Here is a 55,232-nt window from a genome sequence, read left to right as displayed (position 1 = left end):
AACGGTACGCTCGGCGATGACGCCGAAAGTGAAGATCTGCAACGAGAACCACACGGTCAACGAGGTGATGGAGATCATGACCAAAGGCCGTTTCCGCCATCTGCCGGTGGAAAAGGATGGGCTGCTCGACGGGATCGTGTCGATCGGCGACGTGGTCAAGCGCCGCATCGAGGATGTCGAGCGCGAGGCCGACGAAATCAGGGCCTATATCGCAACGGCCTGACCTGACGAAGAAACCGCCGTCCGAATACCGGCCGGCGGCGTTCATTCTATCGGTTGCCGAGCGGCCGAAAGGGGCTGAAAAGGCCAGCCCACTGCTCTGCGCTGCTTTGGGCGCTTGTCTCGCGAAGCGGTTTGCACTAGCGAAGACCGATACCCAAATTCGCGAAAATCGCAGTTTTCGCGAGCCAAAAGCGCAGGCCACCATGACCCTTATCGATACCCGCACGCCCGATGCCAAACGTTTTATTCCCGGCGCTACCGGCGATTGGGAGATCATCATCGGCCTCGAGGTCCATGCGCAGGTAACCTCGGAAGCAAAGCTGTTTTCCGGGGCGTCGACGACTTTCGGCGCGGCGCCCAACGCCAATGTCAGCCTGGTCGACGCGGCCATGCCCGGCATGCTGCCGGTCATCAATGAGGAATGCGTTAAGCAGGCGATCCGCACCGGCCTCGGATTGAAGGCGCAGATCAACCACAAGTCGGTTTTCGACCGGAAAAACTATTTCTATCCCGACCTGCCGCAGGGCTACCAGATATCGCAGTTCAAGCAGCCGATCGTTGGCGAAGGCACGATCGTCATTTCGGTCGGTCCCGACCGGCAGGGCGAGTTCGAGGATATCGAGATCGGCATCGAGCGCCTGCACCTGGAGCAGGACGCCGGCAAGTCGATGCACGATCAGCATCCCACCATGTCCTATGTCGATCTCAACCGCTCCGGCGTGGCGCTGATGGAGATTGTCTCCAAGCCCGACATGCGCTCCGCCGACGAGGCCAAGGCGTATGTCACCAAGCTGCGCACCATCGTGCGCTATCTCGGCACTTGCGACGGCAACATGGACGAAGGTTCGATGCGCGCCGACGTCAACGTCTCCGTTCGCAAGCCCGGCGGCGAATTCGGTACGCGCTGTGAGATCAAGAACGTCAACTCGATCCGCTTCATCGGCCAGGCCATCGAGTTCGAGGCGCGCCGCCAGATCGCCATCCTCGAGGATGGCGGCAAGATCGACCAGGAAACCAGGCTGTTCGACGCCGTCAAAGGCGAGACGCGCTCGATGCGCAGCAAGGAAGAGGCGCATGACTACCGCTACTTCCCCGATCCCGACCTTTTGCCGCTGGAGTTCGACCAGGCCTATGTCGACGCGCTGGCCAAGGAGTTGCCGGAACTGCCCGACGACAAGAAGGCGCGCCTGATCTCCTCACTTGGCCTGTCGACATACGACGCCTCGATCCTGGTGTCGGAAAAGCCGATCGCCGACTATTTCGAGCAGGTGGCCTCGGGCCGCGACGGCAAGCTTGCCGCCAACTGGGTCATCAATGACCTGCTCGGCCAGCTTAACAAGGCCGGCAAGGGCATTGAAAATGCTCCTGTAACACCGGAGCAGCTCGGTGCCGTGATCGACCTGATCAAGGAAGGCACCATCTCCGGCAAGATCGCCAAGGATCTGTTCGAGATCGTCTGGAACGAGGGCGGCGATCCGCGCCAGTTGGTCGAAAGCCGCGGCATGAAGCAGGTCACCGACACCGGCGCCATCGAGAAAGCGGTCGACGAGGTGATCGCCGCCAACCCCGACAAGGTCGAGCAGGCTCGCGCCAAGCCGACCATGGCCGGCTGGTTCGTCGGCCAGGTGATGAAAGCCACCGGCGGCAAGGCCAACCCGCAGGCGGTCAACGATCTGGTCAAGGCCAAGCTCGGTATCGAATAGAACAATGTTCGTCCGCACCGCCAGCGAACGTGACCTTGCCGCTGTCCGCGCGCTGCTGGTCGAAACCTGGCACGCAACCTACGACGCGATCTATGGCGCCCAGCGGGTGATCGAAATTACCGACGACTGGCATTCGATCGCCTCGCTCAAGGCGCGGCTGACAAGGCCGAACTCGGAATTCCTGGTCGCCGATGACGGCAAGCGTATCGGCGGCATGGCTTTTGCCGCCGCAACGACGGATGCGAAGATCGTGCTGCTGAACCAGCTCTATGTACTGCCGGCCTGCCAGCGGCAAGGCATCGGCCAGGCCTTGCTGGACGAGGTCGAAGCCAGCTTTCCCGAGACGAACAGGTTGCGCGTCGAGGTGGAAGAGGCCAACGTGCCGGCCATCGCCTTCTACCGTTCGAAGGGATTTTTGCCGGTCGGCAGCACCGCCGATTGCGGCGGCGGTTCGGGGTTGCCGGCGCTGATCTTCGAGAAACCGCTGGGATAGGCGCCCGACGAAACGCTCAGTGCTGTCCTTTCAGCACGACCAGATAGCCGCGTTCCACCGGCTGCCGGAAGGCGATCTGTTCGGATGTGCCCGGATCTTTCGATTGCTTTTCGATGACGTAGCCGCCGGGGTGAGACTTGAGCCATTCCTCAGGCTTGTCGGCGTTCTCGAATGGCTTCTCTATTCGCCCAAGGAAACCGACCTCGCCCTGATAGTCGTAAGCGACGGCCCAGTCGGCGTCCTTTCGTTCGTCGATGAAGCTCGCCAGCTGCGTGAGATCGTAGCGTTTGAACACGGTCGCCGAGGCGGCGGCGTGGCCGATGGCGAAAAGGGCAAGCATGACAAAGGCCGTCGCCCTCAGCCTGGCGACTGAAATCTCGGCCATGAAATAGCCCAGCAGAATGGTCGCGAACGGTAGTGCCGGCACGACATAGTGCGGCTGCTTGCCGGATATGGCGCTGAAGACCAGCAGCACCGCAATGAACGAGAACGACAGCAGGCGCAGGGCACGCAGATCCGGGGATTTGGTGTCGATCAGGCTGCGTATCCGGGCAACCGGCCTCAGCCGCCACACCGGGGGGATAAAGGCCCAGGGCACGAACATGAGCGGCAACAGCATCAGGTAAAAGTAAAACGGCCGGCCATGCGAATTGTGCAGGCTTCCGGTAACCCGACCTGCCGACTGGTTCCAGACGAGATCGTAGACGAAACTGCCCTTGGTCAGGATGGTCGCGGGCGCCAGCCATATAGCGACCGGGGCAAGGGCGGCGAGAATTGCCAGGCCGGCTCCGGCAAAGAACTGCAAAGGGGCAAGGCCGGCTCGCCGGTCACGCCAGAGGGGATAGAGCAGGACGGGCGCGCCGATGTGAATGAGCACGACCGGGCCTTTGGCCAGCACGCCGAGCCCGATGAAGAGACCCGCCAGCACCGCCTGCCAGCGGTTGCCGGTCCTGGCGAAGCCCAGCAACGACAGCAGTGCGGCGACCACACAGGCCGTCAAAAGCATGTCGAACAGGATCAGGGTCGAATAGATGACAAAGACGGTGCTTCCGGCCACCAGCCAGGGGATGCGGCTGGCGATGTCCTGGCGCTCGGGAAACAGGGTTTTGGCCAGAAGCGTCGTCAGCCAGATGACCAGCGACGAGGCGGCGAAGATGACGAGCATCGCCGCCGCGCGGCTCACACCGAAGATGTTCCAAGAGAGATCGATGAGCCAGAACAACAGCGGCGGCTTCTGCAGATAGGGCGCAAAGTTCATCGTCGGTACGAAGACATGTCCACCGAGATACATCTCCCAGGCGACACTGAGATAGCGCGTCTCATCGACCGGCAGTAGCGGACGGAAAGCGAGCGCGATGCAAAGCAGGGCCAGCAGGAAGAGGTAAGGCAGCAGCCGTTCAATTCGTGTCGGTATCAAGTTCGGGGACCGCCCAGGAAATGGTTTCCACGTCCGGTCGTGCACGATGCACCGTCTCCGGACCGGAGCAGAACCGCACCATGATTTTGGCCGAATTGCAACGATGCCGGCTTGGTATTGTGGATTACGCCTGCGTACCGGCAAATAGTTGAAAAATTTGACGATTGGCTCCGAGTATGGCTTCAGGCCGAGCGCAGCGGCGGCGTCAATTCGCGCATCAGGAGTTCCAGCTCTCGCTGGTCGCCGGTGGCGGTCTTGTCGAAGATGGTTGCCAGCTGTGATTTGACGGTGCCGTCCGAGACGCCGCTGGCAGCCGCGATTTCACGCCGTGTCAGCCCGGCGGCGACATGGCCGGCGACACGCTTTTCCGCTGCGGTCAGTCCGAACAGCGCAGCGATCGCTTCCAGCGCCGGCACTGATGCGGCGCCGGCGGCGGCAATGAAAATGGCCGCGGCGGCGCGCGGCGATATGCGGGCCGAAATGTCGCGTCGCGCCAGAGGCATGACATGCGCCACCGCCGGAGACATGGCCTTCACCAGCGGAATGTTGATGCCGGACGGTCCGAGCGCGAATTCGTCGCGCGTGCCGAGCTGGACGGCGCGACCGATGGCGGTGTTGGCGTTGGCATAAGCGAAGGACAGCTGGCCGCGCACCGAGGACACTGAGGCGGTTTCGGTGAGTAGGGCTTCGGCTGCCGGATTGGCGAAAATGATCTGCATATCGTCGGCGACGATCAGCACTGGATGGTCGAGGCTCTCAAGGATCGAGCGAAAGATGTCGGCCTTGCGCCGCTCGGCCTCGAACAGGTCGCCGATGGTCACCGCACGCCGGACATGGGGGGCGAGCCTGGACATCAGGTCGATATCCCTGGCTGAAATCTGGGGCCTGTCCTTGTCGGTAACCACCATCAGCGTGCCGGTGCGCGCCGGCTGCTTCATCAGCGCCACCCAGAAGAAATCGTCGAGACGGTTGGGTTCCACCCACTCGCGCACGATGCGGCTTTCGAGCCAGTTCTGGCGGGCGTCAGGGCCTTGCAGGGCGTAGACGCTGTCGACGGTCAACGGTATGTCGACTTCCATCTTCGGCACCGCCTTGAAAAATGGCACCTCGCAGGCGTAATCGCGCTGCAGCGGTTCAAGCAGGACCGGATCGCCGCAGGAAGTCGAGAACCGGGCCGAGTTGCTCGCCGTATCGACGACCGCCAGCATGGCAAGCCGGCCGAACGCCAATTTGCAGATTGATTCAAGCGTCGATGGCCAACGGCCGACATCGACAATCGAATCATAGATCGCTTCGACGATCTGCGGCAGGGCGCGACCGAATATGTTGGCCTGGATAGACACGTAGAGCCTCGTAAGTATTGCAGCGTAGTGGCAGGTCACACACTGTCTCCGCCTGGGGTCGCACACAACATAGCCGGGCTGGTTACGTCTGTGAAACGTCTCACAGCGGCGTTCGGTGTATTGTGAGCGCTTACGGGCTGGCCAGAACATGCCTGATGAGCCGTTGTCTAAGAGCGCTCGGGCCGGTCTGCGATACAAATCAAAGTGAATGGAATTGGAATTTTTCAGGGAATAAATGAGGAAACTTCCACATTGTCGATCAACCTGGTTCTGCCAAGCCACGCCGCGGCAAGCAGGCGGCCATCGCCGTCACGCCGCCACGAGGTGAGCGTCAGGCTCTCGCGCGCGGCGACATAGTCGACGCTGTCGAAGCCTGCCTCGAGAAGCGCGGCAGTGGCTTTACCGGTCACGCCGTTTTCATAGGCACCGGCCGCGAGCGCTGCCGCCGTCTGGCGCAAGATGACATTGAGCTGTCGCGCGACGTCGAGTTCGGCGGCGTCGAGATAGGCGTTGCGCGACGACATTGCCAGGCCATGCGCATCGCGCACGGTTGGCGCGCCGACGATGTCCACCGGCAAGTCGAGATCGCGGCAGAGCTTTCGGACGACGCAAAGCTGCTGGTAGTCCTTCTCTCCGAAGACGGCGTAGTCGGGCAGGGCTTGCAGAAAGAGCTTGGCCACGACCGTGGCGACGCCCTCGAAGAAGGTCGGCCTGAAATCCGATTCCAGGCCAGAAGACGGGCCGCCGACCGAAATCTTCGTTGCAAAGCCTGCCGGATACATTTCGGAAACCGTAGGCGTGAAGGCAAGCTGTGCGCCGGCCTCGGTCAGCCGGTCGAGATCGCGGGCCAGCTGCCGCGGATACTTGTCGAGATCTTCAGTGGGGGCGAACTGGGCCGGGTTGACGAAGATCGAGACGACGCAGCGATCGGCGGTTGCGAGCGCGGCCCTGACCAGCGAGATATGGCCGTCATGCAAAGCGCCCATGGTCGGCACCATGGCGACGCTCAGGCCTTCGCGCCGCCATTCGCGGATCTGCGCGCGAAGGCCGGGCACGGTGTCGACGACGAGCGGCTGGCTGATGGGGGGCCGGTTCATGCCTTGTCCTTGTCGCTCGCGGCTGAAAAGACGTGGCCCGGCCCGGGGAAGGTGCGGCTGCGCACCTCCGCTGCGTAGCGCGCCGCGGCATCGGCGACCGCGCTGCGCAAATCGGCGTATTCCTTGACGAATTTCGGCACCCGGTCGACCGTCAGGCCGACCATGTCGTCGATGACCAGGATCTGGCCGTCGCAATCGCGGCTGGCGCCGATGCCAATGGTGGGAATGGCAATGCGCCGGGTGAGGTCGGTGGCAACGGTCTCGACCGTGCCCTCGATGACCAGCGAAAACGTGCCGGCTTTCTCGACCGCGTCGGCGTCGCGCATGAGCGCGGCCACATTCTCCGGCGTGCGGCCCTTGATCTTGTAGCCACCGTCCTTTTCCACCGATTGCGGCTGCAAGCCGATATGGCCCATCACTGGAATGCCGGCCGCGACGATTGCCGCGATCTGGAGGGCGACTTCGACGCCGCCTTCCAGCTTCACCGCCTGGCAGCCGGTTTCCTCAGAGATGCGGCGCGCCGAGGCAAGGGCTTGCGCGGCCGAAGTCTCGTAGCTGCCGGCCGGCATATCGACCACCACGCAGGCCTTTGATGAACCGCGCATCACGGCCTGGCCATGGGCGATCATCATCTCCAGCGAGGCGCCGAGCGTGGTCTTGTGGCCATGCAGCACCATGGCAACGCTGTCGCCGACCAGGAGAAGGTCGACATGATCGTCGAGCAGGCGGGCGACGGGATAGGTGTAAGCGGTAAGGCATACGATCGGCACGCCGCCCTTGCGGGCGCGTATTGTCTCCGCACTGATCCTGGCGACAGCTAAGGCCATTCCTCACCTCCCGCAGCCGGCGTTGACTACAGCGCCGCGCGTCCCGTGGACGCGCAAAGGACGCTGTAGCACTTGGGTTTGCGCATGATCCTTTCCGAAAATCGATTTCGATTTTCGGGGTCATGCGGCAGCGCCGGGCGATGAGAGCTTTAGGAAGACGCAGCCGGCTTGGCAAGCGTCGGTTCGCAGGTGCGAAATGGATCGGCCAATGACCGAGCGTTTCGGCATGCCGTCAGTGCCGCAGGCGCCGCAAAACCCTTGCCTTCGCCAAGGCCTGACGCCATAAGCAGGGACAGCCACCGCCGCGCGCCCGCGAGGATCTGAATGAAAACTTTCCTTCTGCAGTTTTTCACCTGGTGGAACCGCCAGACGCTGGGAACCCGTTTTCACACCTGGCGCCACGGCAACAAGGTCGGCCAGGATGGGGCCGGCAACGTCTACTACGAAGGCGGCGTTGATTCGGAAGGCCGCACCCGCCGCTGGGTCATCTACGCCAATTATTCGGAGGCGTCGGCGATCCCCCCGGGCTGGCACGGCTGGATGCATCACCGCGTCGATGTGGCGCCGCCAAGCGACGACTATCGGCCGCGCGAATGGGAAAAGGCGCATGAGCCGAACCTCACGGGAACACCGGCGGCTTATCGCCCAAAGGGTTCCGTGCTCACCAATCAGCACCGTCCGCAGGTGACGGGCGACTACGATGCGTGGACGCCTGGTTCTTGACCGCCGGCCGGTCCTTTGTCGCCACAATTGGCGTTTAGCTGCTTGCTGATATGACAACGGCGAATAGCCTTGGGCGTGACAGAATCACCCGGGCCCAAACCACCGGTATCTCCGCATGAACATTTTCAGCCTGACATCGATGGCCGGACTGGCGGCAATTGGCGCTATCGCCATGTTCCCGACAGCGTTTGCCGCGGCGCAGGCGCCTGCGGCAGCACCCGCAATCTCCGATCGCATCACCAATCCGGTCGCCGAATTTGCCGGCATCGACAAGATCACCGGCCGTATCATCACCTTCGATGTCTACATCGACGAAACCGTGCAGTTCGGCGCTTTGCAGGTGACGCCGCGCATCTGCTATTCGCGGCCGGAGAATGAAGAGCCGAAGACCGATTCCTTCGTCGAAGTCGACGAGATCACGCTCGACCGCAAGATCCGCCGCATCTTCACCGGCTGGATGTTCGCCGAGAGCCCCGGCCTAAACGCCGTCGAGCACGCCGTCTATGACGTCTGGCTAAAGGGCTGCAAGCAGAAGTCGGATGTGCCGCCGCCCGACGCGGCCAGTGCCGAGACGCCCAAGGTCGACACGTCCAAGCCAAAGCCCGCCGCTGCTCCGGCCGCCGAACAGCCAGACCCCACGGAACCTGACGCGACCAACACCAACTGATCCTCCGGAACCGTGGTGGCAACTATGCGTTGGGCCATGGACGATGACGCATTTATGCGCTTGGAGGATATTCTGATGTCGGACAGCAAACGGATCACGGCCAGCAAAGACGACCTGCTCGAACTCGAAAAGGGGTTCTGGACGGGCGACGAAGCTTACTACGCCGCCAATGTCGACACAGAATGCCTGGTGGCATTTCCTGAGATGGCACAGGCAATGGACAATGCCGATCTGGCCAAGACAGCGACCAAGCCCAACCGCTGGCGCGACCTTCAGATCGACCTCAAGGGTATCATCGAGCCCGGCAGCGACATTATCATGCTGACCTATGAGGCTCATGCGACACGGGAAAACGGCGAGCCCTACGCGGCGCTGGTCAGCACTGGCTATGTCCACCGTGTCAACGGCTGGAAGATGATGTTCCATTCGCAGACGCCGATGGAAACCGCGAAGGGCTGACCCCTTTCACCGGTCGAGCCGGCTCGGCCGCTCGGTCTCCGATCAGGGATAAAAAACGGCTTCGCCCTTCAGCGCGTCGGCCAACATCTTCTCGTATTTGACGCGCGGCACGTCGACCGCGCCGAAGCGTTTGAGATGCTCAGTGGTGAATTGCGTGTCGAGCAGGGCAAAGCCGCGCGCCTTCAGCCGCTCGACCAGATGATACAGGCAGGTCTTGGACGCGTCGGTTTCCCGGGCGAACATGCTTTCGCCGAAGAACACGCGACCGAGCGAGACGCCATAGAGGCCGCCGACCAGCCGTTCCTCGCGCCATGCCTCGACCGAATGGCAGTGCCCCAGACGGTGCAGTTCGATATAGGCTTCGCGGATCGGCGCGTTGATCCAGGTCGAGCGGCGCTCCTCGCGCTTTTCGGCGCAGCCGTCGATCGTCGCCTCGAAATCGAAATCGAAGCGGATGTCGAACGGGTGCTTGCGGATCGTCTTCCGCAAGCTCTTCGGCGTGTGGAAGCCATCGAGCGGTATGATGCCGCGCGTCTCCGGCCGCACCCAGAACACTTCCGGGTCGGAAGCGCTCTCGGCCATCGGGAAGACGCCCGAGGCATAGGCCTTGAGCAACAGGTCGGTCGGAATGCGATAGCCGGGAGCGTAAGGACGGGTCATCGCGGCATCATAGCGGCAAGTCGGGCGCTATTCCTCTTTGGCCAGATACTTTTCCAGCCAGTGGATGTCGTAGTCGCCATTGGCGATATCGGCATTGCCGACCAGGTCGCGAAACAGCGGCAGCGTCGTCTTGATGCCATCGACGACGAACTCGTCGAGCGCCCGGCGCAGCCGCATCATGCATTCGACGCGGTTGCGGCCGTGCACGATCAGCTTGCCGATCAGGCTGTCATAATAGGGTGGGATCTTGTAGCCGGAATAGACACCGGAATCGACGCGGATGCCCAGACCGCCAGGCGTGTGGAAATGCGTAATCGTGCCGGGCGAAGGCGTGAAGGTGCGCGGGTCCTCGGCATTGATGCGGCATTCTATGGCGTGGCCGTTGAACTTGATGTCCTCCTGGCGCACCGAAAGCCCGCCGCCGGAGGCAACGCGGATCTGTTCATGGACGAGATCGATGCCGGTGATCGCCTCCGTCACCGGATGCTCGACCTGCAGCCGCGTGTTCATCTCGATGAAGTAGAACTCGCCATTCTCGTACAGGAATTCGATGGTGCCTGCGCCGGAGTAGCCGAGGTCGGCGATGGCCTTGGCACAGATATTGCCGATGCGGGCGCGCTCCTCGGCGTTGAGGGCCGGCGAGGGCGCCTCTTCCCAGACTTTCTGGTGGCGGCGTTGCAGCGAACAGTCGCGCTCGCCGAAATGCACGCCGCGGCCGGCGCCGTCGCCGAATACCTGCACCTCGATGTGGCGCGGCTTTTCCAAGTATTTCTCGATGTAGACGGCATCGTCGCCGAAGGCGGCTCCCGCTTCCGTGCTCGCTGTCTGCAAGGCGATCTCGAGGTCAGCCTCGGTAAGGGCGACCTTCATACCGCGCCCGCCACCGCCTGCCGATGCCTTGATGATCACGGGATAGCCGATCTCGGCGGCAATGCGCCTGGCTTCCTTTTGATCGGTGACGGCGCCGTCGGAGCCCGGCACAACCGGAATGCCGAGCCGCTTTGCGGTGCGCTTGGCCTCGATCTTGTCGCCCATGATGCGGATGTGGTCGCCCGACGGGCCGATGAAGGTGATGTTGTGGGCGGCGAGAATGTCGGCGAACTTGGCGTTTTCCGACAGGAAGCCATAGCCCGGATGCACGGCATCGGCGCCTGTGATCTCGCAGGCTGCGACGATCTGGTGGATGTTGAGATAGCTGTCGCGCGACGGCGGCGGACCGATGCACACGCTTTCGTCGGCGAGCCTGACATGCATGGCGTCAGCGTCGGCGGTCGAATGCACGACCACGGTCTGGATGCCGAGTTCCTTGCAGGCGCGCAGCACCCGAAGCGCGATTTCGCCGCGGTTGGCGATGAGGATCTTCTGGAACATCCGGCCCGCTCTACTCGATCACGACGAGCGGCATGCCGTACTCGACCGGCTGGCCGTCCTCGAACAGGATCGCCGTCACCGTGCCGGCGCGCGGCGAAGGGATCTGGTTCATCGTCTTCATCGCTTCGATGATCAGCAGCGTCTGGCCTTCCTTGACCTTCTGGCCGACTTCGATGAAGGCCTTGGCGTCGGGCGAGGGCGCGAGATAGGCGGTGCCGACCATCGGCGAGGGGACCGCGTTCTTGGACGGGTCGGCCACTGCTGGTGCGGTAGCCGCGCCCGCCGCGGGCTGCTGCGCTGCCGGAGCATAACCGGCCTGCGGTGCGGCGATGGCGTGGACGGCCGGCGCCTGGCGCGATACGCGCACCTTCAGGTCGCCGAGCTCGACTTCGATCTCGGTGAGATTGGTGTCGTTCAGTATGCCCGCCAGATCGCGGATCAGTTGCTGGTCAACACCGGTCTTCTTTATCGACATTTTCGAGCCTTCTGTTTGTGGGCCGGTCATAGGCGTGCCGCCAGCCCCTGCAGCGCCAGCGAGTAGCCAAGCGGCCCGAACCCGCAGATCATGCCGACAGCGACCGGCGCGACCATGGAGATGTGGCGGAATGGTTCCCGCGCGTGGATGTTGGAGAGGTGAACTTCGGCGACGGGCAGCGGCGCGACAGCGCGGATGGCGTCGTGAATGGCAATCGAGGTGTGGCTGTAGGCACCCGGATTGATGACGATGCCGGCTGCCTTGTCGCCGGCTTCCTGGATCCAGTCGACGAGGTCGCCCTCATGGTTCGACTGGCGAAAATCAATCTCGAGGCCAAGCGCGGCGCCCGCCTGCTTGCAGTCGTCGGCGATCGCGGCAAGCGTCTTGCCGCCATAGATGCCCGGCTCGCGCTTGCCGAGCGCGTTCAGGTTGGGGCCGTTCAGGACGAAAATCGTTTTCAAAAATGCCGACCTTTTCCGACGCCGGCCTCAAGCCGGCGCGCAGGGCCTTCTATAATGGGCATAGCCGCCCGCGGAAAGAGCACAAGTGCGATCTTTCACTGTCCACAACAGGCGGAAATGTGCCCGTGAGAAATAGGCTCGCGTGCAAGATCAGAGTGCGGCTTTCGCCGCCTCGATCTTTTCAGCCAGCACTTCCTGGCCGAGCGCGCCGAACACCACTTCATTGCCGACGACATAGGACGGCGTTCCGGTGATGGCCAGCTTGTTGGCGAGGTCGAAGGTCTTGGAGAAGGCCTCGGTGATGGTCGGGTCCTTCATCTTCTCGCGCAATTTCGCCTCATCGGCGCCTAGCGACAGCGCAACCTTGATGGCCGCCGCCTCGGTGGCGCGGCCCTGGCCGCCGAGCAGGGCGTTGTGGAACTCGCCGTATTTCTCCGGATGCATCAGGTGGAAAGCCATCGAGACGACGCTGGCCTTTTGCGAATCCGGCCCGAGGATCGGGAATTCCTTGAGCACGAAGCGCAGCTCCGGATCGGCCTTTGTCAGAGCCTGCATGTCGTCGATGGCGCGTTTGCAGAAGCCGCAATTGTAGTCGTAGAATTCGACGATGGTGACCTTGCCCTTCGGATTGCCGACGACGCCGTCGAAGGTCGAGTTGAAAATCTCGGACTTGGCCTTCTCGATGACGCCGAGGCTGGCTATGCGCTGCTCTTCCTTCTGCTTGGCCTCGAGCGCCTCCTGCACTTCGAGCAGCACTTCGGGGTTCTTCAGGAGATAGTCGCGGATAATGCCCTCGACCTCAGTGCGATCGATCTTGGTGTCGGCAGAGGCGGTCTGCACGGTCTGCGCCGTGCCGGCCTTGGCCACCTGCGGACTGCCGGCAACGAACCCGAAAGCGAGCATGGCAAGAACAGCCGCCACTCCCGTCGTGCCGAGCAATATTGCCTTGTTCATCGTCTCATCCTCTTTACCGGTTCCGGTCTATCCTAGTCGCCGCGGGCGACCGGAAGGTTCATTTCTTGAGTTTGCCTGAAGGGTTGTAGTTTATGATGTCCTGCGCCCGAATCCAGCCGGGTTCGCCACGCTTCAAGTCCTTTTGCGCGCGCATGGCGAAAATTTTCGCATTCGTGTAATCGCCGGAATAGAAATGGCCCTCGGCGGTGGCGAGTTCCGCCGCCGGAATGTTGCCAAGCTCGCCATAGGCCTGGGCGAGATAGCGGTATCCGACCGTGTTTTCCTTGTCGCGCCCGAGGCCGTTGTTGATCTGCACCACCGCCTTCTTCAGCGAATCGGGCGTGCCGATGGCCATCAGCGCCTGGCCGAGAGAAACGGGCAACAGGCCCGACCTCACCGGATCGAGGCTGACCGCCTTGGCATAGGCGTCCGCGGCGTCCTTGGGCTTGTTGGCCTTCATCAGTATGTCGCCGCGCATTTCCTGGAAGTAGGGGTTCTTCGGCTGTTCCTTGATCAGTGCATTGGCCTTGGTCAGCGCCGCACCCAGATTGCCGTAGAGATAGGCCATCTGCGCTTCGCCATAGCGCGAGGCGAGGCTGCCCGGGGCCTTGCGGATCAGCCGCGTGGCCGCGGCCTGGCCGCCCATATAGGCGGCGATCTTGATGCGCATCATGTCGTGCCGCTGCTGCAGTGCCGGCGGATCGACCTTGTCGACGTTAGGGCTCTGCTTGACCAGCACTTCGAGATTGGCGATGCGCTCCTGCGGCATCGGGTGGCTGATGCGGTAGGGATCGACCTGCGTGCCGGAAAGCGACAGCGCGCTCTGGAAGCGCGCGAAGGTCTTCAGCATGCCCATGCCGGACTGGCCGGTGGCATTGAGATAGGTGATGGCAGAGCGGTCGGCGGTCGACTCTTCGGTGCGCTGGTAGGCAAGAATGCTGCGCTGCGCCATCTCGCCGCCGCCCGCGGCGACACCCATGCCGGCGCCGGCAAGGCCGCGGCTGTTGGTGGTGGCGCCGGCAACGATGGCGCCGGCGCCAAGCAGCGTGGCGATGATGGCCATGGTCTTGGCGCGCTCGAGCTGGTCGCGCAATTTCTGCTGATGGCCGCCTGCGATGTGGCCGGCCTCATGGGCGATGACGCCGATGATCTCGTTGGGCGTTTCGGCCTGCATCAGCGCGCCGGTGTTGATGAACAGCCGGCGCCCGGTAACGAAGGCGTTGAAGCTCTGATCGTTGACCAGAACGATATCGACACCGTCATTGGCAAGACCGGCCGCCTTGAAGATCGGCCGCGCATAGTCGCGCACCAGCGCCTCGATCTCGGCATCGCGCACAACCGGCACCGCCTGGGCGAAGGCCGTCACCGAGCCGGTGACAGCGACGGCGGCGGCAAGCAAAAGCGTCGCGAAGCCGCGCGCTGTCTTCCCCATGGAAGATTTGGACATTGTCGATTTGGGTCGGCTCAGCATGAGGTCCACTGGTAAACGAGCGGGCGAACGATGAAAAGTCACGGCACCGAAACTAGGCGAACTTGTGATCCTCACATCAATCGGGCATTTGTGCGGCGCTGCCGCCGGTTGATGGCTTTGAGCGGCGGGCCGGACGGAAAGATTGAGGTCAAATGGTAGTTTCGCTGTCGCGCCGCGGTGAAGTCGAGCCGTTTCACGCCATGGACATTCTGGCCGAAGCCAACCGGCTGAAGGCGACGGGCGTGCCTGTCGTCTCCATGGCCGTCGGCCAGCCATCCGATCCGGCGCCCGTGGGCGTGAGGGAAGCAGCCGCAAATGCGCTGAGGATCGGACGCATCGGCTATACCGACACGCTCGGTCTGGCGGATCTGCGTAAGGCGATCGCGACGCATTGTGGCGACCATTACGGGATCGATGTCGCGCCGAACCGGATCGCCGTGACCACGGGATCGTCGGCCGCCTTCAATCTGGCATTCCTGGCGATGTTCGATCCCGGCGACCGCGTCGCCATCGCAGCACCCGGCTATCCGGCCTACCGCAACATCATGGCCGCGCTCGGTATCCAGATCGTCGAGATCGAGCTCGGCAGCGACGCCTATCTTCATGCCGAACATTTGAAATCGACGCACCGGGAAAAACCGCTGAAGGGCGTGTTGTTCGCCAGCCCGGCCAATCCGACAGGTGCGGTCATTCCCGTCGACGAGTTGTCGGCACTGGTGAGGACAGCCGAAGAACTCGGCATCGCGGTGATATCGGACGAAATTTATCACCGGCTGGCCTATGCCGCGCCCGACACCACGGCGCTGGCCCATGGCTCAGGCGTGACGGTGATCAATTCCTTCTCGAAATATTATTGCATGACCGGATGGCGCATCGGCTGGATGGTGCTGCCGGAAGCTCTGGTGAGGCCGATCGAGCGCATCGCCCAGAGCCTCTACATCTCGCCGCCGGAACTGTCGCAGATCGCGGCGATCGAAGCCTTCAAGGCGACGCAAGAGCTGGAAGCGGTAAAGGCGCGCTATGCCTGGAACCGCGAGCTGTTGATGCGGCGCCTGCCGGAACTCGGATTTCCCTTGGCGGCGCCGATGGACGGCGCCTTCTACGCTTTCTGCGATGTCACCCGGCATACCAATGACAGCATGGCCTTTGCGCGCAAAATGCTGGCCGAAGCGCATGTGGCGGCGACGCCCGGTCGCGATTTCGATCCGCTGGCAGGACACCGCACGATGCGCTTTTCCTATGCCGGCAGCCATGACGACATGGTCGAGGCGATGGCGCGCATCGAGCGCTGGCTGAAATAGCGGGGACGAGCATGCCGGATCTTGAACAAGCGCTGGCCGACGTCGCCGCCGAGATGGCCGAGCGCTCCGATCGCGGCGAGGTCGCCACCTACATTCCGCAGCTCGGCAAGGTCGATCCGAACAAATTCGGCATTGCCGCCGTGACCAATGACGGCCGCGTGCTGGTCGCCGGCGACGCCGACCAGGCGTTTTCGATCCAGTCCATCTCCAAGGTGTTTACGCTTACGTTGGCGCTCGGCAATGTCGGCGACGCGCTGTGGCAGCGTGTCGGACGCGAGCCGTCGGGCAATCCGTTCAACTCGATCGTGCAACTCGAGCATGAGAACGGCATTCCGCGCAATCCGTTCATCAATGCCGGCGCCATCGTCGTGTCCGACATACTGCTTGCCGGCCACCAGCCGCGCGAGGCGATCGGCGAAATCCTGCGCTTCATCCAGTTCCTTGCCGATGACGAAACCATCATCATCGACCGCGAGGTCGCGGCTTCCGAACGCGCCACCGGCTATCGCAACTTCGCGCTTGCCAACTACATGAAATCCTTCGGCAATCTCAACCATGCACCGGAGCTGGCGCTGGGCGTGTACTTCCACCATTGCGCCATCGCCATGAGCTGCCGGCAATTGGCGCTGGCCGGCCGCTTCCTCGCCAATGGCGGCAGAAACCCGGCAACCGGGCACTCCGTGGTGTCTGCCGAGCGGGCGCGGCGCATCGGCGCCATGATGCTGACCTGCGGCCACTATGACGGTTCCGGCGATTTCGCCTTCCGTGTCGGCATTCCCGGCAAAAGCGGCGTCGGCGGTGGCATATTGGGGATCGTGCCGGGTGTTGCTTCGCTCGCCGTATGGTCGCCGGGCTTGAACGCCAACGGCAATTCCAAGCTGGGGTCGATCGCCTTGGAAAAACTGGCCAGGATGATGAACTGGTCGATTTTCGCCCCCTGACGCCTTCCGTCATTCGTGCATGCAAAAATCCCGCGCCGTGGTTTGAACGGCGCGGGATTTTTGTCAGGAACCTATCTTAATCGGCTGAATAGCTTAGAAAAAGCCCTTCCGCTGCCACCAGCCGGCGCGCTTCGGCTTTTCCTCGGCCTTTGCCTCGTCGGCAACGCTGGAGGAAACCACCGGCACCGCGGAGGTATCCGCGGCCACGGCTTTGCGCCGTGACGGGCGAGCCTTGGCGGGCTCGTCGTCGGTCGTTTCCGTGGCGGCATCGGCCGCAGCGGGGGCGGCTGCTTCGACGGCAGCTTCCGGTGCAGCCTCGGCCGCCGTCTCATCGGCGACTTCCACCACAGCCTTCTTTGCCCTTGAAGCGCGCTTCTTCTTCGGCTTTTCGGCTGGAGCGTCGTCGTTCGCCGCGGCGGGAGCCGCTGCTTCTTCAACCGCTACGGCTGCTACGGGCTCGCTTGCGGCCGTTCCGACTTCAGCGGCCTCGGCCACCGAGGCGGTTTCGCCGGCTTCGGTCTCCGTGCCGTCTTCGCGACGATTGCGCTTGCCGCCGCGCTTGCCGCGACGGCGCTTCTTGCCCTGGGCGTCATCTGATGCTTCCACCATTTCGACGGCGCCAACCTGGGCTTCGTCTTGCTGTGTTGCATCGTCATCGCCTGGTTCAGCGGCAAAGTCGTCGCTTGCCGCCGAAACCGAAGCACCTTCGGCGCCATGCTCGCGATCGCCATGTTCGCGTTCGCGATCCTTGCCGCCGCGCCGCCTGCGGCGCTTGCGACGCTTGCGATCGCGGCCTTCGCCGTCCTCAGCCGATCTCGGCTGCTGCTGCTGCGACTGCGGCTGCGCCTGACGCGGCTGCTCTGCCTGTACCACAACCTCGTCGTCTTCCTCCTCGATGACGATCTCGTCCTCGGGCTCTTCCGGCTCGACATAGGCCGGGAAGGTTCGCGCTTCGACAAAGCCTTCCGGCTTTTCGGCAATGGCGCCGCGGAAGATCGCGTAGTGCTGCACACCGACCGTATCATCGGCCTCGACGGTGATGGTCAGGCCAAAGCGGCTTTCGAGTTCCACCAGCGTGCCGCGCTTGTGGTTGAGCACATAGAGAGCGGTCGCCGCCGGGGTCCGCACCGTGATGTGGCTGCGCGAATCCTTGAGCAGGAATTCCTCGATCGCCCGCACCACCATCAGCGCCACCGACGAATCGGAGCGCACATGGCCGGTGCCGCCGCAATGCGGGCAGGGCTTCATGGTCGATTCCAGCACGCTGGCGCGGATGCGCTGGCGAGACATCTCCATCAGGCCGAAATGCGAGATGCGGCCGACCTGGATGCGGGCTCGGTCGTTCTTGAGGTGATCCTTCAGCCGCTTCTCGACGGAGCGGTTGTTGCGGTTCTCCTCCATGTCGATGAAGTCGATGACGATCAGGCCGGCGAGATCGCGCAGCCTCAATTGCCTGGCGACTTCTTCCGCCGCTTCAAGGTTGGTGTGGAGAGCGGTGTCCTCGATCGAGTGCTCCTTGGTGGAGCGGCCCGAATTGACGTCGATGGCGACCAGCGCCTCGGTCTGGTTGATGATGATGTAGCCGCCGCTCTTCAGCGTCACCTGCGGCTGCAGCATGCGGTCGAGCTGCGCCTCGATGCCGTTGCGCACGAAGATCGGCGTCGTGTCGCGGAACGGCTGAACCACCTTGGCGTGGCTCGGCATCAGCATGCGCATGAAATCCTTGGCCTCGCGATAGCCTTCCTCGCCGGAGACAAGAATCTCGTCGATATCCTTGTTGTAGAGGTCGCGCACCGAGCGCTTGATCAGGCTGCCTTCCTCATAGACGAGGGCAGGGGCGGTGGATTGCAGCGTCAGGTTGCGGACGTTTTCCCAAAGCCGCATCAGATATTCGTAGTCGCGCTTGATTTCCGCCTTGGTGCGGCTTTCGCCGGCGGTGCGCAGGATGACGCCCATGCCCTGCGGCACTTCGAGATCGGCAACGACCTCCTTGAGGCGCTTGCGGTCGACCGCACTGGTGATCTTGCGCGAAATGCCGCCGCCGCGTGCGGTGTTGGGCATCAGCACGGAATAGCGGCCGGCAAGCGACAGATAGGTGGTGAGTGCAGCGCCCTTGTTGCCGCGCTCTTCCTTGACCACCTGCACCAGCAGAATCTGCCGGCGCTTGATGACTTCCTGAATCTTGTACTGGCGGCGCACCGGCTTGCGGCGGCTGCGCACCTCTTCCAGCGCATCCTCGGCGCCTACGGATTCGATCTCGTGGTCGTCCGGATGCGAGGACTGCACCTCTTCCAGCATGCCGCGGTCATTGTCCCCGGAGGTGGCTTCGCCGCTTGCCTCGCTGGACGACCTTTCGTCACCCGGCTCCGCCGCAGGGACAGCTTCGGAGATCACATCCGCTTCGACGCTTGCCGCAATCGATGTCGGGCCGCCTTCCGACGGTTCGCTCCCGGATGTCTCGGCGTCGGAAGCTTCGCTGTCGCCATGCCCGGCATGATCGTCATGCCCGGCGGTATCGGCCGCGGCATGCTCGGAAGCAGGCTCTTCGGAGACGGCATCGCTGCCGGCATCGCCATGTTCGCCGTTCTCATCATCGGCGCCGGCGTCGCGCTTGTGTTCGCCGCGCTCACGACCCTTGCCGCCGCGCCGGCGGCCGCGCCGGCCGCGATCGCGGCTCTGGCGGTCGTCGCCGTCATTGTCCTCGTTCTCCTCGTCCTCGGCTTCCTGCGCTTCAGCGCGCAGCAAAGCCTGACGATCGGCGACCGGGATCTGGTAATAGTCGGGGTGAATTTCACTGAAGGCGAGGAAACCGTGACGGTTGCCGCCATATTCGACAAAGGCTGCCTGAAGGGAAGGTTCGACGCGCGTTACGCGGGCGAGATAGATGTTTCCTTTGAGCTGCTTCTTGTCCTGGGATTCAAAGTCGAATTCTTCAATACGGTTACCGCGGATAACGACAACGCGTGTTTCCTCCGGGTGGGAGGCGTCTATCAGCATTTTGTTGGGCATTATTTCGTTTCCTCCCGGCAGCCGTCAGCCGCAGCTTGCGAGGCAAAGCCCGCTGCTGCGTGTCTGGGATGTGGGTGCCGGATGTCTGAATGTCCGCCGGACGCCGCTTGAGCGCCATGGCGGTGCCGCCCGCAGCCACAATGGCGCGGTTTGATGCGGACCTTTCCATGATTGCGCTTGAAGCCATCGTCACCAGCAGAACCTTTTGAACCAAAGCCCGGACGAACCGGACCAGCTTGTTTGCTCATACAGAGCCGGCACGGGAACAAACCCGGCCGTTTTCCTCACGCAGGCGATTCCCCCGCCACGGGCGCACACCTGCGAAATTCGTCGCGATCACCTAAGCCTTTTCGCTGGAGCGAAAGGAGCCGCCTTTCATCTGACCTGTAGCAGGAAGCTGCGGGAGAAGCGGTTCCAGGATTGCAGTGATCCACCATCGCTTTTATGATTTGACGGGGTGGAAGGCAACCCCGATTTCGGATGCCGGCAAAAAGCAGTGCCGTAACGGAAGCACAGGCCTTAATCCTCAATGAAAAGGCTTGGTTAACCTTCTCTGGATACCAATCGTTAATCGAGTCTGCGGCCTGACCGGCATTTCGACCAACCACGCGGGCGCAAGGCGCCAAACCGGGAGCGACTGCAAAGAAATGGGACTGGCGGGCACCACAGACAAGGGCCATGGCCGTGCAGGCCGTTTCCTGCGCGCTGCCGGTGTGCTGTTGCTGCTGGCGCTTTGCCTTGCTTTTGCGCCGGTTTCACGCGCCGCCGATGCGCCACTCGGCGCCACCGCCTACAAGATGGCCGGCGACGCAACCAAGATGCGCATCGTCATCGATTTCGACCGCGAGCCCGACATCAAATGGTTCCTGCTGCGCGGCCCCAACCGGCTGGTCGTGGACCTGCCGCGCACCCGATTCGCCATTGGCGCGAAGGACGCCAAGGCCCGCGGCCTGGTCAAAGCGGTGCGTTATGGCGATCAGGGCGAGGGATCGCGGCTGATCCTGACCGGCAAGGGGCCGTTCTCGGTCGACAAGCTCGAGGTGCTCAAGAACGAGGACGGCGCAGGCTATCGCATCGCCATCGACGTGTCGGCAGCCTCCGACCGCGAGTTCGACGAAGCCCTTGCCAACCAGGCGCTGACCACCGGCTCGACCGTCTCCACCGACAAGGGCTCCAGGGTCGGCACAGGGCCGATCTCCAATCCCGGGCATCGCTTCACCATCGTCATCGATCCCGGCCATGGCGGCATCGACGGTGGCGCCGAAGGCCTCAACGGCACCATCGAGAAGAACGTGACGCTGGCCTTCGCCACCGAACTGCGCGACAAGCTCGCCGCCGTCGGCAACTACGACGTGTTCATGACGCGCGATTCCGACGAGTTCCTGCGGCTCGATGACCGCGTGCGCATCGCCCGTCAGCACGAGGCCGACCTTTTGATCTCGATCCATGCCGACACGATCAGCGTCAAGGGTATCAGAGGCGCCACCGTCTATACCGTCTCCGACAAGGCGTCCGATCCGCAAGCGCAGGCGCTTGCCGACCGTGAAAACCTCTCCGACCAGTTCGCCGGCATGGTGATCAAGGACGACAACAAGGAAGTCACCGACATACTGATCGACCTGATCCGCCGCGAGACGCATAATTTCTCGATGAGCTTTGCCCACACTCTGGTCGGCCAGTTGTCCACCAGCGTCGGCCTGATCAACAATCCGCAGCGTTCGGCCGGTTTCAAAGTGCTGAAAGCGCCCGATGTGCCGTCGGTGCTGGTGGAACTCGGCTATCTCTCCAACGCCAAGGATGAAGCGCAACTGCTCGACGCCGACTGGCGCGGCAAGGCGGCGGAGAGCATCACCAACGCCGTCGCCCTGTTTGCCTCCGCCAAGATGGGAACGGGAACCGGAGGCTGAGATGGTCGCCGCCGCCCACGACCGGAGGCAGCGTTGCACGACGACAACACCAGGCGCTTTTATTTCAGGTGGGGGATGCCTAAACCGGGCACTGCCGTATTTTGCCCACATGGTGGCGACATGGGTTTTCCATCACGGATCGGGACAGTTGCGAAGGCTTGCGCGAAAGGCGGCTTCGTCTAGGAAATTCCCGGACCTCGGACTGGAGCGGGCATGATTCGTCTTATCGGCTATTTCTTTGGTATCGGCACGACGCTGGCGCTTATCGTCGCCGCGGGCGTGGCGATATACATCAGCCATCTATCGAAAGACCTGCCCGACTACGAGGTTCTGGCCAAGTACGAGCCGCCAGTGACGACCCGCATCCATGCTTCCGACGGCTCGCTGATGGCCGAATATGCGCGCGAACGGCGGCTCTATCTACCGATCCAGGCGGTTCCGGACCGGGTCAAGGCGGCGTTCCTGTCGGCCGAGGACAAGAATTTCTACAACCATCCCGGCATCGACATCACCGGGCTTGGCCGCGCCATCTACGTCAACCTGCAGAATCTGGGTTCGGGCAGGCGCCAGGTCGGCGCCTCGACCATCACCCAGCAGGTGGCGAAGAACTTCCTCTTGTCCTCGGACCAGACCTACGAGCGCAAGATCAAGGAGATGATCCTGGCCTTCCGCATCGAGCAGGCTTATTCGAAGGACCGCATCCTTGAGCTCTATCTCAACGAAATCTTCTTCGGTTTCGGCGCCTATGGCGTTGCGGGCGCGGCACTGACCTATTTCGACAAGTCGGTCAACGAACTCACCGTCGCGGAAGCCGCTTATCTGGCGTCGCTGCCGAAGGGGCCCAACAACTACCATCCCTTCAAGCATGCCGACCGCGCCATCGAGCGCCGCAACTGGGTCATCGACCAGATGGTCGAGAACGGCTACGTGACGCGCGAGGAAGGCGACAAGGCCAAGGCCGAGCCGCTTGGCGTGACGCCGCGCCGCAATGGCTCCTATCTGTTTGCGGGTGAATATTTCACCGAGGAAGTGCGCCGCCAGATCATCTCGCGCTATGGCGAGAACGCGCTCTATGAGGGCGGCCTTTCGGTGCGCACGACGCTCGATCCGAAGATCCAGCTCATCGCCCGCAAGTCGATGCAGAACGGCTTGCTCAAATACGACACGCTGCGCGGCTATCGCGGACCGGTGACGCATATCGATGCTTCCGGCGACTGGGGCGTGGCGCTGGGCAACGTCAAGGGGCTGGAAGACGTGCCGGAATGGTCGCTTGCCGTCGTGCTCGACAGCTCGGCGACCGGCCTTTCCATCGGCCTGCAGCCGACGCGGCAGATATCAGGCGACATCGTCAAGGAACGCGTCGAAGGCGCCGTCAGCAAGGAAGACATGAGCTTTGCCATGCGCCATGTGGTCGATGGCAAGACGGTCAAGGCCAAGTCTCCGGCCGATGTACTGCAGCCCGGTGACGTCATCTTCGTGCAGAAGAACGAAGGGTCGGAAGGCGCCTACACGTTGCGCCAGGTGCCGGAAGTGGAGGGCGGCCTGATCGCCATGGATCCACATACCGGCCGCGTGCTGGCCATGGTCGGCGGCTTCTCCTATGCGCAGTCGGAGTTCAACCGCGCCACGCAGGCGATGCGCCAGCCGGGATCGTCCTTCAAGCCGATCGTCTATTCGGCCGCGCTCGACAATGGCTATACGCCGGCCTCGGTGATCATGGACGGACCGATCACCATCCAGAGCGGCACCACGACCTGGACGCCGAAGAACTATGACGGCACGGTGGCCGGTCCCGCGACCTTGCGTTCCGGCATCGAAAAGTCGCGGAATTTGATGACGGTGCGGCTCGCCAACGACATGGGCATGAAGCTGGTGGTGGAATATGCCGAGAGGTTCGGCGTCTACGACCATCTGGCGCCGTATCTGCCGATGGCGCTGGGTTCCGGCGAGACGACGGTGATGCGCATGGTGTCGGCCTATTCGATCATGGCCAATGGCGGCAAGTCGATCAAACCCTCGCTCATCGACCGCATCCAGGACCGCTACGGCAAGACCGTGTTCAAGCAGGACGAGCGCGGCTGCGAAGGTTGCAATGCGCCCGAATGGAACAACCAGCCCGAACCGGAACTGGTCGACAATTCCGAGCAGGTGCTCGATCCGATGACCGCCTACCAGATCACCTCGATGATGGAAGGCGTCGTCCAGCGCGGCACCGGCGCCACCATCGCCGAGCTTGGCCGCCACATCGCCGGCAAGACCGGAACGACCAATGACGAGAAAGACGCCTGGTTCATCGGCTATACGCCGAACCTCGTCGTCGGCCTCTACATGGGTTACGACACGCCACGCGGTCTCGGCCATGGCGCCACCGGCGGTGGTCTGGCGGCGCCTATCTTCAAGGACTTCATGCGCGTTGCGCTGGACGGCACGCCCAATGTCGACTTCAAGGTGCCGGAAGGCATGAACCTGGTCGCGATCAACCGCAAGACCGGCATGCGTGCCGCGTCGGGCGATCCCGGCACCATCATCGAAGCCTTCAAGCCCGGCACCGGCCCAGCCGACAGCTATTGGGTGATCGGCATGGGCGCCGACGGGTCCAACGGCGCCGGCGGACCGCTATCGCCGCAGGCTACGGAAGCCATCCAGGCACCCGGCGGCGGACTCTACTGACGACCTGATTTTTTACGTCGAGTGGGCTGGCTTGTTGAGCCGGCCCATTTCGCTTTACAGGCAGCAATGCCGTGCCTATGTATCGCGCCGACCCAAGCGCCACTTCAAAAACAGGACAGAACAACCAGCCATGCGCGCGGAAACGCAGAATATTGTCGACGAGATCAGGCAGGCGATCACCCTGCTGAGGAGGCATCTTTGACTGGGATCAGGCTATAAAGCGGCTTGAATACCTGAACGTGCGCGCCGAGGATTCCAGCCTCTGGAATGATCCGCTGGAAGCGCAAAAGCTGATGCGCGAGCGCCAGGGCCTCGAAGACGGGATCGCCGGCGTCAAAAGCCTGACTCAGGCGCTGGAAGACAATATCGGCCTGATCGAACTGGGTGAGGAAGAGGGCGACCAGAGCGTGATCGCCGAGGCGGAAGCAGCCCTCCGCTCGATGCAGGGCGAGGCCAAGGCCCGCCAGGTCGAGACGCTGCTGTCGGGCGAGGCCGACGCCAACGACACCTATCTCGAAGTCCATGCCGGCGCCGGCGGCACCGAGAGCCAGGACTGGGCCTCGATGCTTCTGCGCATGTACACGCGCTGGGCCGAGCGTCGCCGTTTCAAGGTCGAAGTGCTGGAAGTCCATGACGGCGAAGAGGCCGGCATCAAGTCCGCCACGCTCCTGATCAAGGGCCACAATGCCTATGGCTGGCTGAAGACCGAGTCGGGCGTTCATCGCCTGGTCCGCATTTCACCCTATGACAGCAATGCGCGCCGCCACACGTCCTTCTCCAGCGTCTGGGTCTACCCGGTCGTCGATGACAGGATCGAGATCGACGTCTCGGAATCCGATGTACGCATCGACACCTACCGCTCATCCGGTTCGGGCGGCCAGCACGTCAACACCACGGACTCGGCGGTTCGCATCACCCATATCGCCACCGGCATCGCGGTTGCCTGCCAGGCCGAACGCTCGCAGCACAAGAACAAGGCGAAGGCCTGGGAAATGCTGCGCTCGCGCCTTTACGAGGAAGAGCTGAAGAAGCGCGAAGCGGTGGCCAATGCCACAGAAGCGTCGAAGAGCGACATCGGCTGGGGTCACCAGATTCGTTCCTATGTGCTGCAGCCCTACCAGTTGGTGAAGGACCTGCGCACCGGCGTCGAGAGCACCAGCCCGTCGAGCGTGCTCGACGGCGACCTCGACGACTTCATGGAAGCCTCGTTGTCGCAGCGCATCGAGGGCGGTGCCGGTGAAGCCGTGGCCGACCTCGACTAGGATATGTTCATATTCAGCTGAGGCCGGCCTGCGAATGGATGATACCTGCGCTTCCGCCACTTTCTTGAATAAGAACATCCCTTGGCGGGGGAGCGAAGGAGGAACCATGACTCGCAGGCTCACCGGCAAATGCTTTTGCGGCACGGTTCAGTATGAAGTGGCGGACGAGTTCGTCTATGCCGCGATCTGCCATTGTTCGAACTGCCGGCGCACCACAGGTTCCGCCTTCAAGCCCTTCGCCGGCATCGAGCGCGAGAAACTTGCCCTTGCCGAAGGGCATCACGGGCTCATCCATTTCGGCGATGACAGCGGCCACGATGCGCATTGCAGCCGCTGCGGCTCGTTGCTGTATTCGCTGGTCCGCGACGGCGCCTATGTCCATGTCGCCATGGGCACGCTGGTCGACGATCCGACGATCCGGCCGACCGCGCACATCTTCGTCGGCTCCAAAGCGCCATGGTTCACCATCGCCGACGACTTGCCGCAATATGAAGGGCATGTGGTCGCCGGTCCAGGCGAAGTATAGGCTGGAACCACATTCGGCCAATCCCGTTGTTTCGATGCCCGTCTGCCGGGAGTTGAGCCTGGCCTTGGATCTCGTCAGCGGTTGCAGATAGCGGCGTAGATGTGGCGGCCTCGCGCAGCAACTTCTTGCGCCAGCCTAGGAATCAGCCCAGCATCCGAGGGCTGGAAGAGAAAAAGCATTTATGGCCGGACGCGGCATATCTGCGACCTGACGATCCGGCCACTGGGAAGACACGTTCCGGGAACGGGCAAGCGAAACGCTTGATGCTCGTTTGAAAGGAACGCTTCCATGTCTGCTGCCACTCTCCGATCGGCCAGAGCCGTTCAACCGGCTGGCCGACTCCTATTTTCCTTGTTCGTGACCCCGATCTTTGCAATCGCGATGCTTGCTGCGGTGCTGACCGCACCCGCCTTCGCCCATGACGCCAAGCCTACGGCGGCGAAGCCGCAAGGCTGGAGTTATCCCTTCGCCTGCTGCGCAAACTACGACTGCCGTACCACCCATACCGGCGAGGTGCTGGAAAAGCCGGAGGGCTATGTCATCGCCGGAACGGGGGAGGTCGTGCCGATGAGCGACAAGCGGGTCAAGGACTCACCCGACGGCGATTTCCACTGGTGCGCGCACCAGGCCGGCCTCGACGCAGGCAAGACGATCTGCCTGTTCGTGCCACCGCGTTCCTACTGAGTTCTGTTGGCAGTTCTCATCGGAAGGCCGGCCTTGGTGCTGAAGGCGCTTGCGTCAGACGGAAGCAGCGAGTGCTGAGGCGAAGTCGCGATACGGCCGCAGTGGGCGACCCAGAAGTGCCGTCAGGCGCTCGACGTCGCCGGTCTCGGGCAGCATCCCGTCGGTAAAGAAACGCTCGCCCATCAGGCGCATGTCGTAGGCCATCCAGGCGGGCAGGAACTGCTTGAGATTTTGCTCAAAACCCTCCGTATTGTCGCCGCTGTAGCTGATCGGGCGGGCGAGTACGTCTGACCAGATTGCGGCAATGTCCGTCCCGGTCAGTGTCTGCGGACCGACGAGGTTGATCCTCTCGAACGCAAGCGGCTCCTTGGACCGTTCGCGACGCAGCAGCTCAAGAGCGGCGATCTCGGCGATATCGCGGGCATCGATCATGGCGAGACCCTTGGGGCCGATCGGCATTGGGTAGGTGCCGTAGCCGGTGATGACGTCTTCGACCGTCAGATCGTTCTGGATGAAGTAGGCCGGGCGCAAGATCGTAGCTTTGAAGTCCATCTGTTCGATCATTCGCTCCACGCCGAACTTGCCCGCGAAATGCGGCACGTTCACATAGACGTCAGCGTGGATCACCGAGAGATAGACGATCCGCTCGATGCCGGCCGATCGGGCGACATTCAAGGCGATCAAAGCCTGGGTGAATTCGTCCGGCACCACGGCGTTCAAGAGGAACAGCGTGGAAACGCCAGACATGGCTTTGCGCAGCGAATCGACATCGAGAAAGTCGCCTTGCACGACGGATACGCCTGCCGGAAAACTGGTTTTCGACGGATCGCGCACGAGAGCACGCACATCGGCGCCGCGCTTGGCGAGCTGTTCGACGACTTGGCGGCCGATATTGCCGGTGGCGCCGGTAACGAGAATGGTCATGGAATTTCTCCTGTTGGGTTGCTTGACAGCCCCAATATGTGTGGCTCACAAAGAGCCCAGTAGACGGCAATTTTAGACACGTCGTCTCACTGGTGGGACAGTCATGGATCTTTTAGCCCTTGCCGATTTTAACCTCGTGGCTCGCCATGGCGGCTTCGGCAAAGCGGCAAGGTCCACCGGCCGGCCCAAGGCAACATTGTCCCGGCGCGTTGGCGAATTGGAAAGCAGTCTCGATCTGCGTCTGTTCGAACGGGGTGCGCGTAACCTGAAGCTGACCGAAGAAGGACGGGCGCTCTTCGAGCGGACGGGGGCGTTGCTTGCCGAGCTGGACGAGACGGCATCGGCGATTGCCTCGGGCGGCCAGAGACCCAAGGGCAGATTGCGGATCAGCGCGCCTTTGCATTTTTCGCAGACTGCAATGGGGAGGATCGCCGCGGGATTTGCCCTGAGGTATCCTGAGGTGAGGCTTGAAGTGACCACCGAAGACCGGCATGTCGACATGATCGAGGAAGGCTACGATCTGGTAATCCGGGTCAATCCGGATCCCGATGAAAGCCTGGTCGGACGGGCGTTTCTCCGCGACCGCCTGGTCGTTGTGGCGAGCCCGGACCTTCCTCGCCCGACCGGTGGGCTCGCCGCTCCTGGCGTTGCGCGCGGGACAGGCGAGCGGCAAACATGGCAGGTGAAGACACCAGGTGGCCGGGCAACACTTAGAATCGAGCCGGTCCTCGCCTTGTCGACGCTGATCATGGTCCGCGATGCGGTGCGAGCCGGCGTCGGCGCAGGACGGCTTCCCATTTCGTTGGTGGCCCACGACCTGGCTGACGGCACACTGGTGAATTGGGGGGATATTGACGGCCCCGAAATTTCTCTATGGACGCTCTACCCGTCGCGGCGGCTGCTCAGCGCGCGCGTGTCGGCGTTCCTGGATTTTCTGAAACAGGCTTTCCCAAACGGGACGCCGGACGAACTGGCCGCCTATATCGGCAGGTGACGACGATTGGGACGTGACGACGGGTCTGCTTCGGCCAGAGCGCCGCTCGGCTCGATCGATCGGAGCCTGCTGACAGACAGTTGTCAGGAGCCTTCCTTTATGGTGCCTTGCCGCATGGGTGGCGGCAACGGAGAGGAAAGCTTTTCATGACCATCAAGGCCAGCTGTCATTGCAAGGCGACGACGTTCGAGGTTTCGCAGGCGCCCGAGACGGTAACACAATGCACCTGCTCGTTCTGCTCCAAGCGCGGTTCGCTGTGGGCTTACTACGTTCCGTCGCAATTCAAGCTCACCAGCTCGCCGGAAAACGTTTCCTTCTATCAATGGGGATCGAAGACCGTCAAACACGGGTTTTGCGCCATTTGCGGCTGCGGCACCTTCACCGAAACGCCGGACTGGTCAACCGGCAAACCGGACTTCGACAATCCCAAGATATCAGTCAATTCGCGGCTGTTCGACGATTTCGACCTCGATAAGGTCGAGGTGGTCGTCATTGACGGCAAGAACCTCTGGTAGGCCAGCACCAGCCACCGAAGCGGAAGAGTGGCGCGAGCGGGGAAAAGCCGCTTTCGCCGCTCGGTTTTTCGCCGCATTTCATGTTACAAGACCGGAGAAGGGCTTATATGCGCGAGCCGCAAAGGCCGCGCTTTGGAGAGGGACGATTCTATGAAAAAGACTGTGCTCGTCGCCGTTGCGACGGCTGTGCTGGTGAGTGCCTGCACCACGACCGATCCGTACACCGGCGAGCAGAAGGTTTCGAACACCGCAGCCGGCGCCGGCCTTGGTGCCCTGGCGGGCGCGGGCCTCGGCCTGCTTGCCGGCGGCAATGACCGCCGCAACGCGCTGATCGGCGCCGGTATCGGCGCGCTGGCCGGCGGCGCCATCGGCGCGACCATGGACCAGAACGAGGCTGAACTGCGCCGCCAGCTCGAAGGCACCGGCGTCAGCGTCACCCGCACCGGCGACCAGATCATCCTCAACATGCCGTCCGACATTACTTTCAACGTCGACCAGGATGCGGTGAAGCCTGGCTTCTACCAGGTGCTGAACTCGGTTGCGCTGGTGCTGAAGAAGTTCAAGCAGACCACGGTCGACGTGTTCGGCCACACCGATTCGACCGGTGGCGACGAACACAATTTCGATCTGTCGCAGCGCCGCGCATTGGCGGTCGCCAACTATCTCTCAGGGCAAGGTGTCGATTCGCGCCGCTTCGCCGTCACCGGTTTCGGCAAGACCCGTCCGATCGCGTCCAATGGAACGACGGCCGGCCGTGCGCAGAACCGGCGCGTCGAGATCCAGCTTTCGCCGCTGACCTGATCAGGTCGGCATCGAATGCGAAGGCGGCCCCGCAAGGGGCCGCTTTCTTTTTGGGCTCCTGTGGTCCGCCAAAAGGTCTAACGCATTAGAGATTTCTAATAATTCCTTTCCGGAGGCCTTGGAAGAGATTAGCATTGGTGCGGTTCCAGAGGGGATGGGGCGATACAAACGGCCGCGCAGTCACTTAGTCGGCCCCGGTCCTGCACGGCCAGATAAGGAAATCTGGGAGGAATGCATGACAAGAACAGCTCGTCTTGGGCGTTGCGGCGTCCTCATTTTGACAGGTCTGGCCTCAGCTTGGTGCGCAGCCGCCACGGCTCGAGCCGAGGACGCCAACAAAGCCGACATCGAAGCTTTGAAGAAATCGCTCGCCAAATATGAGGACTACACGGTCGCCGTCCGCGACCTTTATCTGTCGACTGTCGGGTGCGTCTATTACAGCGGGGACAGGATCGAGGGCGCAATGGACTATCCGAAGGGCGCTATGGGCATCCATTTCGTCAACGTCCCGAGTGTCGGTCAGAAACTCGATCCGATGCGCCCCAATGTGCTGATCTACGAGCCGACCAAGAAAGGCTTGAAATTGGTTGGCGTGGAATGGCTGATGCCCCTGACGCCAGACACCAAGGAACCTCCAAAACTATTTGGCCAGACCTTCATGGGACCGATGGAAGGGCACTATCCGCTCATTCCGAGGGAGTTCGTCCACTACGACCTTCATGCCTGGCTGTTCAGAGACAATCCGAACGGCATGTTCAGTCCGACCAACCCGAACGTGAAATGCAGCAAGGCAGAGTTTCCGATGCTGGAAAAACCGACCAAGATGATGCCCGGCCCGATGTGACGGACGGCCAGGATAGGAGCTTGCCAAGAGTGCAAGCCGGCCGGCTGCATTTAAGAGCGCTCGGGATCAGGCTCGGACGACGATCGGCATGAGGGCTGGCCCGCATGAAGGCTGCCCGCATGAAGACAGGTATCTGGTCGCGGAAGCCGACAATGGCGCTGCGAGCCGTCAGTCGAAGGTAAAGCGGCCCGCAAGGGCCGTTTTTGTTTGGCATGTCGGCCCCTGTAATCAAGGCCTACGAGGTCGGCTGATCGACAATTGCCGCAACGATACGGCGCACGATCGGCAAGACCAGCAGCAGACTTGGAAAGCCCATTAGCCATGATGCTCCCCATGCATACGGCCAGGTCGCCACGAAACCGGTTGTCCAGCCCGCATTGATCAGCGTCGCTACCGCGGAAACAATGCACGACATCAGGATGGAAAGAACGAATGGCATCACCAGCGCATTGTAAGAGGCCGGTAGCTTTCTCGATTTCAAAACCTTGTGGGATGACGGTCGCATCACCTATCTCCTTCTCGAAAAGTGAAAGTATGCGCGGCTGAGCGCAGTCAGGCGGCCTGCGCCATTTGCTGGGCCAGGTTCCGAATAAAGCCGCGCAACGAACGCGGTTCGCGGCCCAGGGCGGCGCGCAATGTCAGACTGTTTCCGCCAAGGCCATAGTGGGCATAGTGGGCGTATATTTTAGCCAGCACCTGCATTTGGCGGTCATTGTAGGGAAGTCGTGCCTCGGCCGCCCACTCGCCAAATGTCGGCTCACCAGAAGAGATGGGTCTGCCAAGTTCCTCACTCATCATCGCAACGATGTCTTCCCGGCTGTGCATACCGTCAGCGCACAGATCGAGGGTCGCGTAGGACAATCGCGCTTCGGTTAGGGCGATCGCCGCCACCTCAGCGACATCGCGGTAGTCGACGCGGGCCAGCTTCGCCGTCTTTGGAAACGGTTCCGAGAAAACACCATGTTCAACGACGGACGGCCAGGCCGCTGCGAGGTTCTGCATGAAATTGGCAGGGTGCAGAATCGTATATTCCATCGTCGTCGAGTAGAGAGCAGCCTCGACAGGCACCTTGCTGGCATGGTTCTTCAGTCGCGTATTGGTAGGTTGGATCACCGACGAGAAGACGAACTTTCGAACTCCTGCTCGCGTGGCGGCCTCAACCATGGCAACGCCCATGGCTGCTTCATCGGGAGCAAAAGCCGGCCCAATGTGAAAGACGCCGTCGACGCCCTCGACCGCCCTTTCGAGGCTCTGACGATTTCGCAAATCTCCTGTCGCGACCTCGGATGCCCCCAGCTTCCGGGCCTTTTCGGCATTCGCAGGGTCGCGAACGAGCGCTCGAACATTGGCATTGCGGCGGACAAGTTCAGGCACGACAAGTCCCGCAACTCGGCCTGTGGCACCAACAACCAGAACAGTTGGATTGGCTACTTGCATGACGATTCCCTTCCATCAAGCCTGTCCTCGCGGGACAACTTGCAGAGAGGTACGACGTCGCACTTGCCGTTACAATTACCCGTTTTTGCGATATATTATGTCGAAGATCGGGAGAATACATGAGCCGGATGGACGATTTCGAGGCTTTCATCGCGATCGTCGAGCATGGAAGTCTGACGACTGCCGCACATCGGCTGAACCGCTCGCTGCAGTCGGTCAGCCGGTCCCTGGCGGCACTGGAGCAATCAGTCGGCGTCGAGTTGATCCACAGGACAACGCGTCGCTCGACACCGAGTGAAGTCGGAGCAGCCTTTTTCAACCGGATCAAACCCGCTGTCGACGAAATAAACGACGCAAGACTTCAGGCGATCAATCGACGATCTGAGCCGGCAGGCGTCCTGCGCATCGGGGCGCCGGTTCTGTTTGGCCCAAACGTCCTGATGCCTGTCATCGCGGAATACATGCGGACATATCCCCGGGTCGAGGTCGATCTTCAACTTTCCGATGGATTTGCCGATCTTGGCGCCGAAGGTCTCGACCTGGCAATACGCATCGGCGATTTGCCGGATTCCAACTTGAAAGCCAAACGCCTGGGGGCGTTGCGGCGCGTTGTGTTCGGCGCGCCTTCCTATTTCGCGCGGTGCGGCCGGCCGGCCCATCCCTTCCAGCTGAGTGAGCACAGTTGCATCATCAGAACAGCTAACGAGCGTCCAGGTGAATGGACGTTTCAGATCGACGGGAAACCCCGGACCGTGAAGGTCGCAGGCGCTTTTCGCTCCAATCTGATGACCTCGGTCTATTCCGCCGCAATCCACGGACTGGGTTTGGGCTTCTCGCCTCTGTGGCAGATAAGACATTTGGTCGACGACGGTCTCGTCGAACTGGTTTTGACGGAATTCGAGCCGGCACCGGTGCCGATCCATGCCTTGTGGCAGGAAGGCCGGTCATCTTCGGCCAAGGTTCGGGCATTTCTGGATTTATTGGCATCCCGCCTGGAACTGAAAAGCCTGTAGCATCGACGGGCTCGTTAAGCCCTCCAGGCCGGAAGCGATCGGGTAGATCGAGCCTGTCTTGCGAACCGCGCATGGCGCCGACTGATCCTGGAGCGGGCTCCAGATCTCACATCCCCGTCGCGTCCAGGCAAGCCGCGCGTCCTCGGGACGCCGCGGCTCATGGGATCAGACCTTGGCGACGATCTTCATGAAGGCCGGCATGTCGTCGCCGAAGCCGACGGTGCCGTCATTGTCTTCACCGCGGTTGTTGCCGCGGGCAGGGCGGCTGTTGCTGGCGCGCTGCGGCCTTGTGTCGCCGCGTTCCGGGGCGCGGTTCTCGTTGTTGCGATCGGAGACCTTGCGGTCGCTGTTTTCGGAGCGAATCGCTTCCTTGCGCTGATGCCGTTCGCCGATGTCGGCGACCGCGGCCTCGGCTACCACCGGCTGTTCCTCGCGCGCGGCATCTGCCGCCGGCGCGTCGTCGCTGCGCTTGGCATGGCGTTCGCGCGGCTTGCGCTCGCCACCGTCCTTGCGATCATGGGGCTTGCGGTCCTCGTCCTTGCGGCCGGCGCGGCGCGGAGCGCCACGGCCACGGCGGGGCGCTTCGTCCTCGCCGCCTTCGCTGGCGACCACGGTCGACAGGTCGCCGTCATGCCACTCGATCTTGTTGCCGATCAGCCGCTCGATGGCGTCGATGTATTTGGTGTCGGACTTGGTGGCGATGGTGAAGGATTTGCCCGAGCGTCCGGCGCGGCCGGTGCGGCCGATGCGGTGGACATAGTCTTCGGCGTGGATCGGCACGTCGTAGTTGAAGACGTGGCTGACGTCGGGAATGTCGAGGCCGCGCGCGGCGACGTCGGACGCCACGAGATAGCGCAATTTGCCATCGCGGAAATTGGCCAGCATCTGCATGCGGGCGCGCTGGTCCATGTCGCCATGCAGGGCGCCGGCGTCGAAATCATACTTCAGCAGCGAGCGGAACAGCTCCGCGACCTCGACCTTGCGGTTGCAGAAAATGATAGCGTTCTTCAGCTCGGCGTCTTCGGCCTTTATCAGATTGCGTAGCGTCTCGCGCTTGTCCCACGGCTTGGAGCCGGACTTGACCAGGCGCTGGATGATGTTGGTGGCAGCGGATGCCGCCTTGGACACCTCGACGCGCACCGGCGCATGCAGGAATTTCTCGGTGAGCTTGGTGATCTCCGGCGGCATGGTCGCTGAGAAGAACAGCGTCTGCCTGGTGAACGGGATCATCTCGCAGATGCGCTCGATGTCGGGGATGAAGCCCATGTCCAGCATGCGGTCGGCCTCGTCGATGACGAGGATCTCGACGCCGTTGAGCAACAGCTTGCCGCGCTCGCGGTGATCGAGCAGACGGCCGGGTGTGGCGATCAGCACGTCGGCGCCGCGCTCGAGCTTCTTGTCCTGCTCGTCGAAAGAGACGCCGCCGATCAGCAGCGCGATGTTGAGCTTGTGGTTCTTGCCGTATCTGATGAAATTCTCTTCGACCTGCGCGGCGAGCTCGCGCGTCGGCTCGAGGATCAGCGTGCGCGGCATGCGTGCACGGGCCCGGCCTTTTTCGAGGCGGGTCAGCATCGGCAGCACGAAGGAGGCCGTCTTGCCGGTGCCGGTCTGTGCTATGCCCAGAATATCCTTGCCGAGCAAGGCATGCGGGATGGCGCCAGCCTGGATCGGCGTCGGCACGGTGTAGCCGGCATCGGTGACTGCGGAAAGGACCTTCGGCGACAGGCCGAGGTCTGAAAAGGTCAACGCTTCTGGAGCGGTCGTGGCGTCTGAGGACAAGAGTTGCTGTCTTTGGCTGGTTCGGGGAAGCGCAACGGCATCCGTCGCGGCAAGCACAGCGTGCCTGCAAGATTGGTATTGCGATTAGGCGCAAGCCCGCGATTTGTCAACAGAAACGGGCGGGATTGGCACGATTGTGAAAACGTAAGCTTAATCGCGATGCTTAATTAGGTAGTCACTCTTTGCGCCGGCTCAATAGCGAAACTGCTCGGCGAGAATGCGTTCGTTCCACGAATGGTTGGGATCAAACAGCAGCGTCGCCGTCGCAGTCGGCGATTCCCGGACCGTCACGGAAGCCACCGCCTTGACCTCGGTATGGTCGGCGGCGGTGTTCACTGGGCGCTTTTCCGACTCCAGAATATCGAAGCGTACGGTCGCCTTGTTGGACAACAGGGCACCCCGCCAACGGCGTGGCCGGAACGGGCTGACCGGGGTCAGCGCCAGCAGCGGCGCATCCAGCGGCAGGATCGGACCGTGCGCCGACAGATTGTAGGCGGTCGAGCCGGCCGGCGTCGCGATCATCACGCCGTCGCAGTTCAGTTCCTCGATTCGTACCTGCTCATCGACGGTGATGCGGATCTTTGCCGTCTGGTAGGACTGACGCCACAGCGCCACCTCGTTGATGGCGAGTGCCGAAACCGTCTCGCCCTCATGCGTCAACGCCAGCATCTCCAGCGGGCGGATCGTTTCGGCGACCGCGGCCGCGATGCGCTCGGTGAGGCCGCCTACGCGGTACTCGTTCATCAGGAAGCCGATGGTGCCACGGTTCATGCCGTAGACCTTCTTTCCCGTGCTCATCGTGTCGCGCAAGGTCTGCAGCAGGAAGCCGTCGCCACCCAGCGCCACCACCACCTGGGCGTCGTCGAAGGATGCCTGGCCATAGCGGGCCGACAGGCTCTCCATCGCCGCCTTGGCATCGGCAGTGTCGGAGGAGACGAAGGCGAGATTGGCTTTGCTCATGACATTCCGATGGCGGTCGGCCGATGGCGGTCGGCGGCGGTTGCGTGGGGTAGCATGGGCAAGCGCATCTGCAAAGGGAGGCATCGTCCGGCGCAGTTGCGGCCGCGGCGAAACGGAATCGGCGGCTCGCGCTTCATGTCGCCGGAACGGCGAATGTGATGGTTAAGTGCGAGCTTAAGCACTCGTAAAGCCTGATCGATCATGTTAGCCGACAGAGGATGGGTGGCTGGGGGGCTAGCCAGTCGAGACCTGTCTATTGCCGGTGACACGCCTGATTATCGTCTTCCTTGTGATGGGAAGTTTCGCCCTTCTCTTTGCGGAGCTTGTGCGGCAGTCCGAAGACATGAGCTCCAGGCCGATGGCCTCACGCTGCGGCGGCGCCGGCGTGCCATGCCCGCAAAACGCATTGTAGGCGAAGCCAATCCGCCAACGACGATCCGTCGCCTACTGCCCGACAATCCTCAGATTGGCGTTGCCGTAGAATGTGTAGGCGAGATAGGTCGGATCGCCGGTCCGGTAGAATTCTCTGCGGACGTCCTGCAGGATCTCGGCCAGATAGACCGGCCCGTCCTTGATCCGCGTGCTGATGCCGCCATAGAAATCGGTCGAGAAGGCCGCTGCCGCGCGGTCGGTCAGTGGCCACATGCCGCCGATGAAGCCGGAAGCGCCGCCCGCCAGCACCGCCGGACCCCAGCCCTGCACGAAGCCGCCGAGCATCTGGGAACGGCCTGTGTCGCAGGCGTTGAAGAAGTAGAACGGATTGCCCTTGCCATGCGCGGTGGCGACCAGCGCAGCCCATGTATCCGGGTCGAGCGACTGATCGACGAGATCGATGGCAAAGACCGGCCGGCCACTGCTCGGCTGGTTGACCTCGCCATGACCGGAGAAATGAATGAAACCGGTCGAGACTTCACCGACCAGTTTCTCGAAAGAGATGAAATCGCCATCGAAGCGGCGGTAGCCGTAAAGCTTGCTCAGCGCCGCGATCTCGTCCTGTTGGAAGCGCAGCGAGCGTTTGTCGACATAGGAGGGCGCGACAGCCGCGACGCCGGTGAAGGTCATGCGGTCGAGCGGGTTGTCGACCTGTGAGGCACTGCTGCGCGGAGCCCAGCGCGCCAGCCGGTAGCCCATACCGAGAAAACCGTCGGCGACGGCGCCGTCGGCGCTGCGCGGGCGGATCAATTCCCAGGGCAGCGTCGGGCTGTTCGAGGTGATCTGGATCGAATGGAGTTCGCCTTTGCCGCGCAGCGACCAGAACACGTCCTTGAACGGTTTCGGCACATAGTCGCGGTAGAGCGCATCGCCAAAACCTTCGGCGGCGAGCGTGACAAAGCGCTTTTGCGCCCCCGTATCGCTGCTTGCGGCAGGCTGCTGCAGCGAAACGGCGCCGCGCAGGCTCAATCCGAGCTGCAGCAGGCGGCGGTATTCGGAGTCCAGCCATGCCGCCATCTCAGGTGGCGTCGAGAACGTATCGGTCACCGGACCGGCCAGATGCGGCGAATGGATGATGATCTGCCCCGAACCCAGCCCGCTCGGATCGTCATAGAGGATGGTCACGTCGAGATCGGGGACGTCATCGCCGGCTGCGCCGCCGAGCGTCACATTGCCAGTTACCGCCGGCTGCGGCGGCGCTGCGGCCAGCATCAGCATGGCAGGTGCTGCGGAGCGTTCGGCTGCGGCGCTCGGAGCGGCTGCCTCGACAGGCGGCGTGCGACGGATGACAACGGACCGCGACGCCGATCCGAGGAACCTCCCGGCGCTGTAGATGCGTGCGATGAACTGGGACGGCTTGCTGTCGTTGGCGGTCGGCCGCGCCTTGACGTCGAAGCGGACGAAGTCGCTGTCGCCCTGGCGGTAGAGCGTCGTTTGCCGGCTCCATTTGCCGCCGTCGGTGAGATCGAAGCCGGAGGCGAACAGATCGATGTCGATCGGCCATTGCTCGGCTCCCGCCGGCATCGCCATGGCCAGGGCGCCATCTTCTGTCACCGACGAGCCCGGCGCTGCCTTTACCTTCACTTCGGGCGTCAATTGCTCCTCGGTCAGAGCGATCGAAACGGTCACCGTCCCGCCGGCGACAATCTCATCCGGCGCATCGATGGTTGGATGGCGCACCACCTCGACAGCGCCCGTCTCGGGTTGTGGAAGGGCGCCGCCGGAAGGAGGGCTTTGCGCCTGGTCGATGGGCGGCGGCGCTGGTTTCGGTGGCGCCTGCGCCTCCGGCTGACTTTCGGTGCCGGTCGCGGGTGGCGGGGCCGATGTCATGCCGTCCTCAGGGGGGATCCCTGCCTTATCGGGGGGCGGTTCGGCGCCGGTGGCTTCGCCATCCTGCGGATAGGTCCCGCCGAGATTGTTCTGGGCAGCGGCCGCAGCCGCGTCTTCCAGACGTTGCTTTTCCTCTTCGTATCGTTGCCGAGCCTGCTCCTCCTGCAATTGGCGCTGCTGTTCCTGGCGTTTGTATTCCTCGTAGAGCGCCGCCTCCTTCGCGCTGTCGCCCATCGCGGCATCGGGACTGCCGGAGCCCGGTGCAACGTCCATGGGGTAGGGCTCCTGACCGCTGTCATCGGCGTAGTCGCTGCCGTCAGGCTCCCAACCCCCACTCCCGGAGATGTAGCCGCCGCTCGCCATCGCCGGCGGTGCCGGTTCCGGCACAAGCGGCAGCGCCGGTGCCGCGCCGGCCATCTGGTCCGGCGTCAGCACAAAGGCAGCGTCTGCCGAGCGGCCATATGCCATCCATGGCCACTGGGCGCCTGACGTTTTGTCGATAGTGGTTTGCCTGACCGAGGCGAGGATGATGGCTATGTCCGCGCCGCGCTTGACCAGCGCAGCGGTGAGCGCATCGGCAAATACGGTGACGGGGCTGGCTTCGTCCAGTGCAACGGTTCCGGGTTTGGCCGACAGGGCGACGATGGCGTGGGTGAGGGGATCGACCGCCGCCAGACCCTGCATCACGCCGGAAGTAGGGTTGTGGCCATCGCCGGGAATGTCGAGCAGAACCACCTTCAATGTCGGGGTTGCCTCGAGCGCCTGCATGAACAGATCGAGGGGCAGTGCCGTCTGGTCGACCGTTTCCTTTGAATCGATCCGGGTGCCGCGCGTCAGTAAATAGTTCCTGCCGTTGGCCTGCGCGGTGTGGCCGACATAGTAGAAGATGCCGACGGAGTCCGGATTGGCTAGGGATTGGGCGAAATCATGCATGGCGCGCGCGACATCGGCGCGATCGCCATCCGACACCTGCCGGACGGCGAAGCCAAGCGATCGTAGTGTCGCTGCAACGAGTTCGGCACTGAGGTCGGCGTTGGCGATTGCCGGTGAGCCCTCATAGGCCGGATTGGCGACAACCAGCGCTATCCGCTCTTCGCCGCGCGCAGCGGAAAAGAACGCCATGGTCATCAGCAGCACGACCGCCAGAAAAAGGCGCATGACCGTAGTCCAAACCCTGCAGGCTGCGGCGCCCACGCCACGGCTTGCCCCAATTCATCAATGGCCCCGAGCTTGACCATATCATGTCGGCTTCGCCGGCGCACTGCCGGTGCCGATGACGCAGTTGTGTCGCTAAAAGATATTGACTGTATGTTCAGTAATTAATACCGTCGCCCGACATACCGAGTTGGTCAGCCGGCATTCGCCGGTGAATGACCACCAGGACGAAGGGAACTTACGGACTCGAGGCGCAATCCCGCCAGTCCCAACAATGGGAGACATAAGCATGCAGTTGAAATTGACCGCCACGGCGCTCGGCCTGTCGCTGCTGGCGATGACCGGCATTGCCCACGCCGAAGGCGAACTCCAGATCTACAATTGGGGCAACTATACCAGCCCGGACCTGATCAAGAAGTTCGAGGAGACCTACAAGGTCAAGGTTACCGTCACCGACTACGACTCCAACGATACGGCTCTGGCCAAGGTCCGCCAGGGCGCTTCCGGCTATGACATCGTCGTTCCATCGGCCAGCGTGATGCCGATCTGGATCAGCGAAGGCCTGCTCTTGGAAACCGATCCCAACAAGATGGAGAACTTTAGAAACGTCGATCCGAGATGGGTCGACGTGCCGTTCGATCCCGGCCGCAAATACTCCGTGCCGTGGCAATGGGGCACGACCGGAATCTCGGTCAACAAATCGATATATGCGGGCGATCCGAACACCTCGGCGATTTTCCTCGATCCGCCGCCGGAACTCGTCGGCAAGATCAATGTCGTGCCCGAAATGGGGGACATCATGTTCCTCGCCATTGCCTATGAGGGCGGTAAGTACTGCACCGACGACAAGGTGCTCTTGAAGAAGGTGCATGACAAGCTCATCGAGGCGAAAGCGAAATGGCTGTCGCTCGACTATGCGGCCGTCGACGGTCTCGGCAGGGGCGACATTGCCGCCGGCGTCAACTGGAACGGCATATCGCTGCGCGAGCGGCTGGAGAACGACAAGATCGTCTACGGCTATCCCAAGGAGGGCTTTCCAATCTGGATGGACAATGTCGCGGTGCTCATGGATGCCAAGAACGTCGAGAACGCCAAGCTCTTCCAGAATTTCATTATGGACCCGAAGAATGCGGCGATGATCTCGGCCTTCGCGCACTACGCCAACGGCATCAAGGGCTCCGAGCCCTTCCTGCCGGCCGATATGAAGGGCGCGCCCGAAGTGGATGTTCCGGCCGAATTTGCCGACAAGGGCCAATTCATGCCGGCCTGTCCCGCAGACGTCCAGGCGCTCTACACCAGGATCTGGACCGATCTGCAGAAATAGCGGGCCCGCCAGCCGAAGCTGACCACCAAACATCGGGCCGCGGATCGCGGCCCTGCCATCGCCAATGCCAGATGCCGTAAAGCCGCCGCGGGAGATTTTCGATGTCCGATCTCGACCTTTGCTACATGCCGGCCAGCGAGGTGTTGCGGCTGTTCAAGGCGAAGAAACTGTCGCCTGTGGAACTGATGCAGGCCACCATCCGCCGCGCCGAGGCGACCAAGGCGACGATCAATTGCCTTACCTTCACGCATTTCGACGAGGCGATGGCTCTCGCCAGAAAAGCCGAAGCGAAATACGCCAGGGGCGCCAGGACCGGCGCACTCGAGGGCCTGCCGATCGGCATCAAGGATGAGAGCTACATCAAGGGCAAGCCGACCTCGCATGGCTCGCTGCTGTCCGGGGACGCGCTTGGCGGCCATACCTCGACGATGAACGAGCGTGTCATGAAGGCCGGCGGCATCGTCCACGCCCGCACGGCGACGCCCGAATTCAGCTGCGCCGGTTATACCTGGTCGAAGCGCTGGGGCGTCACGCGCAACCCCTGGAACCCGGATTTCACGCCGGGCGGTTCGTCGGGAGGTTCGGCGGCAACGCTGGCCTCCGGCACGTCGTCGATCGCAACCGGCTCGGACATAGCGGGCTCAATCCGCATCCCTGCCTCGGCCTGCGGCCTGGTCGGCTTCAAGCCGCCTTACGGCCGCAATCCCGATGAGCCGCCGTTCAATCTCGATTTCTACTGCCACACCGGGCCCTTGGCCCGAAACGTCGGGGATGCGATCCTGCTGCAGAACGTCATGGCCGGGCCGAGCCCGCTCGACATCGCCACGCTGCGCCCGAAACTGCGCCTGCCGCTCGACTACAAGCCGATCAAGGGTTGGAAGATCGCATTCTCCATGGATCTCGGGTCCTTCGAGGTGGATGCGGACGTGCGCAAGAACACGCTCGCTGCCTGCGATGTGTTCCGCTCGCTCGGCGCCACCGTCGAGGAGGTGGACCTCGGCTGGGGCGACGAGGTGCTCAAGGCCGGCATGGCCTATCTCGAACATCTCTTCGGCGCCTCGCTGTCGCCGCTGCTCGCCAAGCACGGCAAGGACATGACCAGCTATGCCAGGCAGTTTGCGCAGGACGGCCAGAAGTCGAAGGCCACGGACTTTGTCGCAACTTTGGACGTGGCGGCCAGGATGTACCAGACGCTGGGGCCGTTGCTGGAAAAATACGATGTGCTGATCTGCCCGACCAATGCGCTTCCCGCAGTGCCGGCGGAATTCGATCAGACCAAAGGCAAGGTCGAGATCAATGGACGAGAGGTGAACCCGTCGCTGGGCTGGGTGATGACGACGCCGTTCAACATGCTGAGCCGCTGCCCGGTTCTGTCGATCCCGTCGGGCCGCGCCGCCAACGGCGTGCCGACAGGCATCCAGATTGTCGGCCGCACCTATAGCGACGCTGACGTGTTCCGGGCGGGTATGGCCTATGAGACGGCTCGTGGTCAGTGGTACACGAATGCCGGGACACGCCCGACGCTGTGAGTCCGCAGGGCGCCGGCATGCCAAGGCAGCGGCGGGATGTTTCGGCCGCCGGGGAAAGGACTGACGACAATGGCGCAACGCATAGCCACTCCGGATGCGGGAAAAAGCAAGGCGGCCAAGGGTGCGGCGAACGACGCCGCGCCCAAGGACCGCCGGCGCGAGCGCGGCGAAGCGAGCGTCCAGCGCATCATCGACGCCACCATCGAGCTCATCGCGGAGGAGGGGCTGGCCAGCGTCACCATGCAGCGCATTGCCGGGCATGTCGGCTCGTCCAACGCACTGGTGGTCTTTCATTTTCGCAGCAAGGAGAACCTGTTCCGGGCCGTCCTGCAATATCTCAGCGACCAATATGACGCGCTGTGGCTGACGCTGGTGCGGGCGCCCGGCCTGTCGCCGGTCGAGCGGGTCTTGGGCGCGGTCGATTGCGCGCAACGCTTTGCCCGCCAGCATCCGAATTGGGTGTCGGTCTTCGTCGTGTTCTCCAGCGACCGCAAGAGCATGCAGCTCTACAACGAGATAGGCCTGCCCAGCGATCTCGCCTACACGGCCGAAGCGCGCGAACTGCTGATCGAGATTTCGCGCAGCGGCGGTTACACCGGCGTCGACATAGACACGCTGTCGGAGAGCCTGAATTATCTGGTTCACGGCGCCTGGTATTGGGACCATCTCAACCCGTCCAGCCGCGACACCGACGTGCTGCGCAAGACCATGCTGCTCCTGCTGCACCAGGCCTTTCCGCGGCATTTTGACTTGGGGTGAGATGCGGCCATTGCGAGCGACGACAGCGTCCTCTGCAAACCTAACCCGAAAATCTCTACGATGCCTTGATCTCTGTAAAAACGCTTGCACAATCCAGAGGTGGCGAGCTAAACAACCCAGGGATGCATTCGAGGGTGGGTAAATGTGGCATTGGGCGATACTTCTGTTGCTGATTGGCGTGCCGGTTTTCTTCGCCGTCCGGTCGTCGCGCAAATCCTCACAGAGCCCAGATGACCTCGTGGGGTTCGGCGGCTGGCTGATCCTGCTGGCGATCAGCCTGTCCCTTTCGCCGTTGCGCACACTTGTCGATATGGCCAGTCTGGTCAAAACCTACCAACAGCTTGTTACAGTGCCCAACGGGGCCTTGGCCATCTATGGCGAGGCAGCCCTCAATCTGGCATTTCTGGTGCTTCAGCTGGTCGTGCTTGTTTCGATGCTGCGGCGAAGCCACCGCTTCCCGCAGCTGTTCATATGTCTGTGGTTTGCGATCCCTCTCTTGTTCATACTGGACGCAGTTTGGATATCGACTGTGCTTGGTGTCCCGGTAAACCGTTTGCTTGCCGGAGGGGCTCTGGTTACACCTTTGGCATCCTTCATAGTCACAGGGATCTGGGCCGCCTATGTATACAGATCGGTCAGGGTGAGAAACACGTTCGGTGGCAGTACGGCAGCCACTCAGGCTGCGACGTTTTCTTAGAAGGTCGCAGGATCAACGGTTGCGAGTTAGCCTGATGCCGCTGCTGCCAGCTGCCCCGAATTGAACTATCGGTCGAGCTTCGAAGGATGGCCCGCCATCCGAAGCTCGAAGAGCGAAGGATGGTGCCCCCGGACGGAATCGAACCGCCGACCTTCGGTTTACAAAACCGCTGCTCTACCAGCTGAGCTACAAGGGCACGGCGCTCCGGTTAGCATATTTCGTGCGCCAGTAAAGACAAAACTCCGTTTCGATCGCTAATGGACCCCGCCGAGGTGGGCGGGCCGCCATGCTGAAAACCGCCAATGCGATCCCTACATATCTCTCAGGTGCAAACGCATCGAACGGGGTGTCGCATGATCAGACTTGTCATCATCCTGCCGCTTGTCGTCATTGCCTGGCTGCTTGCGGTAAAGCTCATCAGGGACGTGAAGAGCGCCAATGTCGACTGGACCGGCATCGCCGCCATCGTCGGTTTTATCGCGATGGCGTTTTGGCTGCGGCATGTGACTGGGATGGGGTGAATGGTGAATGGGCAAACGCCTTTCGGACCATTGACTACTCACTACTCGCTCAAAACCTCGAACCTTTCACCACGTCACCGCGACTGATCTCCAGAGGCGAATGGTCGCCTCGATCAAGGAGATCATCATGTTGAAGCGCAGTCTTACTTCGGGCCTGGTCGCCATCTTCGTCGCCACCGGCGCGCTCGCCGGTACCGTGCAGTCGTCCTCCGCTCACAGCCATCATCACCACCATCATCACAAGCACCACGACAAGCCCTGGTGGTGGTGGAACCATCACCACAAGCACCATCACCACAAGCATCATCATCACCACGGCAAGGTGATCATCTTCCTTTGAGCGAGACGACCTGCCTCGCGGAAGGGCGGCTTCGGCCGCCCTTTTTTGCGTTGAGCGCTCGATCGATCAGATCTTGGTTTCCATCGGCTGATTTCCGGCCTTCAAGAAAATCCCAAATTCTTTCGAACCTTTTTCCGCGCCGAAACGACAGATGATCAAGAGGCGGATGGATCGCCTCTCGCAACGAAACAAGGAGATCGTCATGTTCACGCGCAAAATCGCTTCTGCCCTCATCGCCAGCACCGTCGCCGCCACCTCGCTGGTCGGCACCGTCCAGCCGTCGGCCGCCCACAGCCATCACCACAACCGCGAAATCGGCATCGGCATCGCCGCCGGCGTCGGCGGCTTCGTGCTCGGCAGCCTGCTCAACCAGCAGCCCCGCACCGTCTATGTCGACGACGAGGGTGGCTCCTGGCACGTCCGCCGCTGCGCCAACCGCTACGCCAGTTACGATCCGTACTCCGACACCTATGTCGGCTATGACGGCTACCGCCACTATTGCCGCCTTTAGGAGGAGGCACCCCCACACGGAAAGGAGGGGCTGTACGCAGCCCCTCCTTCCTGATTTGAGCGCGCCGCGGTGCGGGCTACGGTTCGGAGATCGGCAATCCCGCTGCACGGCAGATGCGGGCAACACTCGCATTCTGCGATTGATCGCCCGTGGCGATGAGTTCGAAGCTGCTTCCTTCATCCGGATAGATCTTGGCGGCGAACGGTTGGTCTGTTGTATGACCACCGGACGACGTCTTTGCAGCGACATGGCCGCAGACCAGGATTTCGCGGCGGCCGTCGAGCGTTCGCTCGCCGGCACGCATCGTCCCGAATTTGGCGGATACAGGATCATGTAAATGCTGGCGAATGCCGATCGTGATTGTCTCCTCCAAAGCGAGCGAGATCGGAATCTCGCTGACTTGCTGGGAGACAGGGGCGGGCTCGGGCACCGTCGCCACGCATCCGCACAGTGAAGCGGCGAGCAAAAGCTGAAGCGTTCTCCGCATTATAATCGGAACCCGCCGATCATCCTCGTCACCTCAGCGGCGGCGTCGCGCACCAGCGGCCCGATCTCGTCCAGCCGCTCCATCGTCACCCGCACCGTCGGTCCGGAGACCGAGACACCGCCGATCGGCTCGCCGAACTCGTTGAAAATGGCGGCGGCCACGCAGCGCATGCCGGGATGCCGCTCCTCGTCGTCGACCGACCAGCCGCGGTGCTTGATGACAGCCAGGTCATGGGCCAGCGCCGAAATGTCGGACAGCGTCTTGTCGGTGAAGCGCTGCAGGCCCGACTTGCGCAGGATGGCGGCGACGCGTTCCGGCTCGAGCTGCGCCAGCACCGCCTTGCCGATGCCCGAGGCATGGAAGGAGCTGCGCGTGCCCGGGCGGAAGAAGGCGCGGATCGCCTGATGGGTCTCGACCTGGCTGACGAAAACGACGCAATCGTCCTCGGCGACGCCGAGATTGGCGGTTTCACCGGTCTTCTCCATCAATTCCTGCATGACCACGCGGGCCCGGTCGACAAGCTTGCGGCGGCGCAGGAAGGCGGCACCCATGCGGTAGGTCTCGACGCCGATCGACCACAGCTGGTCCGATGTATCGAACTCGACCATGCCGTGGTTCTGCAGCGTCGTCAGCATGCGGTAGGCGGTGGACGCCGCGAGCTCGCTACGCGCTGAAATCTCGCTCAGCGACAGGCCACTGCCTTCAGCGACGATGGCCAGGATGCGCAAGGCCCGGTCCAGCGACTGTACAGAACCGGCCTCGGACGGACCGTTGAAAGCGCGCGGCCGGCCGCGCTGGCGTTTTTCGCTGGTTTCCATGGCGGCATTGTCGCCGGTTTCGCCGAAATCGCAATGAAAAACTTTTTCATCGATTTTGATGGCCGGATTCATGGAAAACGAAAAACCTAGGGGAATCAGTATTTAGAAGCGGTTTTCTCGAAATGAAAAATTATTCTGAAAAAATTGAAGAATGAAAACGACACTGGCATTGTCAACCAACCAACAATCTTGAGGAGGCTGGACATGGCCAGGATGCGCGCTGTCGATGCAGCGGTTCTCGTTCTCGAAAAGGAAGGCGTTTCCTGCGGCTTCGGTGTGCCGGGCGCGGCGATCAATCCGTTCTATTCGGCGCTGAAGGCGAGGGGCTCGATCCGCCACATCCTGGCTCGTCACGTCGAAGCGGCCTCGCATATGGCCGAAGGCTACACGAGAGCCAAATCCGGCAATATCGGGCTGTGCATCGGCACCTCGGGCCCGGCCGGCACCGACATGGTCACCGGGCTCTATTCGGCGGCGGCGGACTCCATCCCGATCCTGTGCATCACCGGTCAGGCGCCGCGGGCACGGCTCAACAAGGAGGATTTCCAGGCGGTCGATATCGCCGCCATAGCCGCACCCGTCGCCAAATGGGCGGTCACGGTCATGGAGCCCTATCTCGTGCCGATGGCGCTGCAGAAGGCATTTCACCTGATGCGCTCGTCGCGACCGGGCCCGGTGCTCATCGACCTGCCGGTCGACGTGCAATTGGCCGAGATCGAATTCGATATCGATGCCTATGAACCGCTGGTCCCGTTCAAGCCGGCAATGTCGCGCGCCCAGGCCGAAAAGGCCTTGGCGATGCTCAATGCCGCGGAAAAGCCGCTGATCGTCGCCGGCGGCGGCATCATCAACGCCGATGCGTCGGATCTGTTGATCGAATTCGCCGAGATAACGGGCGTGCCGGTCATCCCGACGCTAATGGGCTGGGGCGCGATCCCCGACGACCACCGGCTGATGGCCGGCATGTGCGGGCTGCAGACCTCGCATCGCTACGGCAATGCGACGACGTTGGAAGCCGACTTCGTTTTCGGCATAGGCAACCGCTGGGCCAACCGCCACACCGGTTCGGTCGATGTCTACACCAAGGGCAAGAAATTCATCCATGTCGACATCGAACCGACCCAGATCGGCCGGGTGTTCGCGCCGGATCTCGGCGTCGTCTCGGACGCCGGTGCGGCACTAAAGATGCTGCTCGACGTCGCCACCGAATGGAAGACGGCAGGAAAGCTGCGCGACTGGTCGGGCTGGGCGAGGGAATGCCAGACCCGCAAGAAGACGATGAAGCGCAAGACTCATTTCGAGCAGGTGCCGCTGAAGCCGCAGCGCGTCTATGAGGAGATGAACAAGGCGTTCGGCCGCGACACCACCTACGTCACCACGATCGGCCTCTCGCAGATCGCCGGGGCGCAGTTCCTGCATGTCTACAAGCCGCGCAACTGGATCAATTGCGGCCAGGCCGGCCCGCTCGGCTGGACGCTGCCGGCAGCGCTTGGCGTGCGCGCCGCCGATCCGGATCGCACCATCGTGGCGCTGTCGGGCGACTATGATTTTCAGTTCATGATCGAGGAACTGGCGGCCGGCGCACAGCACAAACTGCCGTATATCCACGTCGTCGTGAACAACGCCTATCTCGGCCTGATCCGCCAGGCGCAGCGCGGTTTTGCGATGGATTTCGAGGTCAGCCTCGCCTTCGAGAACGTCAACCGCTCCAACGATCCGGAGGCCGGCTACGGCGTCGACCATGTCGCGGTCGCCGAAGCCATGGGCTGCAAGGCGGTGCGGGTGCGCAAGCCGGAAGAGTTCGCCGGCGCGTTCAAGGAAGCGCAGCGGCTGATGAAGGAATACCAGGTGCCGGTGGTGCTCGAATTCATCCTCGAACGCGTCACCAACATTTCCATGGGCACGGAAATCGACAAGATCACCGAATTCGAGGACCTTGCCGAAAGCCATGAGGATGCGCCGACGGCCATCGTGTTGCTCGATTAAGATTGGCGGGAAGAAGGAGAAAAAGAATGCCGCGTTTTTCAGCCAATCTGTCGATGCTCTTTGGCGAGCACGATTTCCTCGACCGTTTCGATGCCGCCGCCCGCGCCGGCTTCAAGGGCGTCGAATATATCGGCCCCTATGATCATGCGCCCGAGATCGTTGCGGCGCGGCTGAAGAAGAACGGCCTGAACCAGGTGCTTTTCAACCTGCCGGCCGGCGACTGGGGCAAGGGCGAGCGCGGCATCGCGGTGCTACCCGACCGCGTGCCGGAATTCCGGCAAGGCATCGCCAAGGCGATCAGCTATGCCCATGCGCTGGGCTGCGAGCAGGTCAATTGCCTCGCCGGCATCGCGCCGCAGGGCGTGGATCGTTCGGTGCTGGAAAATACCTTTGCCGAAAACCTGGCGTTTGCGGCCGAGAAGCTGGAGCAGGCCGGCATCCGGCTTTTGATCGAGCCGATCAACACGCGTGACATCCCGGGCTTCTTCCTGAACTATTCGGAGCAGGCGCTGGCGCTGATCGAGCGCGTCGGTTCGAAGAACCTCTATCTGCAATACGACATCTATCACATGCAGATCATGGAGGGGGATCTCGCCCGTACCATCGAGGCCAACCTCGGCCGCATCGCGCATATCCAGCTTGCGGACAATCCCGGCCGTCACGAGCCGGGGACGGGCGAGATCAATTATCCCTTCCTCTACGAGCATATCGACCGGATTGGTTATTCCGGCTGGGTCGGGGCGGAATACAAGCCGAAGGCGGGGACTGAGGCCGGGCTGGAGTGGTTCAGAGAGCTGGCCGGGCAGGGGAGTGCTGCGGCTTAAGCGTCGCGATTGAAGTCGCGTTCCTTCGCGCCCCCCTCTGGCCTGCCGGCATCTCCCCCACGAGGGGGGAGATCGGACGTCATCCCGGCTTTCGCCAATTCCCAACATTGCAGGGTGAGCGAGGCGCCGAAACTGCCAATCTCCCCACAAGTGGGGGAGATGGGGGCGCGAAGGAACTCAGCCTCAACAAAGGAGAAAACAATGGAAACCATCGGCTTCATCGGTCTCGGCATCATGGGCGCGCCGATGGCGGGGCATTTGCTGGATGCCGGCTACACCGTCATCGCCAGCGACCACCGCTCGAAGCCGCCGGCCGATCTCGTCGCCAAGGGCTTGAGAAGCATCACCGGCCACGCGGCAGTGGCCAAGGCCGCGGATATCATCATCACAATGGTCCCAGACACGCCGCAGGTAGCCGAGGTGCTGTTCGGCGAGAACGGTGTCGCTTCCGGCCTGAGCAAGGGCAAGCTGGTCATCGACATGAGCTCGATCTCGCCGATCGAGACCAAGGTTTTCGCGAAGAAAATCAACGATCTCGGCTGCGACTATCTTGACGCGCCGGTGTCGGGCGGCGAGGTCGGCGCAAAGGCGGCGTCCCTGACCATCATGGTCGGCGGCGAGGACAAGGCGTTCGAGCGCGCCAAGCCCGTGTTCGAAAAGATGGGCAAGAACGTCACGCTTGTCGGCCCGAACGGCGTCGGCCAGACCACCAAGGTTGCCAACCAGATCGTCGTAGCCCTGACCATCGAGGCGGTCGCCGAGGCGCTGGTCTTTGCCGCAAAAGCCGGCGCCGACCCCGCCAAGGTCCGGCAGGCGCTGATGGGCGGGCTGGCGGCATCGCGCATCCTCGAGGTGCATGGCGAGCGCATGATAAAGCGCACCTTCGCGCCGGGCTTCCGCATCGAACTGCACCAGAAGGATCTCAGCCTGGCGCTGGAAGGCGCCAAGGCGCTCGGCGTCTCATTGCCCAACACCTCGACGACGCAGCAGCTGTTTAACTCGTGCGCGGCGAATGGCGGGGCGAAAGAGGATCATTCGGCGCTGGTGCGGGCGCTGGAGCGGATGGCGGGGCATGAAGTGGGTGAATAGTGAACGGTGACGGTAAGAACGCTTTCCATTCAGCATTCACTATTCACTTTCCAAGGAACTTCCGTGCCGCATAAAGGCTCACCGCCGCGGCGTTCGACACGTTGAGCGAGCGGATGGCGCCGGGCATGTCGAGGCGGGCGAGTGTCGTCACCGTCTCGCGCGTCTTCTGGCGCAGGCCCTTGCCTTCGGCGCCGAGCACCAGGGCTATCTTTTCGCCTGAAAAACTCGTTTCGAGTTCGGCCGGCCCGTCCGAATCGAGGCCGATGGTCTGGAAGCCGGCTTCGTGCAGCTGTTCCAGCGCGTCGGCGAGGTTCTTCACCTCGACCTGGTCGATATGTTCCAGCGCGCCGGAGGCGGATTTGGCCAGCACGCCGGATTCCTGCGGGCTGTGGCGGGCCGTGGTGATCAGCGCACCGGCGCCGAAGGCGACCGCCGAGCGCAGGATGGCGCCGACATTGTGCGGGTCGGTGACCTGGTCGAGCACCAGCACCAGTTTGGTATCGCCGAGCGCGTCAAGGCGCTTGGGCTTCAGCGGCTCGGCCTCGATCAGCACGCCCTGGTGGACGGCGTCCGAACCGGTGATCTTGTCGATGTCCTTCGGCTCGACCAGTTCGGCCTTGAACGGCAAAGCGGCGAGGTCGGCGATCGCCAGCCGCTCGGCGGCATTGCGCGTCACCAACATCTTTCTGATCCGCCGGCGCGGATTGTCGAGCGCGGCGCGCACCGTGTGCAGGCCATAAAGCCGCACCAGCCCGTCGGCGGCGTTCTCGCCCGGCGGCACCGGCTGGCGCGGCCGGAAGGCAGGCGCGCCGCCGGCCTTCTCGTCGCGATGAGCGCGACGCAGCTTGGCGTAGTGGGTGTCTTTGGCGGTCTTGGACGTGTTGTCATTGCTCATGGCCGGCTTCTATAGCCGCGTCGCCGGGCCATGGATACAGGCAGAAAGCCGGCTTGCCGGGTGAGCTGTCAAAATCAGCGCATTTTGCCTTGCGGTGCGGTTGACACCCACTGGCCTTGCCGCCATAAGGCGCTTCGCTGATTTCGGACAAAACCCTGGTTTCGACCTGATCGGCGAGAATGCCTCGTTGCAAGGCTTCGACGGCAGGCTGGAGAGGTGCCCGAGTGGTTAAAGGGGACGGACTGTAAATCCGTTAGCTTAGCTTACGTTGGTTCGAATCCAACCCTCTCCACCACTGCCAGCCCGCGAACCTTGAGGACGATGCGGGTATAGCTCAGTGGTAGAGCAGCAGCCTTCCAAGCTGAATATGCGGGTTCGATTCCCGCTACCCGCTCCAAACTCCCCACTCCGCATCAGATCTCAGCGAATATCTCGACAACGTTGCCGTCCGGATCGCGGAAGAACACTGTCCTGTGGCCCCATTCCTGGTCGGTGAGCGGCAGGACCGGCTGCACGCCCTTGGCCTGAAGCGCCTCGGCGCAAGCAGCGACCATCTCCGGCGCCACCCGGAATGCCAGCTGAAGCGACAGCGCATCCCGCTGCTGCGGCGTGTCGTTGAACATCATGCCGAGGCTGGTCAAGGCCAGCGTGTTCGGGCCGACCCGATATTCGATCCACCTGTCGCCGAGTTCGCGCTGCAGATCAAATTCCATCACATCCCCGTAGAAGTGCCGCATGGCGGCCATGTCGCGGGCGAAGATGACGGTGTAGTCGATCTGACGGATTTCATTGAGCGCATTCATTGTCGAAGTCCCGTGGGCTGATGTTCGATCGCCCGCAACCTAGCTTTCCTTTAAAGTAGTACAAGACTATAGCTTATACTGGTATCGGAGGTGACTGCCATGCCATACGACGGCCCACGGCACGATGAGCTTGCCCGCTTCCTGCGCGAGCGGCGGGACCGCTTGCCGCGGATCGATGGCGCCAATGGCCGCCGCCGGGCGCCGGGCCTCAGGCGCGAAGAGGTCGCCGCCGAGGCGGGGATCAGCACCACCTGGTACACCTGGCTCGAGCAGGGACGGGAGGTGAACGCGTCGCCGCAGGTGCTTCGCTCGCTGGCGCGGGTGCTGAGACTGAGCCGGTCGGAGCAGGCCTATCTCTTCCAATTGGCGCGGCCCGATCTCGATTGGCGAAACCGGCTCGGCGCGCAAGGCCTGCCCAGCGCGCCGTTGCTCAGCCTGCTCGACGGGCTGGCGCCGCACCCGGCATATGTCGTCAATCGCTACTGGCAGGTCGTCGCCTGTAACCATCCGGCGGCGGTGCTGCTTGGGGATTTCGAGACGGATGATGAGTGGTCCGGCAGCCTGCTCGCCCGGCTGTTTCTCGACCTGGAATGGCGGCAGCGCTTTGTCGACTGGCCGGAGGTTTCGCGCTCGGCGGCGGCGCAGTTCCGGCTTGCCACTGTCGCCATGACTCGCGATCCGGTGCTGGCTGCGCTGGTTTCGTCACTGGAAGCGGCAAGCGAAGCGTTCGCCACGTGCTGGAACAGCCGCGACATCGCCGAGCCACCGATCTGGCGGAAATCCATCCGGCACCCTGTCGCCGGCGCGATGTCCTTCGATTTCGCCACGCTGCAGCCGGGCGGCCGCGACAGTGATTTCTCGGTTTCCGTCTACACGCCGGTCGATGCGTCGACTGCCAGGCGGTTCGCCGCGCTGGTCGGAGCAACGCCCGACAGCCGCAAGGCGGTGCCGGGCGTGTTTGCGCGTGATGCAGGCGCAGAAGTCTAGCTGTTGAAAGCGGACGCGACCTGGTGTTGCTGCGGCACCTGTCCGTTCGGCGTCAGTCTGTCGACAATGCCGGGCAGGGCTGTGGACAATTGCTTGAGCAACTCCTGCTCGTCCAGTCCGGTCCTTTGCGCGATCTCTCGAATGACCTGCGGGCCGATCGCCTTGCCCAGATCATTGGCGTTGATCGGCTGGTTCTGCCCGGTGCCGACCCATGAGTCAGCAACATTGCCTTGGCCGGCATTCTTGAGCTTGTCGAGCAGTCCGCCCAGTCCGCCAAGCAGGCCGCCGTCGCCTGAGGCCGTGGTTCCGGTGGGGGCTGGCGTTTGAGGCTGGGCGGGCTCGCCCGTCTCTTCGGCACTCGTCTGTTCGGCGCTTCTGCCGCTCAGCATCTTTCCCACCAGCAGCGCGCCGAGCGCGATCATCAGCGGTTTGGTGATGTTGCCGCCGGGCACGGCGTTGTCAAAAAGTCCCATAGGTCAATCCTCCATAACGACCAAGCCCGTCCCGCCGGCTACAATGGACCATGCGGGCGGAATTTCAAGTTGGCTTGAGCTTTTGACAATCATGTGACCATGATCGGCGGGCGGGGAATGGAGAGGAAAAATGGGCATTATCAGCTGGATCATCCTCGGCGTCATCGCCGGCTTTATCGGCAGCAAGATCGTCAACAAGACCGGCCAGGGCCTGATCATGGATATCGTGCTCGGCATTGTCGGCGCCATCGTCGGAGGGCTGATCTTCAGCGCCTTTGGCGCCACGGGTGTGACCGGCCTCAACATCTGGAGCCTGATCGTCGCCATCATCGGCGCGGTGGTCGTGCTGTGGGCCTATCACCAGTTCTCCGGCAAGCGAACGCTTTAGGCGCCAGTCTGCCGACTGGCCGACCGCAGGTCGGCCAAACCTGCTTCGACGCGTTGACTTGAAGGTCAGGCGACGACGGTCAGCCTGCGCTTGCGTTCATCAAGCGAGACGATGGTCAGCCCGCTCGCGACCACCAGCAGGATGCCGCAGACCGCCAGGGCATTCGGGAACTGGCCGAACACCAGAACGCCTGAGATGACCGCCCAGACGGTGAAGCAGTAGTAGAACGGCGCCACCACGCCGGTCGGACCGACGCGATAGGCCATGAAGATGAAGAAATGGCCGAAGATCAGGAAGAATCCGGCGCCGGCCATGAGCAGCAGGTGCCGGGCTTCCGGCATGACCCAGCGCTCGGAAACGAGATGCGCGGCGCCCGCGCCGATCAGCACCACCACAACGGCGGAAATGGCGACGATCATGCCCGGCACCTCGGCCGCGACCCGCCTGCCGGCAAGATCGCGCGCCGCCGCCAATGCCGCGTTGCCGAGCGCCAGCAACGCATAGACCGAGATGCCCTGCATGGTCGGCTGGGCCACCATAAGCGCACCGATGAAGCCGAGCCCGATCAGCGCCATGCGCACGCCGCCGATCCGTTCGCCGAACAGGATGGAGGAGCCGACCAGCATCAAAAGCGGGGTGATCTGCCCGAGCGCGGTCGAATCGGCGATCTGCATGTTGGCCAGCGCCACGACGTAGCAAAGGATGGCCGCCAGCTCGAGCAGGTTGCGGCGCAGCACGCGTTTGTCGAAGATCAATGGAATCTGCCTGCCATAGCCCAGCAGGAACAGCAGCGGCATGCCCCATAGCGTGGCCGCGACCCCGCGCAGGAACAGCACTTCATAGGACGGCAAGCCCGCGGTCGCGAGTTTCATCATCGTGTCGTTGACGAGGTACGACCCCGTCGAAACGATCATGAACAGCGGGCCGCGTATGGAGGTCGGTATGAATTGCATGGGGCAACCAAATCAGACCGCCGCCGTAGCGGCAATGGGCCAGGCGCCGGCTGCACATCCGGCAGGCAAAGGCCAGGACATGGGCGGGACAGGACATGGGCGGGAATAGCAAACAGGTGCTGGAGCCCGCAGCCCCCATTTCATTTCCGCTCGCGCGTTCCTATATCAGCGCCACATCCCGCAATCGGATCATCGGTTGAGACCGAGTGGACAGCGCACCCGGCCACAAGGCACTTGTGTTTTTCGGCCGTAGTCGCTAATCGCCCCGCATTCGACTGAACTGAAGGTCAAGGCCGTCCAAGGAAAGAGACTATGGCAAAAGGTAAATTCGAGCGTAACAAGCCTCATGTGAACATTGGCACGATTGGCCATGTCGATCATGGCAAGACGTCGCTGACGGCGGCGATCACGAAGTATTTTGGCGAGTACAAGCGCTACGACCAGATCGATGCGGCGCCCGAAGAGAAGGCCCGCGGCATCACGATTTCGACGGCGCACGTCGAATACGAGACGGCAGCGCG

General features: G+C 62.5%; 54 protein-coding genes and 3 tRNA genes (1 of these 57 running past the window's edge). 33 read left to right on the top strand and 24 right to left on the bottom strand.

What is annotated here, in order from left to right; genetic code table 11:
* From NKJ58_RS07565 to NKJ58_RS07555, 3 genes are all read left to right on the top strand, one after another.
* Positions 1–223: the 3' portion of a CBS domain-containing protein gene (locus NKJ58_RS07565; RefSeq protein ID WP_023667498.1), read on the top strand. It extends 209 nt beyond the left edge of the window; the window shows 223 of its 432 coding nt (coding positions 210–432); its start codon lies off the left edge, out of view; it ends in the stop codon at positions 221–223.
* A gap of 202 nt (positions 224–425) precedes the next feature.
* Positions 426–1,925: an Asp-tRNA(Asn)/Glu-tRNA(Gln) amidotransferase subunit GatB gene (gatB, locus tag NKJ58_RS07560; protein WP_023688375.1), complete on the top strand. Its 1,500-nt coding sequence runs from the start codon at positions 426–428 to the stop codon at positions 1,923–1,925.
* A 4-nt stretch (positions 1,926–1,929) separates the two neighbouring features.
* Positions 1,930–2,418: a GNAT family N-acetyltransferase gene (locus NKJ58_RS07555; RefSeq protein ID WP_023738941.1), complete on the top strand. Its 489-nt coding sequence runs from the start codon at positions 1,930–1,932 to the stop codon at positions 2,416–2,418.
* Positions 2,419–2,434: 16 nt separating this feature from the next.
* Here the strand turns inward: NKJ58_RS07555 and NKJ58_RS07550 are convergent, their stop codons facing one another.
* The 4 genes from NKJ58_RS07550 to panB form a co-directional block, all read right to left on the bottom strand.
* Positions 2,435–3,835 (bottom strand): ArnT family glycosyltransferase, encoded by a 1,401-nt coding sequence (locus tag NKJ58_RS07550; protein ID WP_352852914.1) that lies wholly within the window; start codon positions 3,833–3,835, stop codon positions 2,435–2,437.
* A gap of 182 nt (positions 3,836–4,017) precedes the next feature.
* Entirely contained in the window at positions 4,018–5,178 is a 1,161-nt protein-coding gene (locus tag NKJ58_RS07545) for a helix-turn-helix transcriptional regulator (RefSeq protein ID WP_352852913.1), read from the bottom strand.
* Between the two features lie 224 nt (positions 5,179–5,402).
* The gene (gene panC / locus NKJ58_RS07540; protein WP_352853025.1) at positions 5,403–6,260 is read right to left on the bottom strand and encodes a pantoate--beta-alanine ligase; all 858 of its coding nucleotides are present in this window, start codon (positions 6,258–6,260) and stop codon (positions 5,403–5,405) included.
* 11 nt (positions 6,261–6,271) lie between these two features.
* The gene (gene panB, locus NKJ58_RS07535; RefSeq protein ID WP_352852912.1) at positions 6,272–7,102 is read right to left on the bottom strand and encodes a 3-methyl-2-oxobutanoate hydroxymethyltransferase; all 831 of its coding nucleotides are present in this window, start codon (positions 7,100–7,102) and stop codon (positions 6,272–6,274) included.
* 324 nt (positions 7,103–7,426) lie between these two features.
* On the opposite strand from panB, the gene NKJ58_RS07530 reads away from it, so the two are divergent.
* The 3 genes from NKJ58_RS07530 to NKJ58_RS07520 all read left to right on the top strand — a co-directional run bounded on the left by NKJ58_RS07530 (position 7,427) and on the right by NKJ58_RS07520 (position 8,951).
* On the top strand, positions 7,427–7,825 hold the full coding sequence (locus NKJ58_RS07530) for an NADH:ubiquinone oxidoreductase subunit NDUFA12 (RefSeq protein WP_023667491.1): 399 nt from the start codon (positions 7,427–7,429) through the stop codon (positions 7,823–7,825).
* Positions 7,826–7,940: 115 nt separating this feature from the next.
* Positions 7,941–8,492, top strand: a complete 552-nt coding sequence (locus NKJ58_RS07525) for a DUF2155 domain-containing protein (RefSeq protein ID WP_352852911.1) — start codon at positions 7,941–7,943, stop codon at positions 8,490–8,492.
* Positions 8,493–8,567: 75 nt separating this feature from the next.
* Positions 8,568–8,951 (top strand): hypothetical protein, encoded by a 384-nt coding sequence (locus tag NKJ58_RS07520; RefSeq protein WP_023667489.1) that lies wholly within the window; start codon positions 8,568–8,570, stop codon positions 8,949–8,951.
* 42 nt (positions 8,952–8,993) lie between these two features.
* Here NKJ58_RS07520 and aat read toward each other — a convergent pair whose 3' ends face one another.
* The 6 genes from aat to NKJ58_RS07490 all read right to left on the bottom strand — a co-directional run bounded on the left by aat (position 8,994) and on the right by NKJ58_RS07490 (position 14,343).
* Positions 8,994–9,611, bottom strand: coding sequence for a leucyl/phenylalanyl-tRNA--protein transferase (gene aat / locus NKJ58_RS07515; RefSeq protein ID WP_023681498.1), 618 nt, complete (start codon positions 9,609–9,611; stop codon positions 8,994–8,996).
* A 27-nt stretch (positions 9,612–9,638) separates the two neighbouring features.
* Positions 9,639–10,982 carry an acetyl-CoA carboxylase biotin carboxylase subunit gene (gene accC / locus NKJ58_RS07510; RefSeq protein ID WP_023681497.1) on the bottom strand — a complete coding sequence of 448 codons (1,344 nt, stop codon included), beginning with the start codon at positions 10,980–10,982 and terminating at the stop codon, positions 9,639–9,641.
* 10 nt (positions 10,983–10,992) lie between these two features.
* Positions 10,993–11,457, bottom strand: a complete 465-nt coding sequence (accB, locus tag NKJ58_RS07505; RefSeq protein WP_023734408.1) for an acetyl-CoA carboxylase biotin carboxyl carrier protein — start codon at positions 11,455–11,457, stop codon at positions 10,993–10,995.
* Between the two features lie 26 nt (positions 11,458–11,483).
* On the bottom strand, positions 11,484–11,918 hold the full coding sequence (gene aroQ / locus NKJ58_RS07500; RefSeq protein WP_023822935.1) for a type II 3-dehydroquinate dehydratase: 435 nt from the start codon (positions 11,916–11,918) through the stop codon (positions 11,484–11,486).
* A gap of 150 nt (positions 11,919–12,068) precedes the next feature.
* Complete coding sequence (locus tag NKJ58_RS07495) at positions 12,069–12,872, bottom strand: DsbA family protein (protein ID WP_023822934.1); 804 nt, start codon at positions 12,870–12,872, stop codon at positions 12,069–12,071.
* 58 nt (positions 12,873–12,930) lie between these two features.
* Positions 12,931–14,343 carry a M48 family metalloprotease gene (locus NKJ58_RS07490; RefSeq protein ID WP_352637844.1) on the bottom strand — a complete coding sequence of 471 codons (1,413 nt, stop codon included), beginning with the start codon at positions 14,341–14,343 and terminating at the stop codon, positions 12,931–12,933.
* Between the two features lie 152 nt (positions 14,344–14,495).
* Here NKJ58_RS07490 and NKJ58_RS07485 point away from each other — a divergent pair, with 152 nt between their 5' ends.
* Together NKJ58_RS07485 and NKJ58_RS07480 are read left to right on the top strand one after the other, a co-directional pair.
* On the top strand, positions 14,496–15,644 hold the full coding sequence (locus NKJ58_RS07485; protein ID WP_352852910.1) for a pyridoxal phosphate-dependent aminotransferase: 1,149 nt from the start codon (positions 14,496–14,498) through the stop codon (positions 15,642–15,644).
* An 11-nt stretch (positions 15,645–15,655) separates the two neighbouring features.
* Positions 15,656–16,585, top strand: a complete 930-nt coding sequence (locus NKJ58_RS07480) for a glutaminase (RefSeq protein WP_352538201.1) — start codon at positions 15,656–15,658, stop codon at positions 16,583–16,585.
* A 93-nt stretch (positions 16,586–16,678) separates the two neighbouring features.
* Here NKJ58_RS07480 and NKJ58_RS07475 read toward each other — a convergent pair whose 3' ends face one another.
* A complete protein-coding gene (locus NKJ58_RS07475) occupies positions 16,679–19,594 on the bottom strand; it encodes an Rne/Rng family ribonuclease (RefSeq protein ID WP_352852909.1) in 2,916 nt (971 codons plus the stop codon).
* A 647-nt stretch (positions 19,595–20,241) separates the two neighbouring features.
* Between NKJ58_RS07475 and NKJ58_RS07470 the strand changes: the two genes are divergently transcribed.
* The 5 genes from NKJ58_RS07470 to NKJ58_RS07450 all read left to right on the top strand — a co-directional run bounded on the left by NKJ58_RS07470 (position 20,242) and on the right by NKJ58_RS07450 (position 26,643).
* Positions 20,242–21,501, top strand: a complete 1,260-nt coding sequence (locus NKJ58_RS07470; protein WP_023688387.1) for an N-acetylmuramoyl-L-alanine amidase — start codon at positions 20,242–20,244, stop codon at positions 21,499–21,501.
* A 213-nt stretch (positions 21,502–21,714) separates the two neighbouring features.
* A complete protein-coding gene (locus NKJ58_RS07465) occupies positions 21,715–24,171 on the top strand; it encodes a penicillin-binding protein 1A (protein WP_023667477.1) in 2,457 nt (818 codons plus the stop codon).
* Positions 24,172–24,301: 130 nt separating this feature from the next.
* A protein-coding gene (prfB, locus tag NKJ58_RS07460) for a peptide chain release factor 2 (RefSeq protein ID WP_155922402.1) occupies positions 24,302–25,433 on the top strand; the annotation gives its coding sequence in 2 pieces (ribosomal slippage) (positions 24,302–24,367 and positions 24,369–25,433; 1,131 coding nt in all).
* 106 nt (positions 25,434–25,539) lie between these two features.
* On the top strand, positions 25,540–25,959 hold the full coding sequence (locus tag NKJ58_RS07455; protein ID WP_023667475.1) for a GFA family protein: 420 nt from the start codon (positions 25,540–25,542) through the stop codon (positions 25,957–25,959).
* A 288-nt stretch (positions 25,960–26,247) separates the two neighbouring features.
* Positions 26,248–26,643 (top strand): hypothetical protein, encoded by a 396-nt coding sequence (locus NKJ58_RS07450; protein WP_023667474.1) that lies wholly within the window; start codon positions 26,248–26,250, stop codon positions 26,641–26,643.
* 54 nt (positions 26,644–26,697) lie between these two features.
* Here the strand turns inward: NKJ58_RS07450 and NKJ58_RS07445 are convergent, their stop codons facing one another.
* A complete protein-coding gene (locus NKJ58_RS07445) occupies positions 26,698–27,567 on the bottom strand; it encodes an NmrA/HSCARG family protein (protein WP_023667473.1) in 870 nt (289 codons plus the stop codon).
* Between the two features lie 103 nt (positions 27,568–27,670).
* Between NKJ58_RS07445 and NKJ58_RS07440 the strand changes: the two genes are divergently transcribed.
* From NKJ58_RS07440 to NKJ58_RS07425, 4 genes are all read left to right on the top strand, one after another.
* A complete protein-coding gene (locus NKJ58_RS07440) occupies positions 27,671–28,561 on the top strand; it encodes a LysR family transcriptional regulator (protein ID WP_352518622.1) in 891 nt (296 codons plus the stop codon).
* A gap of 146 nt (positions 28,562–28,707) precedes the next feature.
* Positions 28,708–29,076 carry a GFA family protein gene (locus NKJ58_RS07435; RefSeq protein ID WP_023667471.1) on the top strand — a complete coding sequence of 123 codons (369 nt, stop codon included), beginning with the start codon at positions 28,708–28,710 and terminating at the stop codon, positions 29,074–29,076.
* Between the two features lie 150 nt (positions 29,077–29,226).
* Positions 29,227–29,877, top strand: coding sequence for a YiaD family glycine zipper/OmpA-like lipoprotein (locus NKJ58_RS07430; protein ID WP_112392195.1), 651 nt, complete (start codon positions 29,227–29,229; stop codon positions 29,875–29,877).
* 235 nt (positions 29,878–30,112) lie between these two features.
* Positions 30,113–30,721, top strand: a complete 609-nt coding sequence (locus NKJ58_RS07425; RefSeq protein WP_023695361.1) for a hypothetical protein — start codon at positions 30,113–30,115, stop codon at positions 30,719–30,721.
* Positions 30,722–30,956: 235 nt separating this feature from the next.
* On the opposite strand, the gene NKJ58_RS07420 is transcribed toward NKJ58_RS07425, so the two are convergent.
* Positions 30,957–31,226 (bottom strand): DUF2798 domain-containing protein, encoded by a 270-nt coding sequence (locus NKJ58_RS07420; protein WP_352518621.1) that lies wholly within the window; start codon positions 31,224–31,226, stop codon positions 30,957–30,959.
* 47 nt (positions 31,227–31,273) lie between these two features.
* On the bottom strand, positions 31,274–32,158 hold the full coding sequence (locus tag NKJ58_RS07415) for an NmrA/HSCARG family protein (RefSeq protein ID WP_023702467.1): 885 nt from the start codon (positions 32,156–32,158) through the stop codon (positions 31,274–31,276).
* 119 nt (positions 32,159–32,277) lie between these two features.
* Between NKJ58_RS07415 and NKJ58_RS07410 the strand changes: the two genes are divergently transcribed.
* Positions 32,278–33,171 (top strand): LysR family transcriptional regulator, encoded by an 894-nt coding sequence (locus NKJ58_RS07410; protein WP_352518620.1) that lies wholly within the window; start codon positions 32,278–32,280, stop codon positions 33,169–33,171.
* A gap of 165 nt (positions 33,172–33,336) precedes the next feature.
* Here the strand turns inward: NKJ58_RS07410 and NKJ58_RS07405 are convergent, their stop codons facing one another.
* The 3 genes from NKJ58_RS07405 to NKJ58_RS07395 form a co-directional block, all read right to left on the bottom strand.
* A complete protein-coding gene (locus NKJ58_RS07405; RefSeq protein ID WP_352518619.1) occupies positions 33,337–34,950 on the bottom strand; it encodes a DEAD/DEAH box helicase in 1,614 nt (537 codons plus the stop codon).
* A 192-nt stretch (positions 34,951–35,142) separates the two neighbouring features.
* The gene (locus tag NKJ58_RS07400; RefSeq protein WP_023681482.1) at positions 35,143–35,910 is read right to left on the bottom strand and encodes an NAD kinase; all 768 of its coding nucleotides are present in this window, start codon (positions 35,908–35,910) and stop codon (positions 35,143–35,145) included.
* A 444-nt stretch (positions 35,911–36,354) separates the two neighbouring features.
* Positions 36,355–39,330 (bottom strand): caspase family protein, encoded by a 2,976-nt coding sequence (locus NKJ58_RS07395; RefSeq protein ID WP_352561005.1) that lies wholly within the window; start codon positions 39,328–39,330, stop codon positions 36,355–36,357.
* Positions 39,331–39,616: 286 nt separating this feature from the next.
* Between NKJ58_RS07395 and NKJ58_RS07390 the strand changes: the two genes are divergently transcribed.
* The 4 genes from NKJ58_RS07390 to NKJ58_RS07375 all read left to right on the top strand — a co-directional run bounded on the left by NKJ58_RS07390 (position 39,617) and on the right by NKJ58_RS07375 (position 43,636).
* Entirely contained in the window at positions 39,617–40,651 is a 1,035-nt protein-coding gene (locus NKJ58_RS07390) for an extracellular solute-binding protein (RefSeq protein WP_352518616.1), read from the top strand.
* Positions 40,652–40,752: 101 nt separating this feature from the next.
* On the top strand, positions 40,753–42,180 hold the full coding sequence (locus NKJ58_RS07385; protein ID WP_023738916.1) for an amidase: 1,428 nt from the start codon (positions 40,753–40,755) through the stop codon (positions 42,178–42,180).
* 69 nt (positions 42,181–42,249) lie between these two features.
* A complete protein-coding gene (locus tag NKJ58_RS07380) occupies positions 42,250–42,939 on the top strand; it encodes a TetR/AcrR family transcriptional regulator (RefSeq protein WP_023681477.1) in 690 nt (229 codons plus the stop codon).
* Between the two features lie 166 nt (positions 42,940–43,105).
* Entirely contained in the window at positions 43,106–43,636 is a 531-nt protein-coding gene (locus NKJ58_RS07375; protein WP_352518615.1) for a DUF2569 family protein, read from the top strand.
* A gap of 120 nt (positions 43,637–43,756) precedes the next feature.
* Here the strand turns inward: NKJ58_RS07375 and NKJ58_RS07370 are convergent.
* Positions 43,757–43,832: transfer RNA gene (locus NKJ58_RS07370), tRNA-Thr, on the bottom strand.
* A 157-nt stretch (positions 43,833–43,989) separates the two neighbouring features.
* On the opposite strand from NKJ58_RS07370, the gene NKJ58_RS07365 reads away from it, so the two are divergent.
* The 3 genes from NKJ58_RS07365 (at position 43,990) to NKJ58_RS07355 (ending at position 45,008) form a co-directional block, all read left to right on the top strand.
* A complete protein-coding gene (locus NKJ58_RS07365; RefSeq protein ID WP_023695307.1) occupies positions 43,990–44,157 on the top strand; it encodes a hypothetical protein in 168 nt (55 codons plus the stop codon).
* Positions 44,158–44,284: 127 nt separating this feature from the next.
* Entirely contained in the window at positions 44,285–44,497 is a 213-nt protein-coding gene (locus tag NKJ58_RS07360; protein ID WP_023741376.1) for a hypothetical protein, read from the top strand.
* A gap of 202 nt (positions 44,498–44,699) precedes the next feature.
* The gene (locus NKJ58_RS07355) at positions 44,700–45,008 is read left to right on the top strand and encodes a BA14K family protein (RefSeq protein ID WP_023667455.1); all 309 of its coding nucleotides are present in this window, start codon (positions 44,700–44,702) and stop codon (positions 45,006–45,008) included.
* Positions 45,009–45,084: 76 nt separating this feature from the next.
* Here NKJ58_RS07355 and NKJ58_RS07350 read toward each other — a convergent pair whose 3' ends face one another.
* Both NKJ58_RS07350 and bhcR read right to left on the bottom strand, forming a co-directional pair.
* Entirely contained in the window at positions 45,085–45,447 is a 363-nt protein-coding gene (locus NKJ58_RS07350) for a hypothetical protein (RefSeq protein WP_245270859.1), read from the bottom strand.
* A gap of 47 nt (positions 45,448–45,494) precedes the next feature.
* Complete coding sequence (gene bhcR / locus NKJ58_RS07345) at positions 45,495–46,313, bottom strand: HTH-type transcriptional regulator BhcR (protein ID WP_023681470.1); 819 nt, start codon at positions 46,311–46,313, stop codon at positions 45,495–45,497.
* A gap of 204 nt (positions 46,314–46,517) precedes the next feature.
* Between bhcR and gcl the strand changes: the two genes are divergently transcribed.
* The 3 genes from gcl (at position 46,518) to NKJ58_RS07330 (ending at position 50,212) form a co-directional block, all read left to right on the top strand.
* Positions 46,518–48,299: a glyoxylate carboligase gene (gene gcl / locus NKJ58_RS07340; RefSeq protein ID WP_352852908.1), complete on the top strand. Its 1,782-nt coding sequence runs from the start codon at positions 46,518–46,520 to the stop codon at positions 48,297–48,299.
* A 26-nt stretch (positions 48,300–48,325) separates the two neighbouring features.
* Entirely contained in the window at positions 48,326–49,123 is a 798-nt protein-coding gene (gene hyi, locus NKJ58_RS07335; RefSeq protein WP_352518600.1) for a hydroxypyruvate isomerase, read from the top strand.
* Positions 49,124–49,282: 159 nt separating this feature from the next.
* Positions 49,283–50,212 carry a 2-hydroxy-3-oxopropionate reductase gene (locus NKJ58_RS07330; RefSeq protein WP_156933914.1) on the top strand — a complete coding sequence of 310 codons (930 nt, stop codon included), beginning with the start codon at positions 49,283–49,285 and terminating at the stop codon, positions 50,210–50,212.
* Positions 50,213–50,255: 43 nt separating this feature from the next.
* Here the strand turns inward: NKJ58_RS07330 and rlmB are convergent, their stop codons facing one another.
* Positions 50,256–51,107, bottom strand: a complete 852-nt coding sequence (gene rlmB, locus NKJ58_RS07325) for a 23S rRNA (guanosine(2251)-2'-O)-methyltransferase RlmB (RefSeq protein WP_023681467.1) — start codon at positions 51,105–51,107, stop codon at positions 50,256–50,258.
* A gap of 210 nt (positions 51,108–51,317) precedes the next feature.
* On the opposite strand from rlmB, the gene NKJ58_RS07320 reads away from it, so the two are divergent.
* Both NKJ58_RS07320 and NKJ58_RS07315 read left to right on the top strand, forming a co-directional pair.
* Positions 51,318–51,402 (top strand) — tRNA-Tyr (locus tag NKJ58_RS07320).
* A gap of 28 nt (positions 51,403–51,430) precedes the next feature.
* A tRNA-Gly gene (locus NKJ58_RS07315) sits at positions 51,431–51,504 on the top strand.
* A 16-nt stretch (positions 51,505–51,520) separates the two neighbouring features.
* Here the strand turns inward: NKJ58_RS07315 and NKJ58_RS07310 are convergent.
* Positions 51,521–51,910, bottom strand: coding sequence for a VOC family protein (locus NKJ58_RS07310; RefSeq protein WP_023688409.1), 390 nt, complete (start codon positions 51,908–51,910; stop codon positions 51,521–51,523).
* 99 nt (positions 51,911–52,009) lie between these two features.
* On the opposite strand from NKJ58_RS07310, the gene NKJ58_RS07305 reads away from it, so the two are divergent.
* On the top strand, positions 52,010–52,897 hold the full coding sequence (locus NKJ58_RS07305) for a helix-turn-helix transcriptional regulator (protein ID WP_023688410.1): 888 nt from the start codon (positions 52,010–52,012) through the stop codon (positions 52,895–52,897).
* Here the strand turns inward: NKJ58_RS07305 and NKJ58_RS07300 are convergent.
* On the bottom strand, positions 52,894–53,370 hold the full coding sequence (locus NKJ58_RS07300; RefSeq protein ID WP_023667447.1) for a YidB family protein: 477 nt from the start codon (positions 53,368–53,370) through the stop codon (positions 52,894–52,896). The genes NKJ58_RS07305 and NKJ58_RS07300 overlap by 4 nt on opposite strands.
* Before the next feature lie 130 nt (positions 53,371–53,500).
* Here NKJ58_RS07300 and NKJ58_RS07295 point away from each other — a divergent pair, with 130 nt between their 5' ends.
* Entirely contained in the window at positions 53,501–53,758 is a 258-nt protein-coding gene (locus tag NKJ58_RS07295) for a GlsB/YeaQ/YmgE family stress response membrane protein (protein WP_023688411.1), read from the top strand.
* 65 nt (positions 53,759–53,823) lie between these two features.
* On the opposite strand, the gene NKJ58_RS07290 is transcribed toward NKJ58_RS07295, so the two are convergent.
* Positions 53,824–54,711, bottom strand: coding sequence for a DMT family transporter (locus NKJ58_RS07290; protein WP_023681464.1), 888 nt, complete (start codon positions 54,709–54,711; stop codon positions 53,824–53,826).
* 312 nt (positions 54,712–55,023) lie between these two features.
* Between NKJ58_RS07290 and NKJ58_RS07285 the strand changes: the two genes are divergently transcribed.
* Positions 55,024–55,232, top strand: a 209-nt coding sequence (locus tag NKJ58_RS07285; protein ID WP_352852907.1) for a GTP-binding protein, incomplete at its 3' end; no start/stop codon positions are given.

The organism is Mesorhizobium sp. M0139 (assembly GCF_040322455.1).
Lineage (GTDB): Bacteria > Pseudomonadota > Alphaproteobacteria > Rhizobiales > Rhizobiaceae > Mesorhizobium.
The sequence above is the reverse complement of the archived record's forward strand: the minus strand, read 5'-3'. Positions and strand labels throughout refer to the sequence as shown.

Excerpts from the sequence above, each read along its gene's own strand:
- gatB (WP_023688375.1), top strand. The coding sequence starts at position 426 with ATGACCCTTATCGATACCCGCACGCCCGATGCCAAACGTTTTATTCCC.
- NKJ58_RS07555 (WP_023738941.1), top strand. The coding sequence starts at position 1,930 with ATGTTCGTCCGCACCGCCAGCGAACGTGACCTTGCCGCTGTCCGCGCG.
- panB (WP_352852912.1), bottom strand. The coding sequence starts at position 7,102 with ATGGCCTTAGCTGTCGCCAGGATCAGTGCGGAGACAATACGCGCCCGC.
- NKJ58_RS07530 (WP_023667491.1), top strand. The coding sequence starts at position 7,427 with ATGAAAACTTTCCTTCTGCAGTTTTTCACCTGGTGGAACCGCCAGACG.
- NKJ58_RS07525 (WP_352852911.1), top strand. The coding sequence starts at position 7,941 with ATGAACATTTTCAGCCTGACATCGATGGCCGGACTGGCGGCAATTGGC.
- NKJ58_RS07520 (WP_023667489.1), top strand. The coding sequence starts at position 8,568 with ATGTCGGACAGCAAACGGATCACGGCCAGCAAAGACGACCTGCTCGAA.
- aat (WP_023681498.1), bottom strand. The coding sequence starts at position 9,611 with ATGACCCGTCCTTACGCTCCCGGCTATCGCATTCCGACCGACCTGTTG.
- accC (WP_023681497.1), bottom strand. The coding sequence starts at position 10,982 with ATGTTCCAGAAGATCCTCATCGCCAACCGCGGCGAAATCGCGCTTCGG.
- accB (WP_023734408.1), bottom strand. The coding sequence starts at position 11,457 with ATGTCGATAAAGAAGACCGGTGTTGACCAGCAACTGATCCGCGATCTG.
- NKJ58_RS07495 (WP_023822934.1), bottom strand. The coding sequence starts at position 12,872 with ATGAACAAGGCAATATTGCTCGGCACGACGGGAGTGGCGGCTGTTCTT.
- NKJ58_RS07490 (WP_352637844.1), bottom strand. The coding sequence starts at position 14,343 with ATGCTGAGCCGACCCAAATCGACAATGTCCAAATCTTCCATGGGGAAG.
- NKJ58_RS07485 (WP_352852910.1), top strand. The coding sequence starts at position 14,496 with ATGGTAGTTTCGCTGTCGCGCCGCGGTGAAGTCGAGCCGTTTCACGCC.
- NKJ58_RS07480 (WP_352538201.1), top strand. The coding sequence starts at position 15,656 with ATGCCGGATCTTGAACAAGCGCTGGCCGACGTCGCCGCCGAGATGGCC.
- NKJ58_RS07475 (WP_352852909.1), bottom strand. The coding sequence starts at position 19,594 with ATGCCCAACAAAATGCTGATAGACGCCTCCCACCCGGAGGAAACACGC.
- NKJ58_RS07470 (WP_023688387.1), top strand. The coding sequence starts at position 20,242 with ATGGGACTGGCGGGCACCACAGACAAGGGCCATGGCCGTGCAGGCCGT.
- NKJ58_RS07465 (WP_023667477.1), top strand. The coding sequence starts at position 21,715 with ATGATTCGTCTTATCGGCTATTTCTTTGGTATCGGCACGACGCTGGCG.
- NKJ58_RS07455 (WP_023667475.1), top strand. The coding sequence starts at position 25,540 with ATGACTCGCAGGCTCACCGGCAAATGCTTTTGCGGCACGGTTCAGTAT.
- NKJ58_RS07450 (WP_023667474.1), top strand. The coding sequence starts at position 26,248 with ATGTCTGCTGCCACTCTCCGATCGGCCAGAGCCGTTCAACCGGCTGGC.
- NKJ58_RS07445 (WP_023667473.1), bottom strand. The coding sequence starts at position 27,567 with ATGACCATTCTCGTTACCGGCGCCACCGGCAATATCGGCCGCCAAGTC.
- NKJ58_RS07440 (WP_352518622.1), top strand. The coding sequence starts at position 27,671 with ATGGATCTTTTAGCCCTTGCCGATTTTAACCTCGTGGCTCGCCATGGC.
- NKJ58_RS07435 (WP_023667471.1), top strand. The coding sequence starts at position 28,708 with ATGACCATCAAGGCCAGCTGTCATTGCAAGGCGACGACGTTCGAGGTT.
- NKJ58_RS07430 (WP_112392195.1), top strand. The coding sequence starts at position 29,227 with ATGAAAAAGACTGTGCTCGTCGCCGTTGCGACGGCTGTGCTGGTGAGT.
- NKJ58_RS07425 (WP_023695361.1), top strand. The coding sequence starts at position 30,113 with ATGACAAGAACAGCTCGTCTTGGGCGTTGCGGCGTCCTCATTTTGACA.
- NKJ58_RS07420 (WP_352518621.1), bottom strand. The coding sequence starts at position 31,226 with ATGCGACCGTCATCCCACAAGGTTTTGAAATCGAGAAAGCTACCGGCC.
- NKJ58_RS07415 (WP_023702467.1), bottom strand. The coding sequence starts at position 32,158 with ATGCAAGTAGCCAATCCAACTGTTCTGGTTGTTGGTGCCACAGGCCGA.
- NKJ58_RS07410 (WP_352518620.1), top strand. The coding sequence starts at position 32,278 with ATGAGCCGGATGGACGATTTCGAGGCTTTCATCGCGATCGTCGAGCAT.
- NKJ58_RS07400 (WP_023681482.1), bottom strand. The coding sequence starts at position 35,910 with ATGAGCAAAGCCAATCTCGCCTTCGTCTCCTCCGACACTGCCGATGCC.
- NKJ58_RS07395 (WP_352561005.1), bottom strand. The coding sequence starts at position 39,330 with ATGCGCCTTTTTCTGGCGGTCGTGCTGCTGATGACCATGGCGTTCTTT.
- NKJ58_RS07390 (WP_352518616.1), top strand. The coding sequence starts at position 39,617 with ATGCAGTTGAAATTGACCGCCACGGCGCTCGGCCTGTCGCTGCTGGCG.
- NKJ58_RS07385 (WP_023738916.1), top strand. The coding sequence starts at position 40,753 with ATGTCCGATCTCGACCTTTGCTACATGCCGGCCAGCGAGGTGTTGCGG.
- NKJ58_RS07380 (WP_023681477.1), top strand. The coding sequence starts at position 42,250 with ATGGCGCAACGCATAGCCACTCCGGATGCGGGAAAAAGCAAGGCGGCC.
- NKJ58_RS07365 (WP_023695307.1), top strand. The coding sequence starts at position 43,990 with ATGATCAGACTTGTCATCATCCTGCCGCTTGTCGTCATTGCCTGGCTG.
- NKJ58_RS07360 (WP_023741376.1), top strand. The coding sequence starts at position 44,285 with ATGTTGAAGCGCAGTCTTACTTCGGGCCTGGTCGCCATCTTCGTCGCC.
- NKJ58_RS07355 (WP_023667455.1), top strand. The coding sequence starts at position 44,700 with ATGTTCACGCGCAAAATCGCTTCTGCCCTCATCGCCAGCACCGTCGCC.
- bhcR (WP_023681470.1), bottom strand. The coding sequence starts at position 46,313 with ATGGAAACCAGCGAAAAACGCCAGCGCGGCCGGCCGCGCGCTTTCAAC.
- gcl (WP_352852908.1), top strand. The coding sequence starts at position 46,518 with ATGGCCAGGATGCGCGCTGTCGATGCAGCGGTTCTCGTTCTCGAAAAG.
- hyi (WP_352518600.1), top strand. The coding sequence starts at position 48,326 with ATGCCGCGTTTTTCAGCCAATCTGTCGATGCTCTTTGGCGAGCACGAT.
- NKJ58_RS07330 (WP_156933914.1), top strand. The coding sequence starts at position 49,283 with ATGGGGGCGCGAAGGAACTCAGCCTCAACAAAGGAGAAAACAATGGAA.
- rlmB (WP_023681467.1), bottom strand. The coding sequence starts at position 51,107 with ATGAGCAATGACAACACGTCCAAGACCGCCAAAGACACCCACTACGCC.
- NKJ58_RS07310 (WP_023688409.1), bottom strand. The coding sequence starts at position 51,910 with ATGAATGCGCTCAATGAAATCCGTCAGATCGACTACACCGTCATCTTC.
- NKJ58_RS07305 (WP_023688410.1), top strand. The coding sequence starts at position 52,010 with ATGCCATACGACGGCCCACGGCACGATGAGCTTGCCCGCTTCCTGCGC.
- NKJ58_RS07300 (WP_023667447.1), bottom strand. The coding sequence starts at position 53,370 with ATGGGACTTTTTGACAACGCCGTGCCCGGCGGCAACATCACCAAACCG.
- NKJ58_RS07295 (WP_023688411.1), top strand. The coding sequence starts at position 53,501 with ATGGGCATTATCAGCTGGATCATCCTCGGCGTCATCGCCGGCTTTATC.
- NKJ58_RS07290 (WP_023681464.1), bottom strand. The coding sequence starts at position 54,711 with ATGCAATTCATACCGACCTCCATACGCGGCCCGCTGTTCATGATCGTT.